This window comes from Leptobacterium meishanense (assembly GCF_037645805.1).
Taxonomy (GTDB): Bacteria; Bacteroidota; Bacteroidia; order Flavobacteriales; family Flavobacteriaceae; genus Leptobacterium_A; species Leptobacterium_A meishanense.
In genome coordinates this window covers 230,687-288,357 of record NZ_JBBEXE010000005.1, presented here as the reverse complement: position 1 = coordinate 288,357, position 57,671 = coordinate 230,687, and the positions used below count along the sequence as shown (strand labels likewise).

Genomic DNA, 57,671 nt, shown 5'->3' with positions numbered 1-57,671 from the left:
AACCGGTACAACACACCCACGTCAAAATTATGATTGGTGGTCGAACGGTCATCTGTTACCGAAGGATCCGGGTTGTTGGGATCAAAATTTTCAATATCAATTCGGAATAAATTGAGGTTATATGATAACCCAAAAGAAAGGTAATGATCGTCATATGGGTCAATCGTAAGATGATGTGCAAAAGAAATCCGCGCCCCTGATTGACGGGTGTTCCCATTCCGGTCATTATAAAACAACCCGCCAATTCCTGATCGGTTTCCTATGCGGACATCAGCGGCCAGCGATTGTGTATCGGGCGCATCCTTTACACCCACCCATTGTGTCAACCCGTTCAACCGGATTTTTATATAGTCGCCAATACCGGCATAGGTAGGCGATATCACAAAAGCATTGTCCGCCAGATATTGTGTAAAAGTTGGCAAAGTAAGCTCCTGTGAATGTGACGTAAACATTACACAACAAAAAATGAAAGCGATTAGTGTCTTTCTCATGGTTTGCATAGGTTGTTATCGGTATAGTGTAAAATGCCCCACAAATTCCCGATCGTCGTTTTCGCCATATAATTTTACCACATACCAATAATCCCCTGTTGGCAATGGCGTGCCATTATAAGTTCCCAACCAAGCCTCGTCTTGTCTTAGTTCGGCAACCAATCGGCCATACCGGTCATAGATCTTACTTATAACGTTTGGAAAGCCTTCTGTATTTCGTGGTTGCCAAAAATCATTGTTTCCATCCCCATCCGGGGTGAAGAAGTCAGGGAATTCAATATCAATAAACTCCATGAAGATGGTTGCTAAAGCAACACAACCATTGGCATCTACGACCCTTACGTCATAATCCCCTGTTTCACTTATAAAATAGCTGTTATCATTGCCATTATAATAATCGTTAAAATAATATTCATAACCACCGACTCCTCCGAATGCAGTGGCTACAATTTCGTTAATAGTACCTTGTACAGCTGTTAAACCTAAAGGCTCTATTGCTTCAATAGTAAATGTTACGGTCTGCTCACAAGAATTTGTGTGCACCACTCTTACAAAATGGGTTCCGGGGGCTATGTCGTTGAATGTGTTGCTAAGCTGTAAGTCATTATCATCATTAGAATCCAATGCATACATAACATCATTTTCAACGCTTGGGTCTACAGTAACCGTTATATTATTTGTAGGGACATTTGTGGTACAAATACTTTCGACCACCGGATTTGCATTAATAGCTACCCCGGCATCTAATTCTGCTACTATTTGGCTTTCGCAACCATTGGCGTCTTGAACCAATACGACATACGTAAACCCTCCGGCAAGATTTGTAAATAGCGTTTGCCCTTGTACAAAACCGGTATCCGGCAAATTTGGATTGTTAGAGACCAACCTGGTAGCATAAGGAGGAGCTCCCCCGGTAATGCCCACTTCAACAAACCCATCATTGTCTCCTGCACAAAATTCGGGTTGAATGTTTACTACAGATCCACTTAACTGTTGTGGAGCTACAATTTCTCGTTGGAAAGTAAACGGACGACATCCGTTAGAGTCTTGTGCAACAATGGTATACATTCCCGGAGTGAGGTTATCAAACGTATTTTCTTGCTGAAATTCATTTAGATTAGGAGAAATAGCAAACTGATAAACACCAGTTCCTCCATCTAACTGAATACTGATCCGACCAGTATCGTCAGAACATAGTGGGTTAACAACAACAGGCTCCCGGGCAGTTAATGGAACCCCCTGTGCAATGGTTATCCGCTCTGATAATTCTACACAATCATTACTTTCTACCCGAACGTAATAATCGCCGGCAAAAAGACCACTAAATATGTCATCTGTTTGTGGAGGGCGGACTTCTGTAACTTGATCGTCAGCTAAAAGCGTAAATAGATAACTGCCCAATCCGCCGGAAGCAGCTACCTGAATTAATCCTGTAGCCTCTCCATTGCAATTGATATCAACAGTTGTTTCCGGAACAATGGCAAGGGGAGGTATGATATCAATGGATACTTGGTTAGAAAGACTGGAAACACACCCGTTAGTATCTCTTACATAATATTGGTAATTTCCGACAGCTACGGGCAAGGTTATTGAAGAAGCAAAATTTCCTGAAAAAGTAGTGCCATCCAAGCTATAACTATAAGGGCCTGTCCCTCCGGCAGCGGAAAGTTGTACCTCGGCACCAATCAAGCAGGTGGGGCTTGTTTGCAATGCAAGTGAAGCAAGCACCTCAGTAGGTTCTCCAATAGTAACAGGTGTAGTTGTCATGCCACAATTGAGCGCATCTAAGACTGTTACACTATAGTTTCCTGCAGGCAAGTCTGTAAACAGGTCTGTATTTTGAGCTGTTGAACTGGCAATGATGTTCCCTGCATTGTCTAAGAAGTTTAGAATATATTGATAATTTGCGGTTAGGTCAATTCCGGGAGCACCTCCTGTTGCTGTTACTCGGATACTTGCCGTAGCATTTCCTGCACATAAAATTCCATCTTCCTGAACAGCTGAAGCTACAATTAGTGTAGGTAAAACAAGCGTTTCAACATCGTTTACGATACACCCATTCGCATCTCTTACAGAAATGGTATAATTTCCGGCAGTTAATCCACTAAACACATTATTGGCTTGGTAAGGGATAGTGACAGGACCCGTTAGTTCATATTCATAGCTACCCCACCCTCCGGATGCAGTAACGGTAATTTGTCCGTCATTATCAGCACAACTGAGATCATTGGTAATATCAGATACCATTGCTAATGGTGCTGAAGGAGAATTGACCGTAATAACATTGGTAACTTCTTGACAAAATGGTGTTTGGGTCTCTGTGACCGTAACCGTAAATGTTCCACTCGGCAAATTGGTTATTTGGATTGTTCCCGGTGCAGTATCATTTCCTCCGGCAACCAAAGCGTTTGTTAAATCCCTCACTTCATAATCATAGGTTCCGGTGTAGCCGGTTACTGTTAAATCAACAATACCATCTATATCACCAAAACAAGTAATATTAGCAACCGTAGCCGCATTTATATCTAAGAAATCAAAAGGAAGTACTGTATAGGATATAGTGCTAAAACACCCTGTTACATTATCGGTTACCTGAAAGGTATAGGTGTCAGGAACAGGCAAGTTGAAACTATTGTTATTTACTTGGACAGGTCCGGAGGGTAGTAATTCATACGTAAAATCTCCCGATCCTCCAGAAATAGCTACCTGAACGGTTTCGGGGTTAGCACAGGTAATAGGAGTAGCTTGTGTAATGCCATCAATGGTAAATGTTACTAACGGGTTTACGTTTACAGGAACCGTTGTTTCACAGGCGTTGTCATCTCTTACAGTAATGGTATATGCCCCGGGAGTGGCCACATCAAATGTATAATTTTCATCTCCATTGCTGAAAAAGTTAATGCCATCTATGCTAAATGAATAACTTCCGGTGCTGGTACCGGTGCCTAGCGTAGCGGTAGCCGTGATAGTTGCTGCATTTGTTGTATTATCAGGATTACAAGCAAACTCAGCAGTCACGATGGCTGTGGCGGCTAACGGCAACGGTTCGTTTAGGATGACATTATCTGCATCAACACAGCCTCTATTAGAGGTTACTGTGATGGTATAGTTTCCGGGGTTTAAACCGGTAAATATGTTAGTACTTTGTGTTATAGGCGGGTCAATCCCGTTATCTACTGTATATGAATATGGCGGGTTGTCATTTGCCGGGGCAGGTTGTAAATTTACGGTTATTGTTCCATCATTAGCACCGTTACAGGTAATATGAGTAAAGTCTGTTGGCAATAAAGTTACCGGCGTAGCAACTTCTAGAGAGATGGCCTCTTGTATTGTACAAGGAGGAATACCAACAGTAAGGTCTAAAAACCTAACGGAATAATTAATACCGCCTTGTAATCCGTTAAAGACCCCTGTATTATTCGTTTGTAAGACATTATTTAGTGCATCTAGTAATTCATATTGATAATTAGCAAGGTTTCCGGAGCCACCACTTCCGGTAGCTGTAATGCTACCATCATTGTTTAGGCAAGAAGGTTGTGCTGTTATAGCAACAGAGAGGTCTAGTGCAGGGAAAATATCGACAGCTTCAGTGTCGGTACACCCATTCGCATCCCTTACAGTAACAGTATAGCTTCCAGTAGCAAGGACGAAAGAAGAAGAACTTACAAAAGTAACTCCGTCAATACTATACGATAATGGAGCAAGTCCATTAGTGGTATTAATATCAATAGTAAAAATCCCCGTTGTAGAAGTACATTGGTCAGATACATCTATAGAGGTTATTGTTGGAGGGGTATCCACGTCTACAAAAACAGGTGTAGAAACCTCACAACCTTCATCATCCTGTACAAAAACATCATAATTTCCGGTAGCTAAATTGGTAAACACCCCACTTGGGTTATAAGGCGTTATGATTGCTGCTCCTTGCCGTAACTCAAATTCATAATTTCCCCACCCACCTGAAGCAGTTGCATTTATTTGCCCAACATCCAAGCAATTAGCAGGAGTTGAAGTAGCAATGATAGCTAATGGAGCCGCAGGGCCTTCTATGCGAAAAGATGCAGATGCAGAGCATTGATTAGAGGCAGGCACAGGATCTGTTTCTGTAACCAAAACATAGTAGTCCCCTGGAGGGAGGTTATTTATAGTATCGGTATATGGCCCGCCGACAGCCACAGGGCCTACATTTACAGGTACAGTTACAGGGTTATTTGTCAATTGTTCAAAGATTTGGTATTCCAAGGATGTTCCGGTATACCCCGTTGCAGTAAAGGTAACCCCTCCATCAGCATTACCAAAGCAAGATACATTTTGAATATCATCAGCATTTACGGTTACTGCAAAAGGATTTGGAACAGGGTCTGCCTGTTCTATATAAGTACAGTTTGTTGACGTGTCAATTACTTCAAAGACATAACTAACTCCAGGAACTAAACCGTTAATTTGATGATTTCTTTCAGGAATACCACTACTTACAGGCAATCCATTTAAAGCACCAAAAGGCGCTCCGGAATTGTAAATTCGGATTCCAAAAGGGCCAACACCTCCTATTACCTCAATATTTATGGTAGCACCCGTCACACAGTTTACAACAGGAATAGTAGTGTCTATGTCAAGGTCATCAGGAGGACTTGCTACTTGATGCGGGCCACTTCTATACTCACAGCTATTAGCATCGGTAATAACAATGTAATAATTCCCAAAATCTAAGCCGGTAAAGGAATGAGAAATAGCATTGGTAGCCCCGAATGTTTGCAGCACATTATTTCCACTATCAAGTAAGGAATATGTATAATTTGGAGTTCCTAGCCCCATTAATGTTACATCTATTCCGCCAAGAACATTTCCTAAAACAGGGTCACATGTAATCGGGGTTATGGTTTCTGTTGCTGTTAATGCCGGAGGGGCAGTTAATGCAACATTTGTAACAGGAGAAAGGCACAACTTGCTGTCCCTTACAACCACATCATAATTTCCTGCTCCTAAGCCGAAGAAAGAGGTTTGGTTAAAGAAAGTTGCTCCCCCATCAATACTTACTTCAAAAGGAGGTACTCCCTGAGAGGTATCCAAGGTTACAACAATGGAGCCATTAGTATCACCATTACATAATGGGTTTTGTGTTACTATTGTAGGAGCAAGAGGGTTTAATGCAGGTGTTACAGTGATAACGTTGGTTTCTACTACACACCCTTGCGAATCAGTTACCCTAAATTGATAATCTCCTGCGGCGTTTGTCGTATATGGAGAGCCCGCAATAAAGGCATAATTTACCCCTCCATCATTAGAGACTTCATAGATATATGGAGGATATCCGTCGGTTACATTGATACTTATCGAGGCATCTGGTATAGGTGAGCAGTCTAGGTCTTTAGTCAATACTGCTACGGCAGTTAAAGCAGGGTTTATGATAAGGGTTTCAGAGTCTGTACAATTTAGCTGATCCACAACAGAAATGGTATAAGTTCCCGGGGTAAGTCCGGTGAATGTATTGCTGTTTTGAAAAGCACCTCCGTTAATGTTGTATTGAAAGGGTGCTTGACCTCCGGAAGTAATCGTTGCTGTAATGGTGAGCCCTACAGTGGGATCGTAACAAAGATCATTTGCAGCAATAGCAAGATCCGGAGGTGTAGCAGCAACTAAAACGGCATTTACAAACTCTTCACATCCTTGGCTATCCCTTACAGAAACGGTATAGTTTCCGGCAGTTAATCCACTAAATGTATTATTGTTTTGATAAGGAACAGTTACCGGGCCGGTAAGTTGATATTCATATCCGCCCCAACCTCCTGAAGCATTTGCTGTGATGCTGCCCTGTGTTGTACATGTGATAGGGCTTATAGAAGCTACTAATGAAAGATCGCTAGGAGGCGCATTAATAGTAATTGTTGAAGAGGTAGCGGTACAAAATGGCCCGGCAGGGTCATTTACAACGATCGTATAGTTCCCGGGAGCAAGGCCTGTTAATGTAACAGTTGCATTTGTAGTGGTTATAGGGGCCCCGCCATTAACAGAATAGGTATATGACCCATTAAAATTACTTACCGTAAATGTTAATGCTCCATCAGCACTGCCTAAGCAAGTTTCATCATTTACTTTTGATGCAATGATCCCTAATGGAACAAGAGGGTCAATTGTTAAATTTTCTTGGTAGGTACACCCTTCATTATCTGTCACAAAAAAGGTATATGTTCCGGCATCAAGGTTGGTAAAAGTGTTATTGCTTCCATTGTTTATGATACTTCCGGCAGGGGCTGTTATTTCATAAATAAATGGAGCCGTTCCCCCTACAGGTGTGAGGGTTACTGTAGAAGTGTCTGCACCACATGAAATGGCAGAAGTATTAAAAGTAATGTCTGTAATAGGGTTTAAAGGATCAATGACAACAGGGGCCACGATAGTGGTACAGCCGTTAGCATCCCTAATGGTAATATTATTATAGTTCCCATCCGTTAATCCATTGAAAATAGCAGACGCTTGAAAAGCCCCTCCGTTGAGGCTATATTCGTATGGTGGAACACCTCCGGAAGCATTTTGTACTTCAATAACACCATTAGAGATACAGGTATAATCTTGCGTAAGTGCAGCGTTTCCTGTTATTTGAGGGGGTTCTGTTATGGTATGTGTTTCAGGGAAATCGCAAGTTCTGTTTCCTTTGACAAGCCTTACAATCACTTCATGGTCTCCGGGAGCGAGTCCTGTGAAATTTCCAGAGGACAAAAAAGGCCCCCCGTCAATACTAAAAGTTACATTAAAGCCATTGTCATTTATGAGCGTGTAAATAATCGAGCCGTCATTAGCCCCGAAACAAGAAATGTCTGTTATTGTTGAGGTATATTCTGCATCAGGCTCCACAATAATGGTAACAGGATTGGAAACAGCAGTACAATTATTTCTATCTACAACAATAAACTCATAGGTTCCCTGTTCTCCAAGCAAAACATCAAAAATAACACTTGTTTGGAATTGATAATCTGCAGGGTCTACTAAAACACCATTATAACTATAAATAGCATAGTTATAAGGCGTTTGTCCCCCACTAGCGTTCATCTGTATGTTCCCTTCCCTACAGGAGACATTTTGTGAAACGGTAGCTGTTAGGGCCAGATCAGAAAAATCCCGAATGGTTGTGTTTCCCGTAAAAACACAACCATCATCTGTGTTTACGGTAACCGTATAAGTTCCTGGGTTTAAACTGGAAAAAGTGTAGTCATTATCATTAGAAGGGCCGAAATTGTCGATGACGGTTCCTCCTTGTGAAATCTCATAATAGTATTGTGGGTTTACATCGTTTACTTGAACCCGGATACTTCCTAGGGTTCCACCACAATAAACGTCTTCAGTGATAAGGTCAACGGAAAAATCTCGTTCACGGATATCAATATTTGGAACAGAAAATAAACAACTTCCTGCACCCAAGTTTTGCTGTCGGATATATACGGTATATGTTCCTGCAGTATTGATACTGAAAACAGGGTTTGTTTGATAGGGTCCGGCAGGGTCTAAACTATACTCATAATCGCTAGGGACATTGGTCACAATAATTTCTCCAGGCGTATTGCAAATAATATCTTCTGCAAGAACAGAGGGGCTTAACAAGTTTTGGGAAACGTTGAAATAAAACCGGTTGAAACACCCATTTTGATAATTAATCACTAAACGATATTCCCCTTCTTGGTTGACATTGAAATCGTTGCCTGTTTTCACATCTATCCATGTACAGGTTTGGTTTTTATTGGCACAATCATCAATTCCCACGGCAGGACAACTGGATTCATCCAACCGTTGCCAAACAATGTTATTTGAATCGGTTATTTCAGTATCAATAAACCGGCTATCGTTCAGCCCACAAAGGAATATTTTTGGCAGGTCGTCACCATCGTTAGGACACGTGGCTACTTCATCAGCAAAAGGAATTACGGGGTTTGTAGCAGTATTTCCGAATAACACTACATTAACGGTTTCATCAAAACTAAGGCATGGTGCCGGCGCTGTTTTGGTAACGGTGTAGGTTCCTGTAGCAGAAACGGTGATACTTTGCGTATTGCCAACGACATTTCCGGCACTATCTGTCCATACATAGGTGTCAAAGCCTGCACCGGCTGTTATAGTTATACTGTTCCCGCATAATACTTCATCTCTTGTGAAATCACAGTTATCTAAATCTGTTAAAAAATTAGTAGCTCCCGGAATTCCAAAATTACAATTATCAAACCCTGAAAAGCTTGGGTCATCAGTAATCACATTATCATTCAATACTCCTTGATAAGTAGAAAAAGCCTGATTTTGTATAATATTGGAACAGGCATCCCGCAATTCGCTACAACTATCTACCACACGCACTTTTATGCGTATTTCATATTCAGGATCTCCAATTTCTATATAGCCATCAGGGATACTAAAAGTAATTTCGTTGGTAACAGGGTCAAAGACATAGGTGACTTCTTCTGTGGCACTTAGTGGAGCAGGGAAAATAACATCTCCTGCTTGGATAGTCCCGTTGGGAGGAAATACCACATTGGGAGGAAACACATCTCTTATCGTATAATTTGTGGCATCGTCATTTCCTACATTCTGGAAGTTAAGCACATAAACTATTTCTTGCCCTAGAGAAACGCCGCCCCCTCCAATATCATTCCCGGCCCCATCTTCTACAGTTTTTGATAAGTTTATTAATGGCTCTATAATCTCTACATCAAGTGCATTAAAGTATACATAATACCGGTCTCCGGTAGAACTTATACGAAGCGTAGCTGCTGTTTCGTCGTTTGGAATGACAGAGTTTAGTGGGTTTGAAATGGCAAAACGATCGGCATCATGTCCTAAAGTATTAATACTATTTGGGTTTCGGGTGGTTACAATAGCATCATCAATAGTGATGTTGGCGTTGAAAAAATTAGTGGCAGGATTTACAGTGTTGCTAAGCTGTGTAAAAGAAGGGTTGCTGTTGGCCCGTATCGCTAATTGATCTCCTGTAATTCTATTGTCCCCTTCTAATGTTAAGATACTAAGATTGGCCCTTACGGGTAAGGGCGCAGGCAATGTATTAAAGCCCGTATAATCTACATCAACAACCCCTGTTCCGGAATCTACTCCGGCAAAACCATCAAAAGTGGTGATAAATTTTCCCGGTAAAGTAGGGTTTTCATAAACAATAACAATCGTCCATCCGGCAGATCCACCGCCATTTATATAGCCATTGGTTGCCCTAATATTCCCTACAAAGTATTCCCCATCAGGGTTGGGCAGTGCAGTTAGTATGGATGTAACATCAGCATAGCAGGTATATGGGCTGTTTACGCCAAAATCGGGGTCACCTAGCCCATCAAAAATGATTTCATCAGCAGTAATATCTTGATAAACCCCACCGGGAACCCGTAATTTTACTTGGTTAAAATCATTTTCCCTAATACCGTCACCATTCCCTGGAAATGTTGAAAACCCTTCATTATACCGGTACACCGCAGACCAATATAACCCGGCATATACAATTCTACTACAATTAGGGTCGGGTATGGACAACGTGGCACTGCTGGAACTAAATGTGGAGGCATCAGTATCCACATCTATGTAACGCATATTAAACCAGTCATTGTACCATGATGCATTGCCCGTTAAGTTGTATGGGTCATTAGGCGCTTGGTTAGGGTCATTATCTCCCGGGCCGGAAAGCCTATTTAGAATATTATTGGATATAAAGGTAATTTCACCTTTAACGTTATTTTGGTATCGGATATCAAACGGATTGGCTACTTGGCTATAAGAAGCAACATAGCTTGCAAAGAATATGCAAGCTAACAGTCTGATGGGGTGTTTGGGGTATTGGTAGGTTTTTATCATAAGACGTAGTTAGTGTTCACTCGCATGATCCATATTTCATCGAAATAGGAATTGTTCACATTAGAATAGTATGAGGCAAGGGCACTATTCCATGTAAGATGCTTTTTTATATATACATATCTATAATTATTTTTCGGGTTAATGAAATAGTCTGCATCTAAACCTTTGGAGTTTAGATATTTAACAAATTTAATAGCATTTGTTGGAATTTCAAAAACATTTGTGATAATATAATACCCTTCGTCCAAAGAACCTGCAGTCAAAACAGGCCCTTTTTTAGCAGTTTTTCTTTTTATAGGGGTGTTTTGGGAGTATAATTGTTTTATCTCTTCTTCTGTTTTTGATTCAAGGTCAAAATAGGCTGTTTTGTATGGTTCTGGGTCTTTTTTAGGCAGTAAAGGTTTAGTTTTGTCTGTTAATTTAGCGCCGTTGCTTTTATTCTTATATTTTTTTGTTGAGGCTGTGATTCGGTTGGAGGTATTCGTAACCGATGGATCAGAAGAAACACTTTTTTTGTTATTTTCTGTATAAGAGAGAGGGGTGTTTATAGGAGATGTAATGCGTTCTTTTTCTGTCTTAGGAGTGCTTTTGGTTACAAGAGCATTGTTTTTGTTTGTAGCATATTGTGGCGTTTTTTTATTTTCAACATTCATAATCCAAATCGCTTCATGATATGTGTTGTTAAGACTTGATTTGTATGCAGTTAATGCTTCTTGCCAATTATCAAATCTTTTTAAGTATACATACTTCATGTTATTTTTTGGATTTATGAAATAATCAACTTCGAAACCATCATTTTTAAGTTTTTTGATAAATTTATTAAGATAATAATCACCCTTATACACATTTGCAATAATATAATATCCATTCACCACCCCTTTTAGATTTTTAAAAGATTGTTGTTTTATGTTGTTGACTTTTGCTTGCTTTATGAAATCATTTTTGTAGCTTGTATTATAGACCCTGTTTTTTCCAGGCTGCTCTTTTTTCTTCTCATAAGCAATTTTTGTCCGGTATTTGTTAGGGGTATCATTTTTCATGCTTTTTATAAGATGAAAAAATCGTTTCTCGATATCATTGTTAATGGCTTTTTCTAAAGAATCTTGTCTTAATATAAGCTCGGCGATAACCATATTATTTTCGTCAAGGTTTTTCTTTAAGGCAGCTATTTCTTCATCTTTTTTGTTCAGCTCTTCATCTTTGCTAATTACTTTTTCTTCTATCAGAGCAAGTTTATCATTATTTTCTTCTAGCAAAACACGGTCTTCCGTTAAATTAGGTTGAAATGAATACCCAAAAGAAATTTCATGAGTAGTTCCTAGGTTCTGAATACCATCACTAAGCCCTTTTTCAACAGTATAGCCGAGCGATAGCCGCTTTGTAATATTAAAACCAATCCCTCCTGATACACCATAAAAATCATCATATCCTCCTTGAACCCACCCAACTTTTGGAAGGTCTAAAATCAAACTTCCGGAGAGGTTTGCGTCTCTGTCGCCTTGTTTTCGCCCTCTTGTCAATAGGGACATTCTGGCGTCTTGAAGAACTCCTGCGTCCTTCTTAAACTTTTTTGTGTACATGGCATGTGCAGAGAATGTTTTTTCAGAAAAATCAGTTACAGATTTTCCTGTGCGTAGATTATAGTCTACAATATTTTCTGCATAGAGCCCAAAATCAAAAGCTCCTATAGATAAGTTAAATCCAGGTTGAAACGATAAAAAAGCGTTATCTTGAATGGATTCTAATGCCGGATCAGGCATTCCGGGAAAAAGCTCTCCCCTATCCAAACCACTATTGAAAAAAGAAAAATTAAAGCCAAAAGTTAAATTGCTTTTTTCAGAAAGCTTTATTCCATAAGCATAATTAGCCAGTGCCCCAAAGTTGGAGATGACACCTAATTTCTGCTTATAAACACCTAGTCCTAACCCCATACGGTCGCCAATTCTTCCCGAATAACTTGCCAAATAGACTTCCGGAGAATCATCAAATTCTATCCATTGATTTCTGTGGAATAAGTTGATATAAGAATTGTCTTCTCTAACAGTTGAAAAGGTAGGATTAATTAAAAACCTATTGAATTTTAGAAGGTTTTGTGAAGGTATTTCAAAAGAAATAAAGGGGTTTTCCTCTTGAGCAACTGTAAGGGCTGAACAAAAGGCCAGAAGTAAAAACAGGAGTTTATGAAGTTTCATTTCTTTACTGTATTAGGGTTATGGAGCCTTGTTTAAGAATTTTTTTTCCTAGGAGTATCTTATAGTAAAATACCGGTTTGTTTGCAGGATATGATAAGCTCGATTGAGGCCAATTATTTTGATAACCCATAGTGCGGTACACGCTTTCTCCGTTTGGGCCATAAATAAATACTTCGACGTCATTTTTAAAGGCATATTTATCAGGGATAATCCATAAATCATTAATACCATCAGCATTAGGGCTAATAATATTTGGGATAACGAAGCTTTCTTGGAACGATACAGAAAAATGCTTAATTACCTCACAGTCATCTATATATGCTTTTAGAACATAGTTTCCTTCTTCTGAAAGGGTTACGCTTGTTGTATTTGATAATTCGATGCCCTGTTCATTAAACCAAGTATAAATATCTGCTCCTGAGGCAATTACATTTTTTTGAGATCCTTCTATGATAACAATGTTTTTTGGAGCATTTATTTTTACCAAATCAGTATTAAAAGGAGTAATAATTAACTCATTGGAAAATACTGTACAGCCATTTATTTCAACAGAAGCAATATATGTTCCGGTTAAGTTTGTTGTTAAAACATTTGTTGTTTCAGAAAGTTTTAAATTGTCTTTGTACCAAGTGTATTTGTAATCAGCGCCTTCAAGAGATGATGTTATTTCAATAGTATTACTTCCACTACAGAGAACTGTATTGTCACTTGAAATAGTAAGTGTTTCTTCCGGTTTTAGTTTTATGCTCAATGCGTTTGAGACAATTTCAAAACTGTATAAAGAAGCTTTTACTAGATAATCTCCATTTTTTGATGCTCCTGGAACAGTAAGTGAAGAGGAGGTTTCTCCAACAATGTTTTGATTGTCTTTAAACCATTGATAGTCACATTTGGTCATTAAACGGCCAGTAACATCAACGGTATTGTTTTCTGAGGTATGGGCACGTATAGAAGAAACAAAAAGCCCTACCTGTTCGGATTCACAACTCGCGTATGAATTATCACGGGCTATAACCATAGAAATTTTCTCGGGAAACCCAATAATAACTTCTTCGGAAAAAGCCTCAAGCAAACAACCATCATTTTGGCGCACTTTTACTTTATAGGCTCCCGGCTCATTTATTAATAAGGAACTGTTTTGTTCATCATCTAGAATAACACCATCTTTATACCATGAAAAAGAAGGCTCTTGAGCATTTGTAGAGATGTGCAGTTCAGTAATTTCACCCGGAAGCAATAAGGCATCGACAGCATTTTCTATAGAGGCGTTAATATTGTTTATCAATACTGATACGGTTTCAGAAGCTGTGGAACAACCCGCCTCGTTTTCTATTACTACATGGTAAACCCCTTCAGTGTTTATTATTAATGTTGGTTGATACGAGGGGAGCCCTTCCAAACGGACATTGTTTTTATACCAAGCATATTTCAGGTCAGGATCATCTATATTGGTCTCAAGGGTTTTTGAGCCCCCTTCACAAATAATAATTTCGGAAGGCTCATTAATGGTAATAGGAGGAATTTCGGAAAAGAAAACACCCACCTCGTTCGATGAAGTATTGGAAGAACAAAATTCCCCATAATCAACCTCAACATAATAATACCCTTCTTCTGTTACTTCCAAAGTCGGGCCAGTTTCATTAGGAATAGGATAAATATTTCTATTCTTAAACCACCTGTATCGTGTTTCGTTAGGGAAGTTATCTATGCTTAGTACATAAGATGCCCCCTCACAGAGGGCTATATTATCTACCAATTCATTAATGACAAGATATTGGTCTATATTCTGGTAATAAGCAGGAAAAGCATCGCTTTCCGGGCTTATTTTTGAAGGGCTTGTACTTCGAACACGTATTTTATATGCGCTCCCATATGTGTTTTCCGGGAAAGAAAAATTAAAGTCAAAGGCAAAAACAGTATTTTTATCAGTTGCCGTAGCTAGCTGCTTAGAATTTGTGAAACTACCATTAGGACCGGACAACTCTATAATGAATATATTGTCGGTGTTTACTAGAGGAGGATCCCAATTAAATTCAACAGAAAAAGTATTGAAATTTTCAGAAGCACATGGAGCAGAGAAGTTCAATACAGGTTTTTTAAGGGACTGGGCATCCACTAAAAAAACGTTAAGGATAATAAGCAATAATAAGCATAAAATCCTATTAAAAGGGCTGTAATGAACAGTGTTCATAAACATAATAGGTTAGGTTGTTGTTGATTTGGAGAATAAAAAAAACAAAAAAGTTTTAAAGTCCTCTAAAAGACAGATTAAGCACATAAAATATCGTTGAACAGCCTCATGAAGATGAAAATATTAACAAACAAAGAAGAGATAATTAACAAAAGCAAGGAGGGATATTAACAAAATAACCGCCACTATTAACAAGAGAGGTGTTGTCTCTCTTTTTCAAATAAGGCACTCGAAAAATCATTTTATACAACATAAAGCATAGTCTTTTTCGTATTTTTACGCTAATTTTTACAAATAACATGACAAAAGAGGAACGATCACTTAATTTCATAGAGAATATCATAGAAGAAGACCTTAAAAATGGTTTTCCGAATACAAAATTACGATTCCGTTTTCCGCCGGAGCCTAATGGATATCTACATATTGGTCATGCGAGTGCTATATGTTTAAATTTTGGCCTTGGGATTCAATACAATGCACCTGTCAATCTTCGATTTGACGATACAAATCCGGCAAAAGAAGAAACAGCATACGTAGAAGTTATTAAACAAGATGTAGCATGGCTAGGATATAAGTGGGACAAGGAATGCTATGCATCGGACTATTTTCAACAACTTTATGACTGGGCCATAATGCTCATTGAAAAAGGAAAAGCCTATGTAGATAGCCAAACCTCTGAAGAAATTGCAGCACAAAAAGGAACCCCTACCCATTCAGGAACAGAAAGCCCATATCGAAACCGATCAAAGGAAGAAAACTTGAAGCTATTTGAACAAATGCGAGGAGGTGCTTTTGATAGCGGCACCCACGTATTACGCGCTAAAATTGATATGGCCTCTCCCAATATGTTGATGCGCGATCCTATAATGTACCGAATCCTACATAAATTGCATCATAGAACAGAAAATGAATGGTGCATTTACCCTATGTACGACTGGGCACATGGCGAAAGTGATTATATAGAACAAGTGAGCCATTCACTATGCACACTGGAGTTCTTGCCCCATAGGGAGCTTTACAATTGGTTTTTGTTGCAAATTTATGATGATAGCCTAGTAAAGCCAAAACAGCGTGAATTTGCCCGAAGAAACCTTAGTCATACCGTTGTCAGCAAACGAAAACTGTTAAAATTAGTGGAAGAAGGAGTTGTATCGGGATGGGATGACCCCAGAATGCCGACTATTTCAGGTTTACGCAGAAGAGGGTATACGCCTGCTTCGATCCGCAATTTTGCAGATACTATTGGAATTGCTAAACGGGAAAACCTTATAGATGTGTCGCTATTAGAGTTTTGTGTTCGGGAAGACCTTAATAAAAAAGCCCCTCGGGTAATGGCAGTATTAGATCCCGTAAAAGTAATTATAACCAATTACGCTGAAGATAAAGAAGAATGGCTGGAAGCAGAAAACAATCCGGAAGATGAAAGTGCAGGCTACAGAAAAGTTCCTTTTTCTAGGGAGCTTTATATTGAGCGTGAAGATTTTAGAGAAGAGGCGAACCGTAAATTTTTTCGATTGAAATTAGGAGGCGAAGTCCGTTTAAAAAATGCGTATATCATTAAGGCCAATGATTGTGTAAAAAATGCAGCAGGAAACATCATAGAAATCCATTGTACTTATGATGAAAATAGCAAAAGTGGCAGCGGAACTGAAGCAAGCATGCGAAAGGTAAAGGGAACGTTACATTGGGTATCGGTAGCTCATGCAAAAGAAGCAGAAATCCGTATATATGACCGGTTGTTTACAGACCCGTCTCCAGATACTCATAAAGACAAAGACTTTATGGAATTCATCAACAAAAATTCCTTAAAAACAATTACAGGATACATAGAGCCTAGTATGGAAAATAGTAAACCAGGGTCACATTTTCAATTCCAGCGATTAGGATATTTTTGTGTAGATACTGATAGTACGACCCAAAAACAAGTGCTTAATAAAACCGTTGGATTGCGCGATACGTGGGCAAAGCTACAGGAAAAACAAGAATAAAAAACCCTGAAAACTTTCAGGGTTGATATATGGAACCAAAAAGTTAAATAGAGCTATTCCTCACTCTTTTCCTTATTATGTTTTTTCATGGCCTCACCAATCTGGTTACTGGCGGTAAAAGAAGCTACCATATTGTTTAGCATGTCACTTCCTGCCTGTGGAGAATTGGGCAATAAAATAAGATTGCTGTTGGTTTCTTCACCAATGGCCTGTAAAGTATCATAGTGTTGTGTTACCACGATTAGTGCAGAAGCCTCTTGAGAGTTGATACCCACTTTGTTTAGCACCTCTACAGACTCTTCCAACCCGCGTGCAATTTCCCTACGCTGGTCTGCAATCCCTTGCCCTTGTAAGCGTTTGCTTTCTGCCTCTGCCTTAGCTTTTTCTACAATAAGGATACGGGCAGCATCCCCTTCAAATTGTGCAGCAATTTTTTCACGTTCGGAAGCATTGATACGGTTCATGGCATTTTTTACCTGTGCATCAGGATCAATATCTGTTACCAGTGTTTTGATAATATCATAGCCATAATCTAGCATGGCTTCCTGTAGTTCCCGTTTTACGGCAATAGCAATGTCATCTTTTTTTACAAAAACATCATCAAGCTTCATTTTTGGAACTTCGGCCCTAACCACATCAAAAACATATGAAGTGATTTGATCGTGTGGATATTCTAATTTATAAAAAGCCTCATATACCTTTTCCTTGATAACAACATATTGTACAGAGACTTTTAGCTTTACGAACACATCGTCTAACGTTTTAGTTTCTACAATGACGTCTAATTGTTGAATTTTTAAACTCATTCGGGTAGCAATTCGGTCAACGATAGGTATTTTGAGTTGTAGCCCCGAATTTCGAATGCTGTGAAATTTTCCGAAACGTTCAATAATAGCAGAGGTTTGTTGCTTTACAATGAAGAAAGAAGAAAGCAAGATGATAAAACCAATAAAAAATAAGGGGATTAAGTATAGTACTGATACAGACATAGCTTTTGATTTTTAAAAGATTTTCCTGTGAAGGTAATAAAAGTCATTGAATAATGAGTACTTCGAGAACAGGAATATTACAACACTCTGACAGCATTTTTGATACGGCCGATAGTTTCTTCTTTGCCTAATAAAGAAGCAATATCAAAAACATGAGGGCCTTTTAATGCACCCACCAAAGCCAATCGAAAAGGAGCCATTACTTGACCGAAACTAAACCCCTTTTCTTGAATCCACTGCTTTACAAGAAACTCAAGATATTCAGAATTAAACTTAGTTGAAGCTTTTAAAAGGATGCTAAGATCTTCCATAATCCTTGGGGTGTCTGCTTTCCATTGCTTTTTAACAGCTTTTTCATCATACTTTTGAGGCCGGATAAAAAAGAAATCAGCAACCCCCCATAGGTCGTTTATAAATGTTGCTCGCTCTTTTGTTAAAGCAATAACCTTGGTAATATAGTCTTTGTCTTTTAGGCCATAGGGAGAAATTCCATTGTTAGATTTTTGTTTCACTATGGGAATAAAAGCTTCTGCCAATTTTTCATTGCTTTTTGTTTGAAAATATTGATGGTTGAACCATTTTATTTTTTCCGGATCAAAACGCGCTCCGGATTTGTTAATGTTTTCAATAGAAAACGCTTTTATAAGTTCATTCATGTTGAATAACTCTTGCTTTGTACCGGGGTTCCAGCCTAGTAGAGCCAAAAAATTCACAACGGCTTCCGGAAAATAACCCGCTTCTTTATAGCCTTTTGAGATATTGCCTTCTGCATCTGTCCAGTTCAGCGGAAAAACAGGAAAACCTAATTTATCCCCGTCCCGTTTACTAAGTTTTCCGCTTCCTGAAGGCTTTAAAATAAGCGGTAAATGTGCAAATTGAGGCTTTTCCCAACCAAAGGCGTCATACAACAAAACATGTAAGGGCAATGAAGGGAGCCATTCTTCACCACGTATTACATGCGTTATTTTCATTAAGTAATCATCAACAACATTGGCAAGGTGGTAAGTGGGCATACCATCACTTTTAAAAAGTATTTTATCATCCAAGACATTTGTATCAATAACAATACGTTCTCGGATGAGATCATTTAAAAAGAGTTTTTCCCCTTTTGGGGACTTAAAACGAACAACATAAGGTTCGCCAGCCGCTATTTTTTTAGCCACCTCACTTTCTGAAAGTGAAAGCGAGTTAGTTAGCTTTAATCGGTTATGCCAATTATAAACAAAAGTTTTTCCTTTCTTTTCGTGGTTTTTTCTGTGTGCATCCAATTCCTCGGTAGTATCAAAAGCATAGTATGCTTTACCTTTTTCCAATAGGAGACCAACATGTTCTTTATAGATATGCGTACGTTCACTTTGCCGGTAGGGGCCATAATCAACTTCGGGATCTTTTTTATTTGGACCTTCGTCAAAAGAAATACCGCACCATTTAAGCGCTTTTACAATATAATCTTCAGCCCCTTCTACATAGCGGTTTTGATCGGTATCTTCAATACGAAGAATAAAACTGCCTTTGTTGCTTTTTGCGAACAGATAGTTAAATAAAGCTGTTCGGACTCCTCCAATATGTAAAGGCCCTGTTGGACTTGGTGCAAAACGAACTCTGACTTTTTGGGTCATTTCTTAAAATTTGAACGCAAATATACAATGTTTGCGAAAGAAATAAAGAAGCTCATGTAGCGCCTTTCATATCTTTGGGAATGCGCTTGTTCATAACTCTAAACCACAAAGGGGGAATTAGTGCCATTACCATAGAAGTAGGATATCCATAAGGCATTTCAGGACTTGTTTGATGATAGTCAAGCAATTGGTATTTTTTGTTTGCTTTATAATGGTGGTCACTATGCCTTGTAAGTTCGTATAAAACAATTCTTCCAATGATGTGGTTTGAGTTCCATGAGTGGATTTCCTGTACACGTTCATACCGACCTGAAGCAAGCCTTTTTCGTATCAACCCGTAATGTTCAATATAATTAATAGTTTCCAAGAGAAGGATGCCTACGATGGCCACCGTAAAAACAATTAGCACACCATACCAGCCAAAAAACAAAAATACAATCCCCATGAAGGCGGCCTGTATTAAGGTAAACCAAAACATATCATTTTTAGGAGATAAAAAAGAATGGCCAATTCGTTCAAGAAGATTTTTTTGAATATGCCAGGCACTAATGTATTGTTTTAAGACAGAGGTAATCCAAAAAGCGTAAACACTTTGTTTATATTTCGCAGTAGCAGGGTCTTCTTTGGTTGCGGCATTGAGATGATGGCCAAAATTATGCTCAATATAAAAGTGCATATACAAAGCAGGTATAAGCAATAGCTTTGCTAGGGTTTGCGCTGTTTTATTTTGCCGATGGCCAAGCTCATGTGCTACGTTAATTCCATTTGAGCCAATGACAATTCCACAAGACAAAATAAGCCCAATAATCTCAAAGAGCGCATAAGAATTGTTGGTTAAATCAATAAGCGTATAAATTGAAATCCCATAAACGAAAGGGATGTTGAGATATAAGAGCCAGTCAAACAATAAATTTTTAGCTTTTTTCTCTTTTTCTTCTTCAGACAAGTTTCGTGAGTCTTGCGGAAATAACAACTCTAAAACAGGAATAACTCCAAAAGCATAGATAACAGTTGAGTATGCATAATATCCCTTAAGCTGTAAGGCCATTAACGCTACGGCGGGAATAGAGAAGGCAGCTAAATACTTTAAATCCTTCATAAATAAACTTTAACAACATCTTATCAAATTTAACGAAAAAGGTCTGAAAATAAAATTGTAGTTTTATAAGTCATATCTGTTAACAAGCTTATTTTGAAGGCATTTTCAACCATACAAAAGAAATTAGAACAATTCATCACAAAATATTATACCAATGAATTGTTCAAAGGAATTATGCTGTTTTTTGCCATAGGGCTCATGTATTTTCTTTTAACATTGTTCATAGAATATTTTCTATGGCTTTCAAAAACAGGAAGGGCAATACTTTTTTGGGCTTTCATTGGGATAGAATTTTTTTTGTTTTTAAAACTTATAGCAATTCCCATTTTCAAGATTCTAAGATTAAGGAATGGGATAACCCAAAAAGAAGCAGCAAAATATATAGGAAGGCACTTTAAAGAAGTGGACGATAAACTATTAAATATACTTCAGCTTTCAGAAAAAGGCCAAAAAGAAAAGTCAGATTTATTATTGGCCAGTATAGAACAGAAATCTTCATCATTACGACCTATCCCTTTTAACGTGGCAATCGATTTTAAAAAAAACATCAAATATGTAAAATATATCGCATTGCCAGTTTTGATTATTATTAGCGTTTGGGCTTCCGGAAACAGTATGCTTTTTTCGTCTAGTTATAAGCGCGTGGTTAATTATAACATAGCATATGAACCCCCTGCCCCATTTTATTTCTATTTGTTGAATGATAGCCTGCAATCATTTCAAAATAAAGAATACAGATTAAGTATACAGACAAGGGGAGACATAATTCCTTCTGATGCACAAATTCATCTTGAAAACGAAACCTATTTTCTTCAAAATAAAGCCCCGGGGGTTTTTGAATATACATTCTCACAACTGCAAAAACCAGCAACATTTTTCCTTTCTGCAAATGGAATCCAGTCCCGCCCATACACTATAGACGTTTTAGAAGTTCCTGTATTAACAGGGTTTGAAATGACGTTGGATTATCCCTCATACACTAAAAAACAAGATGAAGAAATAAAAGGAACCGGAAATGCCATTGTGCCGGAAGGAACAACAATAAAATGGAAATTAAACACTAAACAAACAAAAAAGGTGTCGCTTCATTTACCGGACACAGTAGCAATGTTTCTAAATACTGGGACTAATTTTTCTATAGCAAAACAGGTTTTTAATGATACGGATTATCAAATAAGCACGAGCAATCAAAACATAGAAAACCATGAACAATTAAATTATAGCCTACGGGTAATTAAAGATGCATATCCGGAACTTGAAATAATGTCGCAAACAGATACTTTAGGACAACACCAACTGTTTTTTGTAGGACAAGCAACAGATGACTATGGATTATCAGGACTCCAAGTGGTATACTATGAAAAGGGAAAAGAAATAGAAAGCAAACAACCTATTAAGATAGGCAAATCAGATTTTGAACAGTTTTCTTATAGCTTTCCTAATCAGGTTGAATTAAAAGAAGGGGTTAGTTATGAATTTTATTTTGAAGTAACGGACAATGATGCTATTCGCGGAGGTAAAAAAACAAAATCACAAACATATACGTATAGAAAATTATCTGAATCCGAGATAAAAGAGCAGCAACTAAAGCAGCAAAAAGAAGCAATTACCAATGTAAACAATACAATTGAAGCCATTGAAAAACAAGCAGAAGAATTAAAAGACATTACAAATGCTCAAAAACAGACCAAAGAAAGATCATATGATGATAGAAAAAAACTAGCTAATTTTCTTCAAAGACAGGAACAACAAGAAGCGCTTATGAAGAACTTTAATAAAACGCTGCAAGAAAATCTGGAAACATTTCAGAAAGAAGAAAAAATAGATGAGGAATATAAAAAGCTTTTACAAGAACGATTAGAACGCCAACAAAAAGAAATAGAAAAAAATGAAAAGTTTTTAGAAGAACTTAAAGAACTAACAGATAAAATTAACAATGAAGAGCTAACCAAGCGTTTAGAGATGCTTGCCAAAAAGCAACAAAATAGTAAAAGAAATGCAGAGCAAATTTTAGAACTCACAAAGCGGTATTATGTTTCTGCCAAAACAGAGAAAATAAAAAATGACCTTAACAAACTTTCTGAAAAACAAAAGGAACTAAGCAACAAAGAAGGAAAAGAGAATAATACGAAAAAACAAGATTCATTAAACAGTACGTTTGAAGAGCTTAAAAACCAGATAGAACAATTAGAGAAAGATAATGAAGATCTTAAAAAACCCTATGATTTAGAGAGGGATACCGATCTTGAAAAGCAAATAGAAAAAGAACAAAAAGAAGCAAAAGAAAACCTGCAAGAACATGAAAGAGATCCTTCTTTAAATGACCAAAACACAGAACAACAAAAAGCTCAGAACAATCAGAAAAATGCCGCTAAGAAAATGAAACAGCTAAGCGATATGATGCAACAACAAATGCAACAAGCCGGAGCAAATGGAGCAACAGAAGATGCAGAAGCACTTAGGCAAATACTGGATAACCTTGTATTGTTTTCGTTTGATCAGGAGGCGCTTTTTGATGACTTTTCTAACTTGGATGATACAGATGCTATATTTGCTGAACGGCTGAGACGCCAAAATGAATTACGGGAACTTTTCAGGCATGTTGATGATAGTCTTTTTGCACTTTCTCTGAGACGTCCGGAAATAGCTGAGGTTGTGAACAAAGAAATTACAAACACATATTTCAATATTGATAAAGCACTTGAGCGACTTGCACAAGGACAAATTTATCAAGGGATTGCTAACCAACAATATGCACTAACCTCTGTAAATACATTAGCAGACTTTTTAAGCAATGTCCTGGACAATCTTCAACAAAGCCTTAATGGAAGCCCTGGAGGCGGCGGCGGAGGTATGCAGCTCCCGGATATTATTCAGAGCCAGGAAGAACTCAACCAACAAATGGAGAAAGGCATAAATGAAGGAGGGAAGGAACCAAAATCAGGAGAAAAGGAACAAGGGAAAGGTGCTAAGGAAGGCAAAGGGACAGAAGGCCGTTATGGTGAAGGAGAACGAATTTCAGAAGAACTGTATGAAATATTCAAACAACAACAACAAATTAGGGATGCTTTAGAAAAGCAACTTAACAACATACAAGGACAAGGAACCAAAGGGCAAGCAGAAAACCTTTTGAGACAGATGGAGAATATAGAAGATGAGTTGCTTGAAAAAGGGTTTAACAATAATACACTACAGAAAATGCAGAGCCTTCAACACCAATTATTAAAATTGGAGAACGCATATTTTCAACAAGGGCAAAAAGAAGAACGGGAGAGCAAAGCAAATAATAAAAACTTCACGAACACTGTTGATGATTTGACACCAGATCAAAAAGCCTTTTTCAATACTATTGAAATATTAAACAGGCAAGTATTACCTTTGCGGCAAATTTATAAAGAGAAAGTCCGGACATATTTTAAAAACAATGATTAGCTTTCATTATGAGACCGCCTTTAACCTCCCTAACGAGGAGCATTTAGAAGAATGGATTTCTAAGGTTATTACCTCTGAAAATCATGAAGAAGGCACGCTTAGTTATATTTTTTGTAGCGACGAATATCTTTACAAAATTAATAAGGGATATCTTAATCACGACACCTATACAGATATTATAAGCTTTGATTATTCTGAAGGAATAACTGTTTCCGGAGATATTTTTATTTCGATTGATCGTGTCGCTGAGAATGCAAAAAACTATAATGTCTCTTTTCAGGATGAATTGAAAAGAGTTATGGTACATGGTGTTTTACATTATTGTGGTTATAGCGACAAAACAAAGAAAAAAGCAGCCGTAATGCGATTAAAAGAAGATGAGAAAATAAAAATGTTCCACGTGGAACATTAACTTTTATTAGAAATGTTTGATACTAGATATGATGTCATTGTTGTGGGTGCCGGACACGCTGGGTCTGAGGCTGCTGCTGCTGCTGCTAATATGGGGTCAAAAACACTTTTGATTACTATGAACCTCCAGAACATTGCCCAAATGTCTTGTAATCCCGCTATGGGAGGAATAGCAAAAGGACAAATAGTAAGGGAAATAGATGCACTGGGTGGTTATAGTGGAATTGTGACAGACAAAAGTGCGATTCAATTTAAGATGTTGAATAAATCTAAAGGCCCCGCTATGTGGAGTCCACGAACACAAAATGACCGTATGCGGTTTGCAGAAGAATGGCGCAAGATGTTAGAACAAACACTGAACCTGGACTTTTATCAGGAAATGGTTTCAGGACTACTCCTTGAAGGGACTAAAATAAGGGGTGTAAAAACATCATTAGGACTTGAAATTTATGCAAAAACAATCATTTTAACCAATGGCACTTTTTTGAATGGGCTTATTCATATTGGGGAGAAACAATTTGGCGGAGGGCGTGCAGGTGAAAAAGCTGCAATAGGAATCACAGAGGATTTGGTGAACTTTGGCTTTGATTCCGGCCGAATGAAAACGGGGACACCACCAAGGGTTGACGGAAGATCATTAGATTATTCAAAAATGAAAAAAGAACCTGGCGATGAAAATCCGGGAAAGTTTTCATACTCTGATAAGACCAAACCACTGACTGACCAGCGAGATTGCTATATGACATACACCAGTCCGCTGGTTCATGATTTGTTGCGAGAAGGATTTGAAAGGTCACCGATGTTTAATGGGAGGATCAAGAGCATTGGGCCAAGATATTGTCCTTCTATTGAAGACAAAATCAATCGCTTTGCAGATAAAGACCGTCACCAAATCTTTGTAGAACCTGAAGGATGGGATACCGTTGAGGTTTACGTGAATGGATTTTCAACGTCACTACCAGAAGATGTTCAATATAAAGCGTTAAAATCGGTTGCCGGATTCGAAAAGGTAAAATTCTTTAGACCGGGATATGCGATTGAATATGATTATTTTCCTCCAACACAATTAAAACACACCCTTGAAACAAAACTCATAGAAGGATTGTATTTTGCAGGACAAATTAATGGAACAACAGGCTATGAAGAAGCAGCTTCTCAGGGGTTAATGGCAGGGATTAATGCGAGTTTAAAAACACAAGAAAAAGAGCCATTTGTATTAAAAAGAAGCGAAGCCTACATAGGAGTTTTAATAGACGACCTTATAACAAAAGGTACGGAAGAACCTTATAGAATGTTTACTTCACGAGCTGAATACCGGACACTTTTAAGACAAGACAATGCAGATATTCGGTTAACACCGCTTTCTTATAAACTCGGTTTAGCAAAAGAAGACCGGTTGCGAAAAGTAGAAGAAAAAACCGAAAAGGCAGGAGCCTTTATTCAATTTTTCAAAGAAACAAGTGTAAAGCCTGAAGCAATTAACCCGGTTCTCGAAAAACTAGATTCGGCTCTTATGAAACAATCAGATAAAATGTTTAAGGTTTTTGCGCGCCCTGGAGTAACACTTAACGAAATGCGGACATTGTCGGATGTAGAAAACTACATAATCAAAAATAATCTTGGAGAAGATGTTTTAGAACAGGCAGAAATACAAGTAAAATATTCCGGATATATCGAAAAGGAAAAGGCAAATGCAGATAAACTCAACAAATTAGAAAACATAAAAATCCCGGAAACTTTCAATTATGATAATTTAAAATCGCTTTCATATGAAGCAAGGGAAAAGCTAAAACAAATAAGGCCAACTACACTTTCTCAAGCTTCTAGGATAAGTGGGGTGTCCCCAAGTGATATAAGCGTGATGCTGGTTTATATGGGGCGATAAGCAGCATGTTCCACGTGGAACGATGAGGTTATAAAACAAAAAATCGACTGTAGAATAATGTTTTCCAAAGAACAATTATACATCACGTGCAAAGACCACTATGTGTCTGAAAAGGAATTTGAATTGTGGTATAATAAAAAATACGACATGCTTATTACCGTTCCTCAACCGGAAAAAGAAGAACTACCATCCTACTACAAAACCCAAAACTATATTTCACATACAGATGCTAGAAAAAGCTTTTTTGAAAAAGCCTATCAGACTGTTAAAAAACAAAACACAGTATTTAAAGTAAAAACGATAAACAAACTTCATCCCAAAAAAGGGACTATTTTAGACATTGGCGCAGGCACCGGGGATTTTTTATTGGCCATGAAAAAAAATGGTTGGGAAACAACAGGTATTGAACCGAATGAGAATGCTCGTGTATTAGCTGAGAAAAAAGGAGTTTTTTTAAGAGGACAAAATCAGCTTGAAAAACAATCATATGATGTTATTACAATGTGGCATGTTTTAGAACATATTCCCGATCTGAAAGAGCAGGTAAAAAAAATGAAAAAACATTTAACCCCAACGGGGAGCCTTTTTATAGCAGTGCCCAATTATAAAAGCTATGATGCTCAGTATTATAAAAATTTTTGGGCAGCATATGATGTCCCCCGACATTTTTGGCATTTTTCAAAAAAGACCATTTCCATGTTATTTTCAGAGGTGGAAATGAAAGTTGTAAAAACAATCCCCATGAAATTTGACGCCTATTATGTGAGCCTGTTATCTGAAAAATACCAGACCGGAAAAATGAACTTTATTAAAGGAGCATACCGAGGATGGCTTTCTAATAGAAAAGCAAAGGCAAACAAAGAATACTCTTCACATATTTTTGTGATAAAGAACAACTAAGAACAGGTTTTTAAGCGATTTAAGCATCAAAAGCTACATAGGGAAGGAAATCGTATGTCGTTTTTCTGTTTGTTGCTTAAACAGGGTTTAAATTCACGCAAAACAATAGCTAAAATCTTTTAATATTACAAAAACAATAGATTTTTATTATAAATATATTTTATTGTTATCATCGCTAATTATTAGAAACGACTTTTCTATTTTTGTGCGACTAAAAAATGAAAATCATGAAAAAAATAATTTTAGGGACATTAATAGCAGTTACATTTTTTGCATGCCAACAAGATAAGATTGCATATATAGATAATGTAAAACTGATAAATGATTATCAGGAAAAAAAAGATATTGAAGCAAGGTTCAAAACAAAGATTGAGAAATTTGATAAAAAAGCAGATAGCATTTCAAAGGCCTTTCAACTAGAAGCACAGACATTTGATACAGACTCCAGAAAAATGTCGCAATCAGAAGCACAGAAAAAATACAATGAATTACTTCAAAAAAGGCAATTTATCCAACAACAACTTCAATACGAAGAGCAACAGATTCAGCAGGAAAGCCAGGCAGCAATAGACTCCTTGGTAAAAAAGGTAAAAGATTTCGTTAAAGAGTATGGTTCACAAAATGGTTACACATACATCCTAGGAGCTAATGATGCAGGAAGTGTACTTTATGGAAAAGAGGACAAAGACCTTACGGAAACTATTTTGGAGCAATTAAATACATCGTATACTCAAAAATAACTAACATCTATTTTTGTTGCTTATGATACTATTCAGCTTTAAGATAAGCTTCCTTTAACCATTCTTTCAACTCACTATCTATCTCATTTTGATTGGATAACTTAACCAGGTGTGTGCACATGGTTCCAAAAGGGCCTGAGTTTTCAAGGCGATCTGTTATAGGCTTTTCTTTCAGCTTTAGCCCCAAATCTATTCTTGTTTTTGTGGCAGGCCTAATTACTGCAAACTTCTTTTTTCGGTCTATGCTCACTTCTGTCTTTTTTGGCGTAATTCTAACATCATCACCAAAGCCTTCAACAATGGCAATTAAGCTTTTGTAAATTGGGAATAAATTTTCCTTGCCTTGATATTGGTTTGCAACTAGGTCATCGGGTGTTTGTTTTTCTTCTTTTGATAAGGCCACAATTGTATTTGCAAAGCCATGAGTAACATTATATTCCTTTTTAAGAAAAGCAACCGCTTCGGAATGTTTAGTGAATGATTTAGTTTTCAGTAATGATTTCCACTCATGCAATGATTTGCCTGTTTTTTCAGGCATATTGTCAATCATTGTTTTTAATGCTTTATCCATAATTTAATAGCTTACAAAAGGTATATTTTTCATTAATTATTTATCAGGTATTTTCCAAATTAAAAGCAATACCTTATGGACTAATTTTTTATCCTAATCATTAGAGAGTGAATTAAAAAAGGCTCTTTTCTTATCATACCATTCCGCCATCGCTTCAGGAGATTTTATCAGCCCCTTCATTTTATTCATGGCGTTTAAATGTGGAGCATCTCCTTTTTTAAACATTTCCATGCCATGCTTTTTGCTCATTTCGGCAATTTCTTCAAAGGTCTCTGCCTGAAACTTTTTATCACAGGCACCGCCTAATTGTTCACAAGTCATAGTTTTCATTAATTGTGATTTTTAATGAGTTCTCAATTTTTGTCTTGCCGCATTCAAGTTAAAAGAAAAACCCCAAAAACGGCCACTATAAAATAACATACAATAGTTAAAGCACCTGCATAATCTTTTGCAATACGTTGGCCGAGGAGCAAAAACAATAATGTTACTGAAGAAAGCACAGTACCGGTCAATGCCCAAACAGAGGAATCATAAAAAATCAACCCAACCAGCCCTAAAACACTGTAAATTCCAGAGACCAACTCGAGAGCTGTCACAACAAATAACAAGAAAGTTATAAAACCACTGCTAGCAATAGCCTTTGAAAAATGATCTTGAAAATAATCGCGGTTTCCACTCCAATCGAAAATTTTATCTAGAGCACTTTGCATAAATGTAATGGCTAAGAATAACAAAATGAGGATTTCCGGTAAGTGCTTATGCACCTGTAGCATGTTTATGTTCATTTTTATGGGTTTTTTTATGTAACAATCGAGTTAATTTAATAGATAAATCTGTAAAAATAATCTTTGCATTTCCATTGCGCTCTATATGATAGCTACTATCTTCTAATTCTTTGATAATCTCAACGATGTTGCTTTCATGTACAAAAGGAGCAAATTTTTCCAGGCTAAAACCATCATAATTAAATGCGACATATACTAAATCGGGCAACTTATAGTTTAGTAGCATGGCTTGCCTGAAAATAGCAATGCAATAGTGCAAAAATTGTTTTTGCGTTTCTCTTCCGGTACCGGCTACTTGTTCGCTCCAGTTAATTAAATCATGAATGGCAGTTTTGTTTCCTTTAGCTTTAAAGGCACTTCTCACCCATAAAACAAACCATCTTTCAAAAGTAATGTCTTCAGAATCCTTATTAAATAGGTCAATAGCTTTATTATAATTTCCATTGGCTTGGTGTGCAATTTTTGTGGCTTCATTTGCTTCCAATCCCTTATTAATTAAAGCATCTTTAACTACTACTTCGGATAAAGGAGGGAAATGAAGCACCTGGCAACGAGACCGTATTGTTTGGATAATTTGTTCCTCATCTTCGGTAAGCAGGAGAAATAATGTTTTTTCAGGAGGCTCCTCAATAAGCTTTAATAACTTGTTGGAAGCAGCGATATTCATTTTGTCGGCCATCCAAATGATCATTATTTTATAGCCTCCTTCATATGCTTTTAATGAAAGCGATTTTACAATTTCTTGTGCCTCATCTACACCAATTTGCCCTTGCTTGTTTTCAATGCCAATTAATTGGTACCAATCGAACAAATTTCCATAAGGCTGTCCTTTAACAAATTGGCGCCACTCTTCCATGAATGAATTGCTCACGGGATGTGATTTTATTTTATTGTTAGTGGCTACAGGAAAGGCAAAATGGAGATCTGGATGAGAAAGATGTTCAAATTTTATATTACAAGCTGTATTTCCTTGTATATTTTCTCCTCCGGTATTTTTGCAAAGAACATATTGGGCATAGGCAATGGCCATGGGGAGTATACCGCACCCTTCATTTCCTACAAACAGTTGCGCATGTGGAATGCGCCCACTGTCTGCACTATATGTAAGGTGGTTTTTTATATGCTCTTGTCCTAAAATGTCTTTGAATAACATAAAAACAAAGATACTTTTTTTAAAGAATCGAGGCTGTAGAATTATTTCTTCACAAAATTTGAACCATGAAAGCCTATTAAATGTATATTTTTGTATGCCAATTTTAAAAAGGGTGTAACAAAAAAGATAAAAAAATAAATGCTGTGAAAACAATAGATGATTTTAATTTTTCCGATAAAAAGGCATTGATCAGAGTAGATTTTAATGTCCCTTTAGATGCCAATTTTAATGTAACGGATACCACCCGGATCCAAGCGGCAAAGCCAACAATCATCAAGATATTAGAAGACGGAGGGAGTGCTGTATTGATGAGCCACTTGGGAAGGCCTAAAGAAAAACAAGACGAGTATTCACTAAAGCATATCGTAGCAACTGTTTCAGAAGTCATTGGAGTGACTGTTAAGTTTGTGGATGATTGTATTGGAGATAAGGCAAGGAAAACTGTAACAACTCTTCAAAATGGAGAAGTATTGTTATTGGAAAACTTACGTTTTTATGAAGAAGAACAAAAGGGTGATGAAGCATTTGCAAAAGAACTTTCAAAAATGGGCGATATCTATGTGAACGATGCATTTGGAACAGCCCACCGGGCGCATGCTTCAACCGCTATTGTAGCAAAATATTTTCCGGAGAATAAATGCTTTGGATATCTTTTGGCGAAGGAAATAGAAGCAATAGACAAAATTATGAAAACAGGAGAAAAGCCAGTTACCGCTATCTTGGGAGGTGCAAAAGTATCTTCAAAAATCACCATTATTGAAAATATTTTGGATAAAATTGACCATCTTATCATAGGCGGAGGGATGACCTATACATTTATAAAAGCCCAAGGAGGAAAAATAGGCAACTCTATTTGTGAAGATGACAAACAGGGATTAGCATTAAATATTTTGGCCAAAGCTAAAAAGAAAGGGGTAAAAGTACACTTACCGGTAGATGTTCTCGCTGCGGATAGATTTGATAATGATGCACAAACGCGGGTAGTCCCGGTAGATGAAATACCCGAAGGTTGGCAAGGTCTGGATGCAGGACCCGATACACTGGCACAGTTTAATGAAACAATCTTAAAATCGAAAACTATTTTATGGAATGGCCCTGTAGGGGTTTTTGAAATGCCGGCCTTTGCCAAAGGGACTATAACGTTGGGAAACAGTATAGGAGAAGCCACAGAAAAAGGAGCTTTTTCATTGGTAGGCGGAGGAGATTCAGTTGCAGCGGTAAAGCAATTTGGTCTGGAAGATAAAGTAAGTTATGTTTCTACTGGAGGAGGCGCTATGCTCGAGAGCTTAGAAGGAAAGACACTTCCCGGAATTGCAGCCATACTAAGCTGATATTTAGCACCATAAACCATTAAAATCCCCGTTATACAGTCTAGGATTTTTATTTTTTTAATATTTTTATAGTTGATATTATTGAAGAATAACCTGCTGATTGAGAAACTTTATATAACATGAAACCCCAGATAATTACATTCTTTTTTTTATTTTCCACTATCAGTATTGCTCAGAAAAGTGCAGATACAATAACCGGAATAAAAAAAGATTCATTAACCCTTACTACAAGTGTGCTTTTGAAAGATAGTAAAACAGGAAAGTATGAAGCAGCAAAAGGGATATTAAAAAATGAACCCTCAGAAATTGAACTAAAAGATAATATATACGCTGCCAAAATAGACAGTTTATGGATGCAAGAATTGTATGGATCGGATTTGTTTACTACAGTCCACAGTGATGTTACAAACCTTACTTATGAAGAGGTTGAGTATGAAGAATTGCATACAGATACTTTAAAAGCAAGGTTGGCACGTATAAATGAACGGACACCGTTCAATATCGAATACAACCCATCATTAGAGAGTGTCATAAAGAACTTTCTGAAGAATAGAAGAGAATCACTACAAGGGTTAATGGATAAAAGCGAGTATTATTTTCCTATGTTTGAAAAGGAGCTCGATAATTACGATGTTCCGTTAGAAGTAAAATATTTAGCACTTATAGAATCGGCTTTAGATCCACGTGCCCGCTCGCGGGTTGGAGCAACAGGCCTATGGCAGTTTATGTTTTCAACAGGCAAAATGTACGGGTTAGAGGTAAGCAGTTATGTAGATGACCGAATGGATCCTTTGAAATCTACTATTGCAGCGAGCAAGTATTTAGCCAAGCTCTATGATATTTTTGACGATTGGGACTTAGCACTTGCTGCGTACAATTCAGGGCCAGGGAATGTTTCCAAAGCCATTAGGCGTTCGGGGGGATATCAAAATTATTGGAACCTTCGTCCATTTCTTCCTAGGGAAACGGCTGGGTATGTCCCGGCATTTTTGGCAACTATGTATATTTTTGAATATGCAGAAGAACATGGTTTTAAGAGAAACCAACGCCCAATAGCATACTTTGAAACAGACACCATACATGTAAAAAAATTGATCACCTTTGATCATATAACATCAATAATGGGTGTTCCTAAAGAAGAAATACAATTTTTTAACCCCTCCTATAAGATAGACATTATTCCATATATCCAAAAAGAAACACACACACTAAGGCTTAGAAAGGATATTATTGGAAAGTTTGTTGCAAATGAAGATTCTATCTATGCTTATGTAGAAGCAGATATTGCAAAACGAGAAAAACCATTACCACAACTTGTAAAAGTGGACTCAAAGATACGATATAGAGTAAAAACCGGCGATTATTTAGGGAAAATAGCCAATAAATATGGTGTTAGGGTAAGCGATATAAAAAAATGGAACGGAATGCGGAGTAATAACATCAGAGTTGGTCAAAGACTGACAATTTTCCCTCGAAAGCTTACAAAAAATGCAGTTGACGATATAGTACCGGACACTAAAAAAGTAACTCAATCAATTGAAAATAAGACATATATAGTTAAATCAGGAGACTCACTTTGGCTAATTGCAAAAAAATTTCCCGGAATTTCTGTTCAAAATCTTAAAGAATGGAACGATATTCGCGGGAACAATTTAAAACCAGGAATGAAGCTCAAATTATGTAGCTGCTGACCTTGAAAAAGTTTTGAAATGAAAAAAAGCATAATTGTTTTCTTTGCCGCCTCATTTATGATTTCCTGCATGACAACCGATGGGCGGAAATATATTCCGGATTCTGTAGGAGCAATCAACACACTGGCAGTTGTTATTGATAATGATATGTGGAACGGAGAAGTAGGCGATGAAATACGCAAACATTTTGCTGCACCTGTTGATGGCCTTCCCTGGGACGAACCACTGTTTTCAATTCACCAAATACCACCATCCATTTTTGATGGTTTTGCGAGAAATAGCAGAAATATTGTTGTGGTAGAAAAAGATATAACTTCTGAAGCAAAAATAGTAGAAAACCCATTTGCCAAACCTCAAAAAGTTGCATTTTTCAGGGGAGAAAACGAAGAAGAGCTTATACACCAACTACAGGCAAAAGCACAAAGCGTTATAAATATATTTAAGAAACATGAACTAAAAGAAAACCAACAGCGGATAAAACGGTCTTTAAACAAAGAAACAATATTAAAAGAAAAACTCGGCATTACATTAACCATGCCTTCTGTTTATAAAACTGTGAAGCAGGAAAAAAACTTTTTTTGGATAGAACGCCAAATCCCAAAAGGCACTATGAATATATTGGTATATGAAATGCCTTTATACAGCATCCCCAATGATTCTACTCAGATAGAAACTATTATAAAAATGCGTGACTCTATTGGCAAAAGATATATTCCAGGGCCTGTAGAAGGATCGTATATGGCTACAGAAAAAGCATATGCTCCATATTTATTTGAAGCCACAGTAGGAGACCGTCCTGCAGTTGAGGTAAAGGGGATGTGGGACATAAATGGGTATTTTATGGCAGGTCCTTTTATCAACTATATAGTAGAAGATAAAGAGAACAACAGACTTTTAATTATTGAAGGTTTTACATTTGCCCCTTCTACAAACAAGAGAGATTATATGTTTGAGTTGGAAGCAATTCTAAAATCATTACGTTTTGTAAATACGGCATAATAAAAAACCCATCATATGATGGGTTTTTCTTTTTGAACTGTTATAAAAAAATTATTTCTTTTCAGAACTATCTTTTTCGTCATCTTTAGAAGCATTTTTAAATTCTTTGATACCACTACCCAACCCTCGCATGAGTTCAGGTATTTTTCTGCCACCAAATAATAATAAAACAACAATAACGATTAAAATTATTTGCGGCGCGCCAATCATTCCCAAGAAAATATTCAATGACATCATTTTTGAAATTAAATTGATATAAACAAAAGTAATAAGAAAACTTTAAAACAACTGCGGATACATATAGAATCTTACGAGAATATTAAATTTATAAAAAATAAACACAAAAAGATCTTCGTTAAATACTATAAAAAGAAAGCACGATCTAAGTATATTTGTTCATCAATCTGTAAAATGGCTAAAAAAGGCACAAAAAGAAAAAAATTACGAAAAAAATTACTGCACAAATACCGGTTGGTAATTTTAAATGAAGATACATTTGAAGAACGTGTATCGTTTAAGTTAAGTCGGCTTAATGTGTTTGTGTTAGGGACACTTTTTGCAATTTTTTTAGTAGTGGGCACTACAGTACTCATTGCTTTTACACCACTCAAAGAATATATTCCCGGTTATTCATCAACAAGCCTTAAAATAAGAGCTGTCGAAAATACATATAAAGTAGACTCTCTTGAAAAAGTATTGATGGCCAATGTTGTTTATTTAGATACTATAAGGAAAGCATTAACAGGAGAAATAAAAATTGGATCGATAAATAAAGATTCGTTATTTGAACAATTTAGAATAGAACCGTCCTCTATTGATTTGACCCCAAACCGACAAGATTCACTACTTCGGGAACAAGTTGCCCTAGAGGAAAAGTATAACGTTTTTGAAACAGCAACTACCAACGGAGATTTTGTTTTAATGCCCCCTGTAACAGGAACCCTGTCACAAGGCTATTTACCCAAAGAGAAACACTATGCGGTAGATATTATTGCCCCTGAAGGAACTCCCGTAAAAGCAGTTGGTGATGGAGTTGTGATCTTTTCGGAGTGGACAGCAGAAACAGGGTATGTTATGATTATTGAACATCCTTTTGGATTGATATCGGTATATAAGCATAATGGCTCCTTAACAAAAGAGCAAGGTGATTTAATAAAAGCAGGAGAGGTTATTGCCACAATTGGTAATACGGGAGAGCTTACTACAGGGCCACACCTTCATTTTGAATTATGGAGTGAGGGATATCCGGTAAACCCGGGGAATTATATAGATTTTGAGTAAAAATGTCATTAAAAACAATAGCCGCTAAAATATATGCCCGAATTATTTATAAAAAAATTCAAAAATGGGCAAAAGATCCGGTAAATACACAAGAAAAAGTATTTCAAGAACTTATAAAACAAGCTAAAAAAACGATTTTTGGACAAGATCATAATTTTCACAAAATAAAAACCCATCAAGACTTCATAGAAAATGTTCCGGTTAGGGACTATGAAGATTTACGGACTTATATAGAAGATGCTGTAGAAGGAAAGACAAATATTTTATGGCCAGGGAGACCAATTTATTTTGCAAAAACATCCGGAACTACATCCGGAGCAAAATATATCCCATTGACTAAAGAATCGATGCCTCATCATATAGAAGCAGCCCGTAATGCCATTTTGTGCTACATTTATGAAACAGGCAATGCCCGTTTCGTAGACGGAAAAATGATTTTTTTACAAGGAAGCCCTATATTAAAGGAACAAAACGGTATAAAATTGGGACGCTTATCAGGGATCGTAGCACATTATGTCCCCAAATATCTTCAAAAGAATCGGATGCCGAGTTGGGAGACTAACTGTATTGATGATTGGGAAACAAAGGTGGATGCTATTGTGGAGGAAACATATAAGGAGAACATGACTGTCATAAGTGGCATTCCTTCATGGGTACAAATGTATTTTGAACGACTTCAGTTAAAAACAGGAAAAAAAATAGGGGAATTGTTCAAAAACCTTCAATTATTTATTTATGGGGGAGTAAACTACGAACCCTACAGGTCACGATTTGAAGAGCTAATAGGGAAAAGAATAGACAGTATAGAACTTTTCCCTGCTAGTGAAGGGTTTTTTGCGTTTCAAGACGCTCAAAATGAAAAAGGGATGCTGTTGCAGTTAAACTCAGGGATTTTTTATGAGTTCATTAAAGCAGATAATTTTTTTAATAAGAACCCTAAACGTATTACCATAAAGGATGTAGAGGTAGGGATGAATTATGTAATGATCATATCCACAAATGCAGGGTTATGGGCTTATAATTTGGGCGATACTGTTCAATTCACTTCTTTAAATCCTTATCGGTTAATTGTTTCCGGACGTATAAAACATTTCATATCAGCTTTTGGAGAACATGTTATTGCAAAAGAAGTAGAAGAAGCTATAAATCAAGGAATATTGGAAACAGGAGCTCAAATAAATGAATTTACCGTAGCCCCTCAGACAAATCCTCCTAAAGATGAATTACCTTATCATGAATGGCTTATTGAATTTAAAAAAGAACCAAAAGACATGGAGCGGTTTAAGAAAATTATAGATAAAGCACTACAAGAACAGAACAGTTACTATTATGATCTTATTCAGGGGAAGGTATTACAACCATTAAAGGTTACGAAAGTAAATGAAGGACGTTTTACTGACTATATGAAAGCATTAGGCAAATTAGGGGGGCAAAATAAAATACAACGATTGTCTAATGACAGAAAACTAGCGGAAGCCCTTATTAAAGAAGAAAAACCATAAAAATTCGTAAAATACTCGTAATTTTGCCCCGAAAAGCAACTTGATGAATAAGACGAAAGGGCGAACAAGAGCACAAGAATCTACAAGTGCTATTGAACGGATGTATATTACAATGCGACACCTGTTCAATAGAGGATTTTATAAACCTTCAGGTGTTTCGGGAGAAACACTTAAGCAATGTTTATTACAATTACGCCCGGAAATTTATGGTTCAATAGCTGAAGAAAAAACGGAACTCAATGGGTTGATGTATGTTTTGGAAAGGCTTCCAATAGGGATCGAACAATGTCGCTATATCAACCTAATTTCTGATGAAGGCTATAAGAAATCACATTTTACCCCTATTATACCCTCGAAAAGGAGGCGGAATTGTTATCGTATTGACGATGAACAAATGAATATTGAAATCACGCGAGGGCGATCGGATATTTATGATATTCTTACACATTTAACATTTCTATTTATTGAAAGTGAAAAAATATCCAGAAGAGTACTCTCTCGAGAAAGCCAACAAGTTAATCGAGACTGGAAAAAATTAGAAGAGCTTATAAAAAAACAAAAGCTTACCATAGTGGAAAAAGAAACAGCACTAATCCATACTTCCAATATTTTAGGGAGAACTTATGACGAAACCAATCATGCCTATCATTCATTTTCACTAAAAACAAAACCCCATCGATTTTTACACATTATTTACTGGTTGGGTCAGTTGGCCGTTGAAGAAGAATTGGAGGGCAATAAGAGAACCATTACTTTCAGCCCTGTGTTAAGAGAGCGTTTGGGGCATCATATACATGGAGAGGTATGGGCGAATACAATTAAAAACACACTAAAAAAGAAAGGATTGTTAAAAAGACCTGTACATATTATTAGTGCGAATATGCATAGCGTGATGAATTCATTATTTGCAAGCCAGGCATTGCAAAAAGAATATTCAGATCAGGAAAAATGGACATTATATGAAGCATTAAGTAAACCAGAAAATGAAACTTTTCGAGAAAAAGTTAAAAATACAGCACATAAAAATGGAATGACCTATATTAGAGATACTTCTGGAACAAATATAGATGTACAAATTTTTGATACGGGAAAAATAGACTTTTCTAATACATGCTATAAACTTATTGGTATAGCAGACAATGATAAACCTGTTCTGTTTGTGATGGACTATGCATTTGGAGAGCAGGCTTATGAAACGATAGATGAATTGTTAAAGCCATATAAAGAAAATGGAAATCAGGAGTACTTAAACATTCAATCGGTTTCAATAATGGGCAAAGCAGGAATATTAGAAGGTGAAAAAGGAGACTTAATGATCCCGACAGCGCATATATTTGAAGGAACAGCTGATAATTACCCTTTTTATAATGAGTTTTCCGTGAAAGATTTTGAAAAAAATGGTCTAAGGGTTTTTGAAGGGCCTATGGTAACGGTTTTAGGAACGTCGCTTCAGAACAAAGACCTGCTCAAGTTTTTTCATGAATCTACATGGAAGGCAATTGGTTTGGAAATGGAAGGGGCGCATTATCAAAAAGCCATTCAGGCAGCATCAAAAATACGGAAAAGCATTTCAGAAGATGTGAAAGTAAGATATGCATATTATGCATCGGACAACCCTTTAGAGACAGGAAGTACATTAGCCTCAGGAGGATTAGGAATAACAGGCGTAAAACCCACCTATTTAATAACAGAAAAAATATTGGAACAAATTTTTAATTCATAACACAATGAGCAATAATATAGAAAATAAAAACACTTCGGAAGAAATAGACTTAGGGCAACTCTTTAAATTAATTGGGAATGCTTTTAGCCGGTTTTTCAATTTCATAGGAACTATTTTTATGGGGCTATTCCACCTGTTTATTACTTTTTTGGTTTTTATACAAAAACATTTTATCAAGTTTGCAATTGCTGGAGTTATTGGCCTAGCAATAGGTTTTTATTTGGATCGTGAGCGGGGCACCTTGTATGAATCTTCGATGGTAGTAGAGCCTAATTTTAATAGTTACCAGCAATTATACAATAACATATCTTTTTATAATGAACTAGCAAAAGCAGAAGACTCTACAGGACTAGGAAATGCATTAAAAATTGAAACGAATGAAGCAAAGTCTATAAAAGAAATAAGAATAGAGCCATATGCTGTTCATAACCAAAAGATTGAACTTTATGATCGTTTTCTAAAAAGATTAGATACAATAGTTTCGAACAAAATAGATATAGAAGCGTATATTGAAAATTTTGAATCTTTTGATGCAAGATTTCATAAAATCACAATTATTTCTACAAATCCAAATATTGCAAAACACACACAACCATCTATAGTTAAGTCAGTAACTTCAAATAATTACTTTAAACGTCAAAAGAAAACAAATGATGAAAACCTTAATATTAAAGACAGTTTGTCAAAAAAACAATTAAGGCAAATAGATTCTTTACAAGAATTATACAAGAAAGTGATGATTAAAAGCGCTGAACAACCTAATGCAGGTACAAATATAAACCTAGCAGAACAGCAAGAAACGGATAATAAAGAAATAGAACTTTTGAAACAAGCAGACCGTATAAAAGAAGAAATAGTGAGTTTAAATCAAGAACGGGCAAATAAGTTGGATGTAGTAAATATAATTTCAGATTTTCCTGAAAGAGGAAATAAACAAGGAGGAATAACTAATAATAATAAATTTACTTTTTCAGTTGGAACTGTTTTGTTGTTGATGCTATTTTTATTAGTAATGGAGCTAAACAAATTTTTAAATAGGTATAAAGAAAGGAAGAGTACATAGATGAATATATTGGTTACAGGAGGCGCGGGGTTTATAGGATCACATGTGATAAGGTTATTAGTTGAGAAGTACCCTGATTGCCATATTTATAATATAGATGCACTCACCTATGCAGGGAATTTAGAGAACCTTAAAGACATAGAAAACGCATCAAATTATACTTTTATGAGAGGGGATATCACAAACACAAAGTTTGTAGATGAACTTTTTAGCAGGCATGAATTTGATGGAGTTATTCACTTAGCAGCGGAATCACATGTAGATAGATCTATTAAAGATCCATTAGCCTTTGTAAAAACAAATATTATAGGGACAGTCAATTTGTTAAATGCAGCAAAAGAAATATGGAGGACTAGCAAAAAAGGAAAACGTTTTTATCATATAAGTACAGATGAAGTTTATGGAAGCTTAGGAAAAAAAGGATTGTTTAATGAAAAAAGCCCCTATTCCCCTAATTCACCTTATGCCGCTTCAAAAGCAGGTTCAGATCATTTTGTTAGAGCTTATGGAGAGACATATGGTTTGCCATATGTAATTACTAATTGTTCAAATAACTACGGGCCTAATCAATTTCCTGAAAAATTGATCCCCCTTTTTATAAATAATATTATAAACAATAACCCATTGCCCGTATACGGAGATGGTAATTATATCAGAGATTGGCTATATGTGGTAGATCATGCTAAGGCTATTGACTTGATTTTTCATAGGGGGAAAAATGGAGAAACATATAACATAGGAGGCTTTAATGAGTGGAAAAATATCGATTTAGTCAAATTATTATGTGATTTAATGGATGAAAAACTGGGGAAAAAGGCAGGAACATCTAGAAATTTAATAAAGTATGTAAAAGACAGACCGGGACATGATCGGAGGTATGCAATAGATACGTCAAAAATTAATAGAGAATTAGGGTGGAAACCATCGGTTACTTTTGAAGAAGGAATGAGTAAAACCATTGATTGGTATTTAGATAATGAATCATGGATTAAAAATGTAACTTCAGGGAGTTATAAACAATATTATGAGAAACAATACGGATCTGTGTTACAGAGGAAATAGGTAAAGATGAAAGGAATTATATTGGCAGGAGGGTCAGGAACGCGTTTACATCCATTAACATTGGCAGTAAGTAAGCAATTGATGCCGGTTTATGATAAACCGATGATTTATTATCCTTTATCAACATTAATGTGGGCAGGAATTCGCGAAATATTAATTATTTCTACACCAGACGATTTACCATTATTTGAAAAGCTACTTGGGAATGGTTCAAAATATGGGTGCTCTTTTCAATATGCAGTACAAAAAAACCCAAATGGTTTGGCGGAAGCTTTTATAATAGGAGAGGAATTCATTGGAAAAGATAAAGTAGCATTAATTCTGGGAGACAATATTTTTTATGGTACTGGCTTGGCAAGTTTATTACAATCTAATAATAATCCAAACGGAGGCATTATCTATGCATACCATGTTCATGACCCTGAACGCTATGGGGTTGTTGAGTTTGATGAAGAAGGAAGGGCAATTTCTATAGAAGAAAAACCAAGAAAACCAAAATCAAACTATGCAGTTCCGGGAATATATTTTTATGATAATGAAGTAGTAGAAATAGCTAAGAATATTAAGCCTAGTAATAGAGGAGAACGGGAAATAACAGATGTTAATAAATCATATTTAGAAAAAAACAAATTACGAGTCAACATATTAGATAGAGGGATAGCATGGTTAGATACAGGGACATTCGATTCTTTGATGAAAGCCTCTCTGTTTGTTCAAGTTATAGAAGAACGTCAAGGGTTAAAAATAGGGTGTATAGAAGAAGTAGCTTATAAGATGGGGTATGTTTCAAGGTCGCAATTAACGGAATTAGCACAACCATTGCTTAAGAGTGGTTATGGAGAGTATCTTTTACAAATAAAGTAAAAAATAGCGAATTGATTATTGAAGAAATATATATAGAAGGATGCTTCATAATAAAGCCAGATGTTTATAAAGACAATAGAGGTGCTTTTTTTGAGTCCTATCGAAAGTCATTTATGGAAGAAGGAATAGGCCGACAGATTGAATTTGTTCAGGAAAATCAGTCAATTTCTAAAAAGGGGGTGTTAAGAGGATTTCATTTTCAGGAGGGAGAATATTCCCAAGCTAAATTAGTTCGTGTGGTCAAAGGAGAGGTAATAGATGTAATAGTAGACTTAAGAAGAGAATCAATAACTTTTGGTAAGCATTACAAAGTTATTTTGAATGATAAAAATAATTATCAGTTATTCATTCCCAGAGGGTTTGCACATGCTTTTTTAGCACTAAGCGATGAAGCTGTTTTTTCTTATAAGTGTGATAATTACTATAATAAAGCATCAGAAAGAGGAATTTTATATAGTGACAAAACATTGAATATTAATTGGGAATATCCACATGAAAAGATAATAGTATCTAAAAAAGATAAAATACTTCCAACGTTCGAAGAAATATTAACGTGAAAAGAGTTTTAATAATAGGTTCAGAGGGTCAGTTAGGAATGTGTATTCAAAAAATACATAAAGAATTTAAGGATGTTCATTTTGTTTTTACAAAAAAGAATGAATTGGATATTACAAAGAAAGATAGTGTTGATGATTTTTTTGGCAAACAGGCATTTGATTTTTGTATTAATTGTGCTGCATATACAAAAGTAGACCAAGCAGAAAAAGAACCTAAAAAAGCATTTATGGTCAATGCTGAAGGTGTTAAAAATATAGCGACAGCATGTAAAGAAAACAATGTAACATTAATACATATTTCTACTGACTATGTGTTTGACGGAGAAAAAAGAACCCCTTATACAGTTGAAGATATTCCAAACCCAATTAATGTTTATGGCAAATCTAAATTAAAAGGAGAACAATATATCCAAGAAATTTTAGAGAGCTATTTTATCATTAGGACATCATGGCTGTATTCGGAGTTTGGGAATAATTTTTATAAAGCGATATTAGAAAAAGCCAAAACAGAAAAGACAATATATGTTACGGACGATCAAATAGGATGCCCAACCAACACTAATAATTTAGCTGAATTTATAATAAAAGCAATAAATACTGATGATATAGAAAATAGAGTGTATCATTTCTGTGATGGGAAATCAATTACGTGGTATGATTTTGCAAAAGAGATTTTGGAGGAAAATAATTTAAAAAATAAAGTTAACCTTGTAAAGGCAACCAATTACGTTACTTTTGCAAAGCGACCTAAAAACTCAGTTTTATCAAATAAATAAAAACTAAAATGAAAAAAAAAGTTGCTTTAATTACCGGAGTAACAGGACAGGATGGCGCGTATTTAAGTGAATTTCTTCTTAAAAAAGGATATGAGGTACACGGCATTAAAAGACGCTCCTCAATGTTTAATACTGATAGAATAGATCATTTATATCAGGATCCACATGTCAAAAACCGTAATTTTTTATTGCATTATGGAGACATGACTGACAGTACAAATTTAATTCGCTTAATTAAGGAAATACAACCGGATGAAATATATAATTTAGCCGCGATGAGCCATGTACATGTATCTTTTGAGATGCCTGAATATACAGGAAATGCGGATGGCTTAGGCGCTCTAAGAGTCTTAGATGCAGTTCGCTTATTGGGAATGGAAAAGAAAACGCGAATATATCAAGCATCAACTTCCGAATTATATGGAAAAGTTCAGGAAGTACCTCAAACAGAAACAACACCGTTTTATCCTCGGAGCCCTTATGCAGTAGCTAAAATGTATGCATATTGGATTACTGTAAATTATAGAGAGGCATATGGAATGTATGCTTGTAATGGCATTTTATTTAACCATGAGTCCCCTATACGTGGTGAAACTTTTGTAACAAGAAAAATTACTAGAGCAACTTCTAGGATAGCACTTGGGCTACAAGACAAATTTTATTTAGGAAACTTAGACGCTCAACGTGATTGGGGGCATGCAAAGGATTATGTACGTATGATGTGGATGATTCTTCAGGCAGACAAACCGGAAGATTGGGTTATAGCTACAGGGAAGACAACAACAGTTCGTGATTTTGTAAGAATGAGTTTTGCGGAATTGGGGATTGAACTAAATTTTGAAGGAGAAGGAGTGGAAGAGAAAGCTTTTGTAAAAATATGTAGCAATTCCGAATATCAATTACCAATAGGAAAAGAAGTGCTTTCCATAGACCCTAAATATTTTAGACCAACGGAAGTAGATTTGTTAGTTGGAGATGCTACAAAAGCAAAAGAGAAATTAGGCTGGATTCCTGAGTATGATTTACAGGCTTTGGTAAAAGACATGATGCAAAGTGACATTAAACTTATGAAGAAACAGCAATACCTTAAAGAAGGGGGATATCAAATCATGAATTATTTTGAATAAGCTTAATGGAAAAGAATGCTAAAATTTATGTAGCTGGTCATCGAGGTTTGGTAGGAAGTGCTATTTTAAAAAACCTTCAGGATAAAGGGTATAATAATATTATTGCTCGTACACATAAAGAACTAGATTTAACAAATCAAATGGCTGTTTCCCGGTTTTTTGAGAATGAAAAACCCGAATATGTGTTTTTGGCTGCAGCTAAAGTTGGAGGTATTGTAGCCAATAATGTATATAGAGCTGATTTTATTTATGAGAATATGATGATTCAAAATAATGTGATTCATCAAAGCCATATTTATAAAGTGAAAAAATTATTGTTTTTGGGCAGTACATGTATTTACCCCAAAAATTGCCCCCAACCCATGAAAGAAGAGTATCTTTTAACAGGTCCTTTAGAATATACAAATGAACCATATGCGATTGCTAAAATAGCGGGAATTAAGATATGTGAGAGCTATAACCTACAGTATGGAACCAATTTTATTTCAGTAATGCCAACAAATTTGTATGGCCCGAATGATAATTTTGATCTGGAAAAATCTCATGTTGTGCCAGCACTCATAAGAAAAATGTATTTAGCTAAATTATTAAGTGAAAATAACGTAAACGCTGTTTTACAAGATTTAAATATTAATAATTTAGAAGAAGCAAAAGCCTACCTTTCAAGGTATGGAGTTACTAAAGATAGTGTAGAAATATGGGGTACAGGCAAACCAAAACGAGAATTTTTGTGGTCTAAAGATATGGCAGATGCATGTGTGTTTATTATGGAAAACAGAGATTTTAAAGACACATATACTCAGGGACAAAAAAACATTAGAAACACCCATATAAATATTGGAACAGGAAAAGAGGTTTCCATTAAAGAACTTGCCGAGATCACAAAAAAAATTATTGGTTTTAAAGGAAAGCTAGTGTTTAATAAAGATAAACCAGATGGTACAATGAGGAAGCTAACAGATGTTTCTAAACTCAATGAACTTGGATGGAAATATAATGTTGAACTTGAAGAAGGAATAAAAAAAAGCTATGAATGGTATGTTAAACGATAACCTAAAAATTGCCATAGAAGTTTCTGTAAAAGCAGGGATCAAGATTTTAGAAATATATAACCAAGAATTTGAAATAGAAGAAAAAAAAGATAATTCTCCGTTAACAAAAGCAGATATAATGTCGAACGATGTAATTAACGAATATCTTTCACAAACACAGATTCCAATCATTAGTGAAGAGAATAGAGAAATTGACTATTCTGTTCGAAAAAAATGGAATATCTGTTGGTTAGTAGATCCTTTAGATGGGACGAAAGAGTTTATAAAGAGAAACGGAGAATTTACTGTGAATATAGCGTTAATTCAAGGAGGAGCTGTAAAATTAGGGGTAATTTATACGCCTGTTACGAGAGAACTATATTATGGAGATGTAGAAGCGAAGTGTAGTTATAAAATTATATTGAATGAACTCCATGAACTCCCTGATGATTTCTTTAATGAAAACTATCTAATCTCTCCATCAGATCCAGATGATAAAATAAAAATAGTAGGGAGCAGGTCTCATATGAATGAAGACACAAAACTTTTTATAGAATCAATAAAGAGAAAACATTCAGAGGTTGAAATAGTTTCCAAAGGAAGTTCCCTTAAATTTTGTTTAGTTGCTGGGGGAGAAGCCCATGTATACCCTAGATTTGCACCTACTATGGAGTGGGATACTGCTGCGGGGCAAGCAATATGTGAAGCTGCAGGGTTAAAAGTAATAGACCAAACAACAAAAAGGCCTTTAGCGTACAATAAACAAAACCTATTAAATAACTATTTTTTAGTCAGTAGATAATGACTGAACACTCATATAAAAGGCATATAGCAAAGACTATTACGTGGAGAACGGTAGGCACTTTAGACACTATTTTACTTTCATGGATTATTTCCGGAAACCCACTAACAGGGTTAAAGATAGGGATTGCAGAAGTGGTAACAAAAATGCTACTATACTATTTACATGAAAGAATATGGTTTAAATTTGAAGTTAAAAACAGTCATAAGCGGCATATAGCAAAAACCATTACATGGAGGTTTGTAGGCACGATGGATACAATGGTATTGGCTTGGCTCATTACAGGGAACCCTTTAACAGGAATGCAAATAGGCTTTGCAGAGGTAGTAACAAAAATGATGCTATATTATTTTCATGAAAGACTGTGGTATAAAATTCATTACGGATTAGATAAAAGAAAGGAAAAAAATGACAAACAACATAGTTCCTCAAGCATATAAAATATCCAAACAAGAAAGGAATAAAAAAAACGAGCATAACTCTTTCTTGATTTTTTTTACAGGACTTTCAGGTTCTGGGAAATCTACTTTAGCAAATATTTTAGAGCAAAGACTTTTTAAAGAAGGGATAAACACATATGTGCTAGATGGAGATAATATTAGGCAAGGGATCAATAATGACTTAAGCTTTACCCCTGAAGACCGTACAGAAAACATAAGGAGAATTGCAGAGATATCTAAACTATTTATTGATGCAGGAGTTATTGTGTTGGCAACATTTGTGTCTCCCTACAAAAAAGACAGAGAATTTATAAGAAAAACGGTTGGAACTGATACCTTTGTAGAAGTTTTTGTAAACACCAGTATAGAAGAGTGTGAAAAGAGAGATGTAAAGGGACTATATAAAAAAGTAAGAGAAGGAAAAATAGAGAACATGACAGGGATATCTGCTCCATATGAGGTACCTGAAACCCCTGAAGTTGAAATTCGAACTGATACAAAAACAGTAGAAGAATCAGTAGATTTATTATACGATGCTATAAAAGGAAAAATAGGTTTAAAATAATGAGCAAGTATTTTTTAAATTATTTAGACGAACTAGAGTCAGAAGCCATCTATGTTTTAAGAGAAGTATGGGCACAATTTCAAAACCCTGTAATTCTTTTTTCGGGAGGGAAAGACTCTATCGTAGTAACACATTTGGCCAGAAAGGCATTCTACCCTTCAAAAATCCCATTTGCATTACTGCATGTTGATACAGGACACAACTTCCCTGAAACGATAAAATTCAGAGATGATTTAATAGAAGAACTAGGGGTTCAATTATTGGTAGGTTCTGTACAAGAATCCATTAATCAAGGAAGAGTTGCCGAAGAAAGAGGAAAAAATGCCACTAGAAATGCATTACAGATAACCACATTATTAGATGCTATTGAAGAACATAAAATAGATTGTGCTATAGGTGGAGGACGTAGAGATGAAGAAAAAGCAAGGGCTAAAGAACGGTTTTTTTCTCATAGAGATGATTTTGGACAATGGGATCCGAAAAACCAACGCCCTGAACTATGGAACATTTTCAATGGGAAACATTTTGAAGGAGAGCATTTCAGAGCCTTTCCAATTAGTAACTGGACAGAGATGGATGTTTGGAATTATATAAAAAGAGAAAATATACAAATACCATCGCTTTATTTTGCACATGAAAGACAAGTTATATGGCGGAACAATTCATGGATTCCTAATTCAGAGTTTTTAGTTCTTGAAGAAAAAGAAGAAGTAATTATAAAAAAAATACGGTTTAGAACATTAGGGGATATTACTATTACGGGAGGGATAGAATCGGACGCAGATACATTAGAGAAAATAGTAGAAGAAGTAGCAGCAATGCGGCATACAGAAAGAGGGAACCGAGCAGACGATAAACGCTCAGAAACAGCCATGGAAGACAGAAAAAAACAAGGGTATTTTTAATAGTAAGATAAAATGCAAATAGATAATAATCAATTATTAAGATTTACAACCGCTGGTAGCGTTGATGATGGCAAAAGCACATTAATAGGCAGATTGCTCTATGATTCAAAATCTATTTTTGAGGATCAATTAGAAGCTGTAGAAAATACAAGTAAAAAGAAAGGACATAAAGGAGTAGACCTTGCATTATTTACGGATGGTTTAAGAGATGAAAGAGAACAGGGAATTACTATTGATGTAGCATACAGATACTTCACAACACCGAAAAGGAAATTTATTATTGCAGACACCCCAGGACATATTCAATATACACGAAATATGGTTACCGGGGCATCTACGGCAAATGCTGCAATTATTTTGGTAGATGCCCGTCATGGTGTTATTGAGCAAACAAGAAGACATGCATTTATCGCATCATTATTGCAAATCCCACATGTGATAGTTTGTATTAACAAAATGGACTTGGTTGATTTTGATGAAAATATTTATAATAAGGTAATAAGTCAATTTGAAGAGTTTTCATCTAAATTATTGGTAAAAGACATCCGCTTTATTCCAATAAGCGCTTTATTAGGGGATAATGTTGTTAATCGTTCTAAAAATATGGATTGGTACCAAGGAGCACCTTTGTTGCACACACTGGAGACCATGCACATAAGTAGTGATATTAATAAGGTAGATGCTCGTTTTCCCGTACAAACGGTATTAAGGCCTCAAAGAGATGGTTTTATTGATTACAGAGGCTATGCCGGAAGGGTTGCAAGTGGCATTTTTAGATCAGGAGATAATGTGACTGTAATGCCTTCAGGGTTCAATTCTAAAATTAAGACTATAGATATCTTTGAGGGTGAAGTGGAAGAAGCATTTGCCCCAATGTCTGTGTCAATAACACTAGAGGACGACATTGATATCAGTAGAGGTGATATGATCGTTCGTTCTAACAATAAACCTGAAGCAGTTCAAGATATTGAGGTAATGCTATGCTGGTTACATGATGATGCGGCAAAACCTAGATCAAAATACACGATTCGTCATACCTCTAATGAACAAAAGGCTATGATTAAAGAAGTGGTTTATAAAATAGATATTAATACGTTGGAGAGAAATCCCGATAACAAAGAGCTAGAAATGAACGATATCTGTAAAGTTAAAATCAGAACTACAAAACCTTTAATGATAGACTCTTACCGTGAAAACAGAACTACTGGAAGTATTATTCTTGTTGATGATGCCACAAATGAAACAGTAGCAGCAGGAATGATAGTCTAAAACAAACCTTTTATAATAAGTATATATGAGAACATTTTTTTTACAAAATTTTTTATTAGCAATAATTTTAGTCTCTTCCTGTAAGAGAAAAGAGCCGAAAAACAACATTATTGAAAAACCAAAAGAAATATTAGAAGTAACAATAAATCTTAAGGCGAATAAAAAAGACATTTTTCGGATAGAGTTAAATAACATTAGAATTGATGAGTTTCAAAAAATGAATATTCAGGTGTTTGAAGAAGTTCCTGTATCGACTAATTATGAGACAATAAATGTTAATTTTTTTGATGGAATGATATCTAATAATTTAGTCTTTAATCTAGGAAATAAAGAGGAAAAGACAATTGATATTAGTAGTATTGAGATAACGAATGGAGTGAGACATATAAAAATAGCGCCTAAACAAATTCCAAATTATTTTAGGCTAAATAAGTTTGTTGAATTTGATAGTATTTCGAATAAAATAATCACAAAAAAAAGTGGAAACAAATTAAATCCAAAATTAGTAGCTAAACAAGGCTTAATAAATAAAATAAGTCCCGAAAGATATTTTTATTGATTTGAAAGGAATTCAAAAATTAAAAGACCTTATAAAAGACAACGACTCAAAAGAGATTCTTACTAAAACTTTTTTTTTCTTAATTATAAGATTTTTAGGGTTGCTAGCGGGATATTTTTTTATCTTTATTATAGCTAAATATTATGGAGCTGCGGTTAATGGGCTAATCTCAATTAGTTTTTCATTCTTTTTACTTTCAAGTATTCTTGGCCGACTAGGAATTGATATTAATCTTGTTAAATTTTATTCTATTGATAAGAATGAGAAAGAAAAAGGGTTGTTTTATCGAGTTCTAATAAAATCAATTATAGCATCATCAATCGTTGCATTGCTCCTTTATTATTTTAGAGATTTTTTTGTTTATACTTTATTTAAAAAACCAGAGTTAAAACCATACTTGTTATGGACTCTTTTAACTGTTCCTTTTTGGTCAATAATACTGATTTGTGCAGGGTTTCTAAGAGCAAAAAAATTAAATAATTGGCATGCTTTCTTAAATAATCCAGGGCGATTTATATTTTCAATTATTATTCTATTTATAATACAAAAGGAACAACCTCTAAATGTTATAAAAGCTCATTTCTATGGGGTGTTTTTACTAGCGTTTGTATCTGTAATAATCACGAGTAAAAAATTAAAAAAAATTTCATTTAAATCAACACATAATTCATGGCAGTTTATAAAAGAATCATTCCCTATGATGCTTTCATCAACAATATTAATATTTTTAGGTTGGTCGGATACATTTGTTTTGGGAATATATGAAAACAGTAATAATGTTGGGGTTTATAATGTTGCATTAAAAATTGCTACAATAACCAGTTTTTCGCTTCAGGCTGTAAATTCTATTTTAGCACCAATAATATCAAAAATGTATAATGAAGGTAAAAAAGATAATTTAGAAAAAGTTATTTTATTTTCAACTAGATTAAATTTTTATATAACGGCATTCATCATTCTTATAATAATAATATTTCATAAGCTGATATTAGGGGTTTTTGGTGAAGAGTTTGTTTTAGGAAGCATAGTTCTAATTATTTTATGTGTCGGTCAGCTAGTTAATTCAATATCAGGGTCAGTAGGAATAATTCTTCACATGACGGGACATCAATTAACATTTCAAAATATTGTATTAACTGCTTTAATATTAAATCTAATATTAAACTTCACACTAACTCCTACATATGGAACAATAGGAGCAGCAATAGCAACTGTAATAAGCATTTCTAGCTGGAATATCTATGGAGCTATATTTTTGAAGAGAAAATTAAAAATAAAATCTTTTTATATTCCTTTTATATGATAAAACCAAACACTTTTTTAATAGGAGTTCAGAAATCTGCAACCACATCTGTTTATAATTGGATTGCTCAACATCCTGAAATTTGTGCCCCAGTATCTTTAAAATATATACCATTTTTTGTTGAAGATAGTTTATATAATAAAGGGGCACAGTTTTTGCACAAAACTTATAAAAAATACTACAAAAACCAAAAAATAATATTGCAAGGGAATGTAAATTATATTTTCTTTAAAAAAGGTATTGAAAGAATATATGAGTTTGATAAAAACGCTAAATTTATTCTGATACTTAGAAACCCTGTAGAGAGGGCAATATCATCTTATTTCTTTGCAAAGAAGAGGGGGATAGAATCAAGAAATATAACGTTGGCATTTGATAATGAAAAGGATATATTTGATGGAAATAATTTACACGACATTTGTGAATTAACATATAAAACCCATGGTCTTTATGCGCAACAATTAAAAATATTTCTTAGATATTTTTCTATTGAACAGGTTTGTATATTGTTGTTTGATGAAATAAAAGAAGCCCCAGAAAATCAATTAAAGAAAATTTTTAATTTTTTAGAAGTGGATGATAGCTTTAACCCGAAACTTAATTATTTAAACAAAGCAGGAGTATCGAGGAGCAAATGGATTTATAAAATACTTTATGACAAAGAAAATAATATAAAAAAGTTTTTAAACAAGTATATTGCTGACAAGTTTTTTTCATTTGATTTCAAGATAAGGGTTAAACTATTTTTAGGAAAAATTTTGTCCAAGGAAAGTAAAGAAGCAAAAAATGATGTCCCAGAAGCCTTAATAAAAAAATTAAATCATTTTTTCGAAAAAGACATATTAGAATTGGAAAAGATTATTGATAAGGATCTAAGCACATGGAAAAATAAATAAAAATGATTATAAAGATAATTAAAGGAAAAATAGAACAATTTATAAGGTTACTTTTTATAAACTTTTTGACACCATACAATGGCTCAATAATTATAGTAGAGTATCCAAAATCTGGAGGGACATGGCTAGGTCAATTAGTTTCAGGTTATTATAAAATACCATTTCCTAGAAATAAATTGCCAAAAGTTAAAAAATCCTTATTTCATGGTCACTACTTGCCCAAATACAATATAAAAAAGAACAAAAAAGTTATATTATTAGTTAGAGATGGTAGAGATGTTATGGTTTCGTTATATCATCATCAATTACTTTGGAACGATAAAAATAAACTACACCCTAAAGATGTAATTTATCATAGGAAAAAAGTAAACTTCACTAATTTTGAAAATGTAAAATCAAATATGTATAAATTTATTGAATACACATTTAAAAATAGACCGTCTAAATTACGTCATTTCACATATATGGGCAATTGGGTTGAATTTAATGAAAAGTGGATAGAAAGCATGAATGATAAAACACAAAACATCTATTTAATTAAATATGAAGACATATTAAGTAACACAAAAGAAACATTAGAAAAGCTATTAAAAACCTTTTTTAAAGAAGAGGTTATTAATGAAAAGCATTTAGAAGATGTTATATATAAGTTTTCTTTTAAAAACCAAACAAATAGAGATCAAGGAGAAGAAAAAAAAGGGAGTTTTTTGAGAAAAGGAATTGCTGGAGATTGGAAAAACTATTTTGATGAAGAGGCGGAAAAAAAATTTCTAAAATATGCGGGGAACACATTATTAAAATTAGGATATATAGAAAAATGATCTCAAGAGAATATAAATGCATTTATATACATATCCCTAAGTGTGGAGGGACGAGTATACAGGAAAAATTTTTAGTAAATCAAACAAAATCGCAATTGCTTTTAGGGAAAAATAAAGACCCCAAAAAAGGACCTCCAAGGTTAAATCATTTAATGGCATCGGAATATGTTTCTAAAAAGCATATATCGCAGGAAGATTTTTCTTCGTATTTTAAATTTACTTTTGTCAGAAACCCATGGGCGAGGGTTTTTTCTATGTACAAATATTTAGGATACTCACAATTTGCAGATTTTGATACGTTTGTAACAAAAATTTTTAAAAAAGAGCTGTGGGATAATTCAAAATGGTTTTGGTTTGTAAGGCCACAATATGATTTTATTCATGATTCTCATGGGAATATGATGGTTGATTACGTTGGCAGAACAGAAGTTTTAAATGAAGATTTTAAAAAAGTTTGTCAAAAAATAGGATTAGAAGATAATATATTATCGCATATAAATAAATCAAGTGAAAAAAGTAGATATAATATTTTATATATGAAAACATTATTTTCTAATCCATATAGAATATTCAAGTATAGACATGGAGAAGATGATAAAGTAAAAGATCATCGAGATTATTATACGAATAACACGATAGAAATTATATATGATTTTTATAGAATAGATATAGAAACCTTTGGTTATTCATTCTAGGCTGAATATGGAAATTCAAAAGAAAAAGACGCTTAATTATTTTATATTCATAGTTGCTTTTTTGATGATTTGTATTTCTTTTGTCTTTAAGGAAATTAAGTATATTCGATATCTATCTGTTTTACCAATTTTATTAGTAGCTAATCTAAGAATAAGGAGCCAGTATCTTGCAAGGACATTTATTTTATTTTTGATATATGTGCTTTTAGGAGCATTATTAGCTATAGCATCTTCAAGGTTTTCGACCAGACTTATAGCTGAGATCATTTTAACAATGATCCCTATAGTTTTTGTTGTATTGTTTAATTCAGCGGAGAAAATAAATGCAGGTCATATAAAGTGTTTTTTCATAATAACAGTTTTTTTTATGATTATCGAAAATTTTTCTTCTTTTTTTATAATTTTCTATAACCCAACAATATTATTTAAGGCATTAATTACATCTAGAATAAATACAGAGTCACATTTTGGATTTGTGTTCGGGTTATTTTTTCTCTATTTTTTTTTCTCAAATTCTAAAAAACGTTATACGATATTAGCTTTTATTTTTTTATTGATAGCACTAAAAAGAATAGCAATTGTAGCCACTATAATTTCATTGATAGTGTTTTTTTTATACAAAAAAAAGAAATTTACTAAATCTAAAAAATACTTCTTTAACGCAGGTGCCTTTATTTCATTAGTTACTTTTGTATATGTAATTATTCACTTATCAGTTGGAACTTACAATGATATTATAAAAGAATATACAGGGCTTTCTGCTAATGCATTTACAAAAGGAAGGGCATATCTTTATGAAACAGTCTTAAACGAAATGCCAATAAAATTTTTAGGATATGGACTAGGTGTTGTGACAGACTATTTAATTGGACTAAACCTTAAAGTAGACAGATTACATTCTGATCTTTTGAGAAATATTATAGAATATGGGTGGGGGGCGTTTTCTATAGTAATACTAGTGTTTAATAGAATCAACATTTTTAGTATAAAATCGATGATAATCCTCATATTCTATTGGGTAATTATGGTTACTGATAATGCTTTTGTTTATTTTGATTTTTTAGTACTATTTTACATGATTCAATCAAACCTATATGATAATAAAAGAGGGGTTATATAAGAAAGGGCATATTTTTATATTATGTATAATTGCGACCTCATTAGTATTGCCCATGATTTTTAATAATCTGGCTATTGGATTGTTCCTTCTACTTTTTTTTAAAATTTCAAAAAGGTCTAATAAGACTAATAATATTCAATTATATATATTGCCTTTAATAATTATATTCTTAGATGTTGCCGCTATTTTTATTTCTAATGATATACAACAAGCACTTTATGTGATTGAAAAAAGGACTGGACTTATAATTTTTAGTTTTGGGTTTATGCTTATGCCTAAAATAAGCAATAAAAACCTGAGTACTATTTTTAAATTTTTTGTGTATAGCGTATCTGCTATTTGTGTAGTATCTTTATTTTTGGCTCTATTGGAAAACTTTGAGCAATATGGATATAAAATTAATTACCAAAGTATATGGATAATTGGCTATCATAACTTAAGCGGACAAGTTGGCTTCCATGCTACATACCTTTCAAACTATATTTTATTTTCTCTTGGGATTTTGCTCTTCCATAAGGGGGAAAATTTTAAATGGAATAATAAGATAAAATATATTTTAGTGGCATTTTTGATTACTTACTTTATGCTACTTGCCGTAAGGACAACATTTATTTCTCTTTTTTTATTGATATTATATTATGTGTATCAAATCTATAAAAATAATAAGATAAAGCTATTAATGGCCTTTAGTGCTGTTATATTAGGGCTTCTTTTTATATTTTTAAATAGCACTATGATGAAAGAGCGGTTTGAAGATATTTTTTCAATTGGCAAAAGTCAAAATATAAGTAGGTTTGGAGGGATCAAGATTAGAATGTATAACTGGAAAGCAGCATATAATGTATATAAAGAAAACCCCATTATAGGGGTAGGCAATGGTGATTTACAAGAACATTTGGATGAAAATTATAGGAAATTAAACCAAAATAAATTTGACCTTATTGGATATAATTCACACAACCAATATCTAAATGAGCTCGCTGCAAAAGGAGTATTAGGCCTTTTGTCTATTCTTCTATTTTTGTTATTACCACTTTACATTGGCATAAAAAATAAAAACAAAATGTTTATAGTTTTGATGAGCATACACATTATATCATTTTTAACGGAAAACCTACTAAACAGAAATAAAGGGATTATTTTTTTGATATTTTTTTATGGATTACTGTGTTCAAATTATGAATTCAATAAATCAATAACTAGCGAGAAACATGAAAGTTCTACAAATACATAATGAATATAATCATTTTGGAGGGGAAGATGTTATTGTGGCATTGGAAAACAAATTATTAAAAAAAAACAAAGATGTTGAAGTTTCACAACTAATTTTCAATAACAATAGGTTAGATATAAGGAACTTAATTTTTAATAAAACCTCCTACAAAAAGCTAAAAAATGAAATACTTAAACAAAAGCCGGATATAATTCATGTACACAATATTTTTTACAAAGCTACGCCAAGTGTTTTGAAATGTGCTAAAGATTTTGATTTACCTGTTGTAATGACACTCCATAATTTTAGACTTATTTGTCTTAACGGGCTATTGTTAAGAGATCAAAAACCATGTTTGAAATGTGTTAAAAAAACGTTTCAGTTAGATGCTGTTAAATATAATTGTTTTCAAGACTCTAAGGCTAAAACACTTGCTCTTTCAATCAATTTGGGATATCATAATAAAAAAAACACGTGGGATGGGTATGTGGACAAATTCATTGTTTTATCACAATTTGCAAAAAACATGTTTTTAAACTCCTCTTTAAAAATAAACTCCAATAAGATAATTATAAAACCGAATAGTGTTGATGATTTTAATTTTGAAACATCAAACAATGACAGAGAAGATTATGTTTTTATAGGGAGGCTTTCTAATGAGAAAGGGCCACAAATAGCAGTAGAAGCATTTAATAACCTTCCATTTAAGCTTCATGTTATAGGAACTGGACCATTAGAACAAGGACTTAAAATAAAAGCTAGTGGAAATATTATATTTCATGGTTTAAAAAGCAGGGAATTTATTGTAAATACATTAAAAAAAAGTAAAGCTTTGATTTTTCCTTCTATTTGTTTCGAAGGGTTGCCCAACACTATTTTAGAAGCATATTCAACAGCCACACCAATTATATCTTCAGACATCGACAATATTAAAGATATTGTTAAAAATAACATTACTGGATTACATTTTAAAACTAATAGTGCAATAGATCTTAGAAAAAAAATCAATCAATTTGATAAATTAGAAAACAACATGTTTAATATTAAATCTAGAGAAGAATACTTGGAAAAATATTCACACGAGAAAAACAACTTGTCCTTATTGAAAATCTATCAAGAAGCAATTATAAGTAATGAAAAAAATAAACATTCTTAACCTTAGTCTTAACATCGCAACAGAAGACCAAGCTTTAAAAAAAACGTTAGAATTAGCAAAAAATAGGACACCATCATACATATGTTTTACAAATGCCCATATGACTGTAGAGGCAAATAATGATGAGTATATGTTAAATGTAGTTAATTCAGCCACCTATGCTTTTTCAGATGGGTTCCCCGTAGCAAAGGCTTTTAAATTATTACATGGAATTGATCAAAAAAGAATTCCGGGAATGGAATTTTTCCCTTTGATGCTTGATATTTGTAACAAGCATAAGTTAAAGTTAACCTTATTGGGTTCAACAAATAAGGTATTGAACCTGATTGAGGGAAGAATAAATAAAGAATATCCTAATTTGACAATAACCAATAAGATTTCCCCCCCTTTTAAACAAAAGTGGGATAACGAAAAATACATAAAAGCCATTAATAATGCAAAAACCAACATTGTTTTTGTAGCCCTAGGGTGCCCTTTACAAGAAAAATGGATGTTTGAGAACTATAAAGAAATAAATGCTGTATTATTGGGAGTGGGGGGGGCATTTCCCGTGTATGCAGGAGAAATACCAAAATGTCCTAGCTGGATGGCAAGAAATGGACTAGAATGGCTTTACAGACTAATAAAAGAACCAAGG

45 protein-coding genes (2 of these 45 running past the window's edge) are annotated in these 57,671 nt (G+C 34.9%); 33 read left to right on the top strand and 12 right to left on the bottom strand.

The annotated features are described in order from the left end of the window. The 4 genes in view from WBG21_RS07135 to WBG21_RS07120 are tightly spaced (at most 15 nt apart) and all read right to left on the bottom strand, a layout consistent with a single transcriptional unit that may run on beyond the window. Positions 1 to 491, bottom strand: partial view of a PorP/SprF family type IX secretion system membrane protein gene (locus tag WBG21_RS07135; protein WP_340076286.1) — the 5' portion only. Its footprint begins 457 nt before the window's first position; the window shows 491 of its 948 coding nt (coding positions 1–491); the start codon lies at positions 489 to 491; its stop codon lies off the left edge, out of view. Positions 492 to 506: 15 nt separating this feature from the next. After that, the gene (locus tag WBG21_RS07130) at positions 507 to 10,328 is read right to left on the bottom strand and encodes a T9SS type B sorting domain-containing protein (protein ID WP_340076284.1); all 9,822 of its coding nucleotides are present in this window, start codon (positions 10,326 to 10,328) and stop codon (positions 507 to 509) included. Next, a complete protein-coding gene (locus WBG21_RS07125) occupies positions 10,325 to 12,520 on the bottom strand; it encodes a PorP/SprF family type IX secretion system membrane protein (protein ID WP_340076282.1) in 2,196 nt (731 codons plus the stop codon). Before WBG21_RS07125 ends, WBG21_RS07130 begins: the two co-directional genes overlap by 4 nt. A 4-nt stretch (positions 12,521 to 12,524) precedes the next feature. Beyond that, complete coding sequence (locus tag WBG21_RS07120; RefSeq protein WP_340076280.1) at positions 12,525 to 14,711, bottom strand: T9SS type B sorting domain-containing protein; 2,187 nt, start codon at positions 14,709 to 14,711, stop codon at positions 12,525 to 12,527. Positions 14,712 to 15,010: 299 nt separating this feature from the next. Between WBG21_RS07120 and WBG21_RS07115 the strand changes: the two genes are divergently transcribed. Then, a complete protein-coding gene (locus WBG21_RS07115; protein ID WP_340076278.1) occupies positions 15,011 to 16,699 on the top strand; it encodes a glutamine--tRNA ligase/YqeY domain fusion protein in 1,689 nt (562 codons plus the stop codon). A 53-nt stretch (positions 16,700 to 16,752) separates the two neighbouring features. On the opposite strand, the gene WBG21_RS07110 is transcribed toward WBG21_RS07115, so the two are convergent. The 3 genes from WBG21_RS07110 to WBG21_RS07100 form a co-directional block, all read right to left on the bottom strand. After that, positions 16,753 to 17,688, bottom strand: a complete 936-nt coding sequence (locus WBG21_RS07110) for an SPFH domain-containing protein (RefSeq protein WP_340076275.1) — start codon at positions 17,686 to 17,688, stop codon at positions 16,753 to 16,755. Positions 17,689 to 17,765: 77 nt separating this feature from the next. Then, complete coding sequence (gene gltX / locus WBG21_RS07105) at positions 17,766 to 19,307, bottom strand: glutamate--tRNA ligase (protein WP_340076273.1); 1,542 nt, start codon at positions 19,305 to 19,307, stop codon at positions 17,766 to 17,768. A 52-nt stretch (positions 19,308 to 19,359) separates the two neighbouring features. Further along, entirely contained in the window at positions 19,360 to 20,406 is a 1,047-nt protein-coding gene (locus WBG21_RS07100) for an alkane 1-monooxygenase (RefSeq protein ID WP_340076271.1), read from the bottom strand. Positions 20,407 to 20,499: 93 nt separating this feature from the next. Here WBG21_RS07100 and WBG21_RS07095 point away from each other — a divergent pair, with 93 nt between their 5' ends. The 5 genes from WBG21_RS07095 (at position 20,500) to WBG21_RS07075 (ending at position 27,774) form a co-directional block, all read left to right on the top strand. After that, positions 20,500 to 23,838: a coiled-coil domain-containing protein gene (locus WBG21_RS07095; RefSeq protein ID WP_340076269.1), complete on the top strand. Its 3,339-nt coding sequence runs from the start codon at positions 20,500 to 20,502 to the stop codon at positions 23,836 to 23,838. Beyond that, on the top strand, positions 23,831 to 24,250 hold the full coding sequence (ybeY, locus tag WBG21_RS07090; RefSeq protein ID WP_340076267.1) for an rRNA maturation RNase YbeY: 420 nt from the start codon (positions 23,831 to 23,833) through the stop codon (positions 24,248 to 24,250). Before WBG21_RS07095 ends, ybeY begins: the two co-directional genes overlap by 8 nt. A 12-nt stretch (positions 24,251 to 24,262) precedes the next feature. After that, positions 24,263 to 26,134, top strand: coding sequence for a tRNA uridine-5-carboxymethylaminomethyl(34) synthesis enzyme MnmG (gene mnmG / locus WBG21_RS07085; protein ID WP_340076265.1), 1,872 nt, complete (start codon positions 24,263 to 24,265; stop codon positions 26,132 to 26,134). A 57-nt stretch (positions 26,135 to 26,191) separates the two neighbouring features. Beyond that, positions 26,192 to 27,034 carry a class I SAM-dependent methyltransferase gene (locus tag WBG21_RS07080; RefSeq protein WP_340076263.1) on the top strand — a complete coding sequence of 281 codons (843 nt, stop codon included), beginning with the start codon at positions 26,192 to 26,194 and terminating at the stop codon, positions 27,032 to 27,034. 227 nt (positions 27,035 to 27,261) lie between these two features. Further along, on the top strand, positions 27,262 to 27,774 hold the full coding sequence (locus WBG21_RS07075; RefSeq protein WP_340076261.1) for an OmpH/Skp family outer membrane protein: 513 nt from the start codon (positions 27,262 to 27,264) through the stop codon (positions 27,772 to 27,774). Positions 27,775 to 27,802: 28 nt separating this feature from the next. Here the strand turns inward: WBG21_RS07075 and WBG21_RS07070 are convergent, their stop codons facing one another. The 4 genes from WBG21_RS07070 to WBG21_RS07055 form a co-directional block, all read right to left on the bottom strand. Next, positions 27,803 to 28,345 carry a DUF4287 domain-containing protein gene (locus WBG21_RS07070; protein ID WP_340076259.1) on the bottom strand — a complete coding sequence of 181 codons (543 nt, stop codon included), beginning with the start codon at positions 28,343 to 28,345 and terminating at the stop codon, positions 27,803 to 27,805. A 93-nt stretch (positions 28,346 to 28,438) separates the two neighbouring features. Next, positions 28,439 to 28,675, bottom strand: a complete 237-nt coding sequence (locus WBG21_RS07065; protein ID WP_340076258.1) for a TraB/GumN family protein — start codon at positions 28,673 to 28,675, stop codon at positions 28,439 to 28,441. A gap of 44 nt (positions 28,676 to 28,719) precedes the next feature. Next, the gene (locus WBG21_RS07060) at positions 28,720 to 29,130 is read right to left on the bottom strand and encodes a DoxX family membrane protein (RefSeq protein ID WP_340076255.1); all 411 of its coding nucleotides are present in this window, start codon (positions 29,128 to 29,130) and stop codon (positions 28,720 to 28,722) included. After that, positions 29,102 to 30,283: a DNA polymerase III subunit gene (locus tag WBG21_RS07055; RefSeq protein WP_340076253.1), complete on the bottom strand. Its 1,182-nt coding sequence runs from the start codon at positions 30,281 to 30,283 to the stop codon at positions 29,102 to 29,104. The genes WBG21_RS07060 and WBG21_RS07055 overlap by 29 nt, the downstream gene beginning before the upstream one ends. Positions 30,284 to 30,426: 143 nt before the next feature. On the opposite strand from WBG21_RS07055, the gene WBG21_RS07050 reads away from it, so the two are divergent. The 3 genes from WBG21_RS07050 to WBG21_RS07040 all read left to right on the top strand — a co-directional run bounded on the left by WBG21_RS07050 (position 30,427) and on the right by WBG21_RS07040 (position 34,304). Further along, positions 30,427 to 31,614, top strand: coding sequence for a phosphoglycerate kinase (locus tag WBG21_RS07050; RefSeq protein WP_340076251.1), 1,188 nt, complete (start codon positions 30,427 to 30,429; stop codon positions 31,612 to 31,614). A 119-nt stretch (positions 31,615 to 31,733) separates the two neighbouring features. Beyond that, entirely contained in the window at positions 31,734 to 33,305 is a 1,572-nt protein-coding gene (locus tag WBG21_RS07045; protein ID WP_340076249.1) for a lytic transglycosylase domain-containing protein, read from the top strand. An 18-nt stretch (positions 33,306 to 33,323) separates the two neighbouring features. Next, on the top strand, positions 33,324 to 34,304 hold the full coding sequence (locus tag WBG21_RS07040) for a DUF4837 family protein (protein ID WP_340076247.1): 981 nt from the start codon (positions 33,324 to 33,326) through the stop codon (positions 34,302 to 34,304). A 51-nt stretch (positions 34,305 to 34,355) separates the two neighbouring features. Here WBG21_RS07040 and tatA read toward each other — a convergent pair whose 3' ends face one another. Further along, positions 34,356 to 34,541, bottom strand: a complete 186-nt coding sequence (gene tatA, locus WBG21_RS07035; RefSeq protein WP_340076245.1) for a twin-arginine translocase TatA/TatE family subunit — start codon at positions 34,539 to 34,541, stop codon at positions 34,356 to 34,358. Positions 34,542 to 34,715: 174 nt separating this feature from the next. Between tatA and WBG21_RS07030 the strand changes: the two genes are divergently transcribed. The 24 genes in view from WBG21_RS07030 to WBG21_RS06915 are tightly spaced (at most 43 nt apart) and all read left to right on the top strand, a layout consistent with a single transcriptional unit that may run on beyond the window. Continuing rightward, positions 34,716 to 35,585 (top strand): M23 family metallopeptidase, encoded by an 870-nt coding sequence (locus tag WBG21_RS07030; protein WP_340076243.1) that lies wholly within the window; start codon positions 34,716 to 34,718, stop codon positions 35,583 to 35,585. 2 nt (positions 35,586 to 35,587) lie between these two features. After that, a complete protein-coding gene (locus WBG21_RS07025; RefSeq protein WP_340076240.1) occupies positions 35,588 to 37,087 on the top strand; it encodes a GH3 family acyl-acid amido synthetase in 1,500 nt (499 codons plus the stop codon). 43 nt (positions 37,088 to 37,130) lie between these two features. Continuing rightward, positions 37,131 to 38,810, top strand: a complete 1,680-nt coding sequence (locus tag WBG21_RS07020; RefSeq protein WP_340076237.1) for a DUF6909 family protein — start codon at positions 37,131 to 37,133, stop codon at positions 38,808 to 38,810. 4 nt (positions 38,811 to 38,814) lie between these two features. Beyond that, positions 38,815 to 39,873, top strand: coding sequence for a hypothetical protein (locus WBG21_RS07015; RefSeq protein ID WP_340076236.1), 1,059 nt, complete (start codon positions 38,815 to 38,817; stop codon positions 39,871 to 39,873). Then, on the top strand, positions 39,874 to 40,935 hold the full coding sequence (gene rfbB, locus WBG21_RS07010; protein ID WP_340076233.1) for a dTDP-glucose 4,6-dehydratase: 1,062 nt from the start codon (positions 39,874 to 39,876) through the stop codon (positions 40,933 to 40,935). Between the two features lie 6 nt (positions 40,936 to 40,941). After that, a complete protein-coding gene (gene rfbA, locus WBG21_RS07005) occupies positions 40,942 to 41,799 on the top strand; it encodes a glucose-1-phosphate thymidylyltransferase RfbA (protein ID WP_340076231.1) in 858 nt (285 codons plus the stop codon). A gap of 11 nt (positions 41,800 to 41,810) precedes the next feature. Then, the gene (rfbC, locus tag WBG21_RS07000) at positions 41,811 to 42,356 is read left to right on the top strand and encodes a dTDP-4-dehydrorhamnose 3,5-epimerase (RefSeq protein WP_340076229.1); all 546 of its coding nucleotides are present in this window, start codon (positions 41,811 to 41,813) and stop codon (positions 42,354 to 42,356) included. Next, positions 42,353 to 43,132, top strand: a complete 780-nt coding sequence (rfbD, locus tag WBG21_RS06995; protein WP_340076226.1) for a dTDP-4-dehydrorhamnose reductase — start codon at positions 42,353 to 42,355, stop codon at positions 43,130 to 43,132. The genes rfbC and rfbD overlap by 4 nt, the downstream gene beginning before the upstream one ends. A gap of 8 nt (positions 43,133 to 43,140) precedes the next feature. Further along, positions 43,141 to 44,259, top strand: a complete 1,119-nt coding sequence (gene gmd / locus WBG21_RS06990; RefSeq protein WP_340076223.1) for a GDP-mannose 4,6-dehydratase — start codon at positions 43,141 to 43,143, stop codon at positions 44,257 to 44,259. Positions 44,260 to 44,264: 5 nt separating this feature from the next. Further along, on the top strand, positions 44,265 to 45,311 hold the full coding sequence (locus WBG21_RS06985; protein ID WP_340076221.1) for a GDP-L-fucose synthase family protein: 1,047 nt from the start codon (positions 44,265 to 44,267) through the stop codon (positions 45,309 to 45,311). Beyond that, on the top strand, positions 45,298 to 46,092 hold the full coding sequence (cysQ, locus tag WBG21_RS06980) for a 3'(2'),5'-bisphosphate nucleotidase CysQ (RefSeq protein WP_340076219.1): 795 nt from the start codon (positions 45,298 to 45,300) through the stop codon (positions 46,090 to 46,092). The genes WBG21_RS06985 and cysQ overlap by 14 nt, the downstream gene beginning before the upstream one ends. Beyond that, on the top strand, positions 46,092 to 46,532 hold the full coding sequence (locus tag WBG21_RS06975) for a DUF2061 domain-containing protein (protein ID WP_340076216.1): 441 nt from the start codon (positions 46,092 to 46,094) through the stop codon (positions 46,530 to 46,532). Before cysQ ends, WBG21_RS06975 begins: the two co-directional genes overlap by 1 nt. Further along, on the top strand, positions 46,501 to 47,097 hold the full coding sequence (cysC, locus tag WBG21_RS06970; RefSeq protein WP_340076214.1) for an adenylyl-sulfate kinase: 597 nt from the start codon (positions 46,501 to 46,503) through the stop codon (positions 47,095 to 47,097). Before WBG21_RS06975 ends, cysC begins: the two co-directional genes overlap by 32 nt. Then, positions 47,097 to 48,002, top strand: coding sequence for a sulfate adenylyltransferase subunit CysD (gene cysD / locus WBG21_RS06965; RefSeq protein ID WP_340076212.1), 906 nt, complete (start codon positions 47,097 to 47,099; stop codon positions 48,000 to 48,002). The genes cysC and cysD overlap by 1 nt, the downstream gene beginning before the upstream one ends. A gap of 12 nt (positions 48,003 to 48,014) precedes the next feature. Continuing rightward, a complete protein-coding gene (cysN, locus tag WBG21_RS06960) occupies positions 48,015 to 49,271 on the top strand; it encodes a sulfate adenylyltransferase subunit CysN (RefSeq protein WP_340076210.1) in 1,257 nt (418 codons plus the stop codon). A gap of 25 nt (positions 49,272 to 49,296) precedes the next feature. Continuing rightward, complete coding sequence (locus WBG21_RS06955) at positions 49,297 to 49,830, top strand: hypothetical protein (RefSeq protein ID WP_340076207.1); 534 nt, start codon at positions 49,297 to 49,299, stop codon at positions 49,828 to 49,830. Position 49,831: 1 nt separating this feature from the next. After that, positions 49,832 to 51,133, top strand: coding sequence for a flippase (locus tag WBG21_RS06950; RefSeq protein ID WP_340076205.1), 1,302 nt, complete (start codon positions 49,832 to 49,834; stop codon positions 51,131 to 51,133). Next, positions 51,130 to 52,029 carry a sulfotransferase family protein gene (locus tag WBG21_RS06945; RefSeq protein ID WP_340076202.1) on the top strand — a complete coding sequence of 300 codons (900 nt, stop codon included), beginning with the start codon at positions 51,130 to 51,132 and terminating at the stop codon, positions 52,027 to 52,029. The genes WBG21_RS06950 and WBG21_RS06945 overlap by 4 nt, the downstream gene beginning before the upstream one ends. 2 nt (positions 52,030 to 52,031) lie before the next feature. Then, positions 52,032 to 52,850 carry a sulfotransferase domain-containing protein gene (locus WBG21_RS06940; RefSeq protein WP_340076200.1) on the top strand — a complete coding sequence of 273 codons (819 nt, stop codon included), beginning with the start codon at positions 52,032 to 52,034 and terminating at the stop codon, positions 52,848 to 52,850. Continuing rightward, on the top strand, positions 52,847 to 53,545 hold the full coding sequence (locus WBG21_RS06935; RefSeq protein WP_340076198.1) for a sulfotransferase family 2 domain-containing protein: 699 nt from the start codon (positions 52,847 to 52,849) through the stop codon (positions 53,543 to 53,545). The genes WBG21_RS06940 and WBG21_RS06935 overlap by 4 nt, the downstream gene beginning before the upstream one ends. Before the next feature lie 7 nt (positions 53,546 to 53,552). Then, entirely contained in the window at positions 53,553 to 54,665 is a 1,113-nt protein-coding gene (locus WBG21_RS06930) for a hypothetical protein (RefSeq protein WP_340076196.1), read from the top strand. Then, complete coding sequence (locus tag WBG21_RS06925) at positions 54,640 to 55,899, top strand: O-antigen ligase family protein (RefSeq protein WP_340076194.1); 1,260 nt, start codon at positions 54,640 to 54,642, stop codon at positions 55,897 to 55,899. Before WBG21_RS06930 ends, WBG21_RS06925 begins: the two co-directional genes overlap by 26 nt. Continuing rightward, positions 55,877 to 57,034: a glycosyltransferase family 4 protein gene (locus tag WBG21_RS06920; protein ID WP_340076192.1), complete on the top strand. Its 1,158-nt coding sequence runs from the start codon at positions 55,877 to 55,879 to the stop codon at positions 57,032 to 57,034. Before WBG21_RS06925 ends, WBG21_RS06920 begins: the two co-directional genes overlap by 23 nt. Continuing rightward, on the top strand, positions 57,012 to 57,671 hold the 5' portion of the coding sequence (locus WBG21_RS06915; RefSeq protein WP_340076190.1) for a WecB/TagA/CpsF family glycosyltransferase. It continues 75 nt past the right edge of the window; the window shows 660 of its 735 coding nt (coding positions 1–660); its start codon is at positions 57,012 to 57,014; its stop codon lies off the right edge, out of view. The genes WBG21_RS06920 and WBG21_RS06915 overlap by 23 nt, the downstream gene beginning before the upstream one ends.

Excerpts from the sequence above, each read along its gene's own strand:
- WBG21_RS06985 (WP_340076221.1), top strand. The coding sequence starts at position 44,265 with ATGGAAAAGAATGCTAAAATTTATGTAGCTGGTCATCGAGGTTTGGTA.
- WBG21_RS07060 (WP_340076255.1), bottom strand. The coding sequence starts at position 29,130 with ATGAACATAAACATGCTACAGGTGCATAAGCACTTACCGGAAATCCTC.
- cysD (WP_340076212.1), top strand. The coding sequence starts at position 47,097 with ATGAGCAAGTATTTTTTAAATTATTTAGACGAACTAGAGTCAGAAGCC.
- WBG21_RS07030 (WP_340076243.1), top strand. The coding sequence starts at position 34,716 with ATGGCTAAAAAAGGCACAAAAAGAAAAAAATTACGAAAAAAATTACTG.
- WBG21_RS06955 (WP_340076207.1), top strand. The coding sequence starts at position 49,297 with ATGAGAACATTTTTTTTACAAAATTTTTTATTAGCAATAATTTTAGTC.
- WBG21_RS06925 (WP_340076194.1), top strand. The coding sequence starts at position 54,640 with ATGATAATAAAAGAGGGGTTATATAAGAAAGGGCATATTTTTATATTA.
- WBG21_RS07125 (WP_340076282.1), bottom strand. The coding sequence starts at position 12,520 with ATGAAACTTCATAAACTCCTGTTTTTACTTCTGGCCTTTTGTTCAGCC.
- WBG21_RS07110 (WP_340076275.1), bottom strand. The coding sequence starts at position 17,688 with ATGTCTGTATCAGTACTATACTTAATCCCCTTATTTTTTATTGGTTTT.
- gltX (WP_340076273.1), bottom strand. The coding sequence starts at position 19,307 with ATGACCCAAAAAGTCAGAGTTCGTTTTGCACCAAGTCCAACAGGGCCT.
- WBG21_RS07080 (WP_340076263.1), top strand. The coding sequence starts at position 26,192 with ATGTTTTCCAAAGAACAATTATACATCACGTGCAAAGACCACTATGTG.
- cysC (WP_340076214.1), top strand. The coding sequence starts at position 46,501 with ATGACAAACAACATAGTTCCTCAAGCATATAAAATATCCAAACAAGAA.
- gmd (WP_340076223.1), top strand. The coding sequence starts at position 43,141 with ATGAAAAAAAAAGTTGCTTTAATTACCGGAGTAACAGGACAGGATGGC.
- WBG21_RS07100 (WP_340076271.1), bottom strand. The coding sequence starts at position 20,406 with ATGAAGGATTTAAAGTATTTAGCTGCCTTCTCTATTCCCGCCGTAGCG.
- mnmG (WP_340076265.1), top strand. The coding sequence starts at position 24,263 with ATGTTTGATACTAGATATGATGTCATTGTTGTGGGTGCCGGACACGCT.
- WBG21_RS07055 (WP_340076253.1), bottom strand. The coding sequence starts at position 30,283 with ATGTTATTCAAAGACATTTTAGGACAAGAGCATATAAAAAACCACCTT.
- WBG21_RS07070 (WP_340076259.1), bottom strand. The coding sequence starts at position 28,345 with ATGGATAAAGCATTAAAAACAATGATTGACAATATGCCTGAAAAAACA.
- tatA (WP_340076245.1), bottom strand. The coding sequence starts at position 34,541 with ATGATGTCATTGAATATTTTCTTGGGAATGATTGGCGCGCCGCAAATA.
- cysN (WP_340076210.1), top strand. The coding sequence starts at position 48,015 with ATGCAAATAGATAATAATCAATTATTAAGATTTACAACCGCTGGTAGC.
- WBG21_RS06920 (WP_340076192.1), top strand. The coding sequence starts at position 55,877 with ATGAAAGTTCTACAAATACATAATGAATATAATCATTTTGGAGGGGAA.
- WBG21_RS06930 (WP_340076196.1), top strand. The coding sequence starts at position 53,553 with ATGGAAATTCAAAAGAAAAAGACGCTTAATTATTTTATATTCATAGTT.
- WBG21_RS07130 (WP_340076284.1), bottom strand. The coding sequence starts at position 10,328 with ATGATAAAAACCTACCAATACCCCAAACACCCCATCAGACTGTTAGCT.
- WBG21_RS07075 (WP_340076261.1), top strand. The coding sequence starts at position 27,262 with ATGAAAAAAATAATTTTAGGGACATTAATAGCAGTTACATTTTTTGCA.
- rfbA (WP_340076231.1), top strand. The coding sequence starts at position 40,942 with ATGAAAGGAATTATATTGGCAGGAGGGTCAGGAACGCGTTTACATCCA.
- WBG21_RS07065 (WP_340076258.1), bottom strand. The coding sequence starts at position 28,675 with ATGAAAACTATGACTTGTGAACAATTAGGCGGTGCCTGTGATAAAAAG.
- ybeY (WP_340076267.1), top strand. The coding sequence starts at position 23,831 with ATGATTAGCTTTCATTATGAGACCGCCTTTAACCTCCCTAACGAGGAG.
- WBG21_RS07020 (WP_340076237.1), top strand. The coding sequence starts at position 37,131 with ATGAATAAGACGAAAGGGCGAACAAGAGCACAAGAATCTACAAGTGCT.
- WBG21_RS07015 (WP_340076236.1), top strand. The coding sequence starts at position 38,815 with ATGAGCAATAATATAGAAAATAAAAACACTTCGGAAGAAATAGACTTA.
- WBG21_RS07040 (WP_340076247.1), top strand. The coding sequence starts at position 33,324 with ATGAAAAAAAGCATAATTGTTTTCTTTGCCGCCTCATTTATGATTTCC.
- WBG21_RS07045 (WP_340076249.1), top strand. The coding sequence starts at position 31,734 with ATGAAACCCCAGATAATTACATTCTTTTTTTTATTTTCCACTATCAGT.
- WBG21_RS07115 (WP_340076278.1), top strand. The coding sequence starts at position 15,011 with ATGACAAAAGAGGAACGATCACTTAATTTCATAGAGAATATCATAGAA.
- rfbB (WP_340076233.1), top strand. The coding sequence starts at position 39,874 with ATGAATATATTGGTTACAGGAGGCGCGGGGTTTATAGGATCACATGTG.
- WBG21_RS06945 (WP_340076202.1), top strand. The coding sequence starts at position 51,130 with ATGATAAAACCAAACACTTTTTTAATAGGAGTTCAGAAATCTGCAACC.
- cysQ (WP_340076219.1), top strand. The coding sequence starts at position 45,298 with ATGTTAAACGATAACCTAAAAATTGCCATAGAAGTTTCTGTAAAAGCA.
- WBG21_RS07120 (WP_340076280.1), bottom strand. The coding sequence starts at position 14,711 with ATGAACACTGTTCATTACAGCCCTTTTAATAGGATTTTATGCTTATTA.
- WBG21_RS06975 (WP_340076216.1), top strand. The coding sequence starts at position 46,092 with ATGACTGAACACTCATATAAAAGGCATATAGCAAAGACTATTACGTGG.
- WBG21_RS07025 (WP_340076240.1), top strand. The coding sequence starts at position 35,588 with ATGTCATTAAAAACAATAGCCGCTAAAATATATGCCCGAATTATTTAT.
- WBG21_RS06940 (WP_340076200.1), top strand. The coding sequence starts at position 52,032 with ATGATTATAAAGATAATTAAAGGAAAAATAGAACAATTTATAAGGTTA.
- WBG21_RS06935 (WP_340076198.1), top strand. The coding sequence starts at position 52,847 with ATGATCTCAAGAGAATATAAATGCATTTATATACATATCCCTAAGTGT.